The organism is Vibrio sp. FF145 (assembly GCF_041439075.1).
GTDB lineage: Bacteria > Pseudomonadota > Gammaproteobacteria > Enterobacterales > Vibrionaceae > Vibrio > Vibrio tasmaniensis_A.
Map to the genome: position 1 here is coordinate 57,672 of NZ_JBGONH010000005.1, position 57,671 is coordinate 115,342.

The 57,671-nt window shown below is 44.0% G+C and carries 52 protein-coding genes (2 of these 52 cut by a window edge); 16 read left to right on the plus strand and 36 right to left on the minus strand.

Features of this window, described 5'->3' with window-relative positions; all coding sequences use genetic code 11:
* The 4 genes from leuB to ACED42_RS03450 form a co-directional block, all read left to right on the plus strand.
* Positions 1 to 16: the 3' portion of a 3-isopropylmalate dehydrogenase gene (gene leuB / locus ACED42_RS03435; RefSeq protein WP_371701416.1), read on the plus strand. 1,076 nt of this gene lie to the left of the window's left edge; 16 of the gene's 1,092 nt are visible here — the last part of the coding sequence; the start codon falls outside the window, past its left edge; it ends in the stop codon at positions 14 to 16.
* 117 nt (positions 17 to 133) lie between these two features.
* The gene (gene leuC, locus ACED42_RS03440; RefSeq protein WP_371701418.1) at positions 134 to 1,546 is read left to right on the plus strand and encodes a 3-isopropylmalate dehydratase large subunit; all 1,413 of its coding nucleotides are present in this window, start codon (positions 134 to 136) and stop codon (positions 1,544 to 1,546) included.
* A gap of 14 nt (positions 1,547 to 1,560) precedes the next feature.
* Positions 1,561 to 2,163: a 3-isopropylmalate dehydratase small subunit gene (gene leuD / locus ACED42_RS03445; protein ID WP_371701420.1), complete on the plus strand. Its 603-nt coding sequence runs from the start codon at positions 1,561 to 1,563 to the stop codon at positions 2,161 to 2,163.
* A 157-nt stretch (positions 2,164 to 2,320) separates the two neighbouring features.
* Positions 2,321 to 3,103, plus strand: coding sequence for a DUF547 domain-containing protein (locus ACED42_RS03450; protein WP_371701422.1), 783 nt, complete (start codon positions 2,321 to 2,323; stop codon positions 3,101 to 3,103).
* Between the two features lie 102 nt (positions 3,104 to 3,205).
* On the opposite strand, the gene ACED42_RS03455 is transcribed toward ACED42_RS03450, so the two are convergent.
* On the minus strand, positions 3,206 to 3,751 hold the full coding sequence (locus ACED42_RS03455; RefSeq protein WP_371701424.1) for a DUF924 family protein: 546 nt from the start codon (positions 3,749 to 3,751) through the stop codon (positions 3,206 to 3,208).
* Between the two features lie 57 nt (positions 3,752 to 3,808).
* A complete protein-coding gene (djlA, locus tag ACED42_RS03460) occupies positions 3,809 to 4,663 on the minus strand; it encodes a co-chaperone DjlA (protein ID WP_102543954.1) in 855 nt (284 codons plus the stop codon).
* A 149-nt stretch (positions 4,664 to 4,812) separates the two neighbouring features.
* On the opposite strand from djlA, the gene lptD reads away from it, so the two are divergent.
* The 6 genes from lptD (at position 4,813) to ACED42_RS03490 (ending at position 11,622) form a co-directional block, all read left to right on the plus strand.
* Positions 4,813 to 7,197, plus strand: a complete 2,385-nt coding sequence (lptD, locus tag ACED42_RS03465) for an LPS assembly protein LptD (RefSeq protein ID WP_371701426.1) — start codon at positions 4,813 to 4,815, stop codon at positions 7,195 to 7,197.
* A 43-nt stretch (positions 7,198 to 7,240) separates the two neighbouring features.
* The gene (surA, locus tag ACED42_RS03470) at positions 7,241 to 8,536 is read left to right on the plus strand and encodes a peptidylprolyl isomerase SurA (protein WP_371701428.1); all 1,296 of its coding nucleotides are present in this window, start codon (positions 7,241 to 7,243) and stop codon (positions 8,534 to 8,536) included.
* Positions 8,526 to 9,515: a 4-hydroxythreonine-4-phosphate dehydrogenase PdxA gene (pdxA, locus tag ACED42_RS03475; RefSeq protein ID WP_032499217.1), complete on the plus strand. Its 990-nt coding sequence runs from the start codon at positions 8,526 to 8,528 to the stop codon at positions 9,513 to 9,515. The genes surA and pdxA overlap by 11 nt, the downstream gene beginning before the upstream one ends.
* Positions 9,512 to 10,327, plus strand: a complete 816-nt coding sequence (gene rsmA / locus ACED42_RS03480) for a 16S rRNA (adenine(1518)-N(6)/adenine(1519)-N(6))-dimethyltransferase RsmA (RefSeq protein ID WP_009847826.1) — start codon at positions 9,512 to 9,514, stop codon at positions 10,325 to 10,327. Before pdxA ends, rsmA begins: the two co-directional genes overlap by 4 nt.
* Before the next feature lie 81 nt (positions 10,328 to 10,408).
* Positions 10,409 to 10,789 carry a Co2+/Mg2+ efflux protein ApaG gene (apaG, locus tag ACED42_RS03485; RefSeq protein WP_009847827.1) on the plus strand — a complete coding sequence of 127 codons (381 nt, stop codon included), beginning with the start codon at positions 10,409 to 10,411 and terminating at the stop codon, positions 10,787 to 10,789.
* Positions 10,790 to 10,818: 29 nt separating this feature from the next.
* Positions 10,819 to 11,622, plus strand: coding sequence for a symmetrical bis(5'-nucleosyl)-tetraphosphatase (locus ACED42_RS03490; RefSeq protein ID WP_371701430.1), 804 nt, complete (start codon positions 10,819 to 10,821; stop codon positions 11,620 to 11,622).
* An 81-nt stretch (positions 11,623 to 11,703) separates the two neighbouring features.
* Here ACED42_RS03490 and folA read toward each other — a convergent pair whose 3' ends face one another.
* The 6 genes from folA to rplU all read right to left on the minus strand — a co-directional run bounded on the left by folA (position 11,704) and on the right by rplU (position 15,878).
* On the minus strand, positions 11,704 to 12,183 hold the full coding sequence (gene folA / locus ACED42_RS03495) for a type 3 dihydrofolate reductase (RefSeq protein ID WP_076645650.1): 480 nt from the start codon (positions 12,181 to 12,183) through the stop codon (positions 11,704 to 11,706).
* Positions 12,184 to 12,223: 40 nt separating this feature from the next.
* Complete coding sequence (locus tag ACED42_RS03500) at positions 12,224 to 12,697, minus strand: threonine/serine exporter family protein (RefSeq protein ID WP_016767785.1); 474 nt, start codon at positions 12,695 to 12,697, stop codon at positions 12,224 to 12,226.
* Entirely contained in the window at positions 12,697 to 13,464 is a 768-nt protein-coding gene (locus ACED42_RS03505; protein WP_269335457.1) for a threonine/serine exporter ThrE family protein, read from the minus strand. Before ACED42_RS03505 ends, ACED42_RS03500 begins: the two co-directional genes overlap by 1 nt.
* A gap of 330 nt (positions 13,465 to 13,794) precedes the next feature.
* Complete coding sequence (gene cgtA / locus ACED42_RS03510; protein ID WP_009847831.1) at positions 13,795 to 14,967, minus strand: Obg family GTPase CgtA; 1,173 nt, start codon at positions 14,965 to 14,967, stop codon at positions 13,795 to 13,797.
* 322 nt (positions 14,968 to 15,289) lie between these two features.
* Positions 15,290 to 15,547 (minus strand): 50S ribosomal protein L27, encoded by a 258-nt coding sequence (gene rpmA / locus ACED42_RS03515; protein WP_004735905.1) that lies wholly within the window; start codon positions 15,545 to 15,547, stop codon positions 15,290 to 15,292.
* A 19-nt stretch (positions 15,548 to 15,566) separates the two neighbouring features.
* On the minus strand, positions 15,567 to 15,878 hold the full coding sequence (gene rplU / locus ACED42_RS03520; protein ID WP_004740823.1) for a 50S ribosomal protein L21: 312 nt from the start codon (positions 15,876 to 15,878) through the stop codon (positions 15,567 to 15,569).
* A gap of 268 nt (positions 15,879 to 16,146) precedes the next feature.
* Between rplU and ispB the strand changes: the two genes are divergently transcribed.
* Complete coding sequence (ispB, locus tag ACED42_RS03525) at positions 16,147 to 17,118, plus strand: octaprenyl diphosphate synthase (protein ID WP_009847832.1); 972 nt, start codon at positions 16,147 to 16,149, stop codon at positions 17,116 to 17,118.
* 88 nt (positions 17,119 to 17,206) lie between these two features.
* Here the strand turns inward: ispB and ACED42_RS03530 are convergent, their stop codons facing one another.
* Both ACED42_RS03530 and mdh read right to left on the minus strand, forming a co-directional pair.
* A complete protein-coding gene (locus ACED42_RS03530) occupies positions 17,207 to 17,398 on the minus strand; it encodes a hypothetical protein (RefSeq protein ID WP_017100846.1) in 192 nt (63 codons plus the stop codon).
* Between the two features lie 129 nt (positions 17,399 to 17,527).
* A complete protein-coding gene (gene mdh / locus ACED42_RS03535) occupies positions 17,528 to 18,463 on the minus strand; it encodes a malate dehydrogenase (protein WP_009847834.1) in 936 nt (311 codons plus the stop codon).
* A gap of 332 nt (positions 18,464 to 18,795) precedes the next feature.
* Between mdh and argR the strand changes: the two genes are divergently transcribed.
* The 4 genes from argR (at position 18,796) to ACED42_RS03555 (ending at position 23,958) form a co-directional block, all read left to right on the plus strand.
* A complete protein-coding gene (gene argR / locus ACED42_RS03540; RefSeq protein WP_004735909.1) occupies positions 18,796 to 19,266 on the plus strand; it encodes a transcriptional regulator ArgR in 471 nt (156 codons plus the stop codon).
* Positions 19,267 to 19,609: 343 nt separating this feature from the next.
* Positions 19,610 to 20,578 (plus strand): TAXI family TRAP transporter solute-binding subunit, encoded by a 969-nt coding sequence (locus tag ACED42_RS03545; RefSeq protein ID WP_009847835.1) that lies wholly within the window; start codon positions 19,610 to 19,612, stop codon positions 20,576 to 20,578.
* A 255-nt stretch (positions 20,579 to 20,833) separates the two neighbouring features.
* The gene (locus ACED42_RS03550) at positions 20,834 to 23,413 is read left to right on the plus strand and encodes a TRAP transporter permease (RefSeq protein WP_009847836.1); all 2,580 of its coding nucleotides are present in this window, start codon (positions 20,834 to 20,836) and stop codon (positions 23,411 to 23,413) included.
* Positions 23,414 to 23,520: 107 nt separating this feature from the next.
* The gene (locus ACED42_RS03555; protein ID WP_371701433.1) at positions 23,521 to 23,958 is read left to right on the plus strand and encodes a universal stress protein; all 438 of its coding nucleotides are present in this window, start codon (positions 23,521 to 23,523) and stop codon (positions 23,956 to 23,958) included.
* Positions 23,959 to 24,050: 92 nt separating this feature from the next.
* On the opposite strand, the gene ACED42_RS03560 is transcribed toward ACED42_RS03555, so the two are convergent.
* The 3 genes from ACED42_RS03560 to rapA all read right to left on the minus strand — a co-directional run bounded on the left by ACED42_RS03560 (position 24,051) and on the right by rapA (position 28,872).
* The gene (locus ACED42_RS03560; RefSeq protein ID WP_371701435.1) at positions 24,051 to 25,013 is read right to left on the minus strand and encodes a D-2-hydroxyacid dehydrogenase; all 963 of its coding nucleotides are present in this window, start codon (positions 25,011 to 25,013) and stop codon (positions 24,051 to 24,053) included.
* Positions 25,014 to 25,047: 34 nt separating this feature from the next.
* Entirely contained in the window at positions 25,048 to 25,782 is a 735-nt protein-coding gene (rluA, locus tag ACED42_RS03565) for a bifunctional tRNA pseudouridine(32) synthase/23S rRNA pseudouridine(746) synthase RluA (protein ID WP_371701436.1), read from the minus strand.
* A 180-nt stretch (positions 25,783 to 25,962) separates the two neighbouring features.
* Positions 25,963 to 28,872: an RNA polymerase-associated protein RapA gene (gene rapA / locus ACED42_RS03570; RefSeq protein ID WP_102250497.1), complete on the minus strand. Its 2,910-nt coding sequence runs from the start codon at positions 28,870 to 28,872 to the stop codon at positions 25,963 to 25,965.
* Positions 28,873 to 29,291: 419 nt separating this feature from the next.
* On the opposite strand from rapA, the gene ACED42_RS03575 reads away from it, so the two are divergent.
* A complete protein-coding gene (locus ACED42_RS03575) occupies positions 29,292 to 30,671 on the plus strand; it encodes a PhoH family protein (RefSeq protein ID WP_009847842.1) in 1,380 nt (459 codons plus the stop codon).
* Between the two features lie 104 nt (positions 30,672 to 30,775).
* On the opposite strand, the gene tldD is transcribed toward ACED42_RS03575, so the two are convergent.
* The 23 genes from tldD to pilO all read right to left on the minus strand — a co-directional run.
* On the minus strand, positions 30,776 to 32,221 hold the full coding sequence (gene tldD, locus ACED42_RS03580; protein ID WP_371701438.1) for a metalloprotease TldD: 1,446 nt from the start codon (positions 32,219 to 32,221) through the stop codon (positions 30,776 to 30,778).
* Between the two features lie 19 nt (positions 32,222 to 32,240).
* The gene (locus ACED42_RS03585; RefSeq protein WP_009847844.1) at positions 32,241 to 33,053 is read right to left on the minus strand and encodes a carbon-nitrogen hydrolase family protein; all 813 of its coding nucleotides are present in this window, start codon (positions 33,051 to 33,053) and stop codon (positions 32,241 to 32,243) included.
* A gap of 115 nt (positions 33,054 to 33,168) precedes the next feature.
* A complete protein-coding gene (locus tag ACED42_RS03590) occupies positions 33,169 to 37,041 on the minus strand; it encodes a YhdP family protein (protein WP_371701440.1) in 3,873 nt (1,290 codons plus the stop codon).
* A gap of 10 nt (positions 37,042 to 37,051) precedes the next feature.
* Positions 37,052 to 38,521: a ribonuclease G gene (rng, locus tag ACED42_RS03595; protein ID WP_009847846.1), complete on the minus strand. Its 1,470-nt coding sequence runs from the start codon at positions 38,519 to 38,521 to the stop codon at positions 37,052 to 37,054.
* Positions 38,522 to 38,541: 20 nt separating this feature from the next.
* Positions 38,542 to 39,174, minus strand: coding sequence for a nucleoside triphosphate pyrophosphatase (locus ACED42_RS03600; protein WP_009847847.1), 633 nt, complete (start codon positions 39,172 to 39,174; stop codon positions 38,542 to 38,544).
* Between the two features lie 7 nt (positions 39,175 to 39,181).
* Entirely contained in the window at positions 39,182 to 39,670 is a 489-nt protein-coding gene (gene mreD, locus ACED42_RS03605) for a rod shape-determining protein MreD (RefSeq protein WP_009847848.1), read from the minus strand.
* Entirely contained in the window at positions 39,660 to 40,547 is an 888-nt protein-coding gene (gene mreC / locus ACED42_RS03610; protein WP_012603147.1) for a rod shape-determining protein MreC, read from the minus strand. The genes mreD and mreC overlap by 11 nt, the downstream gene beginning before the upstream one ends.
* 94 nt (positions 40,548 to 40,641) lie before the next feature.
* Entirely contained in the window at positions 40,642 to 41,685 is a 1,044-nt protein-coding gene (locus ACED42_RS03615; protein WP_009847850.1) for a rod shape-determining protein, read from the minus strand.
* Between the two features lie 148 nt (positions 41,686 to 41,833).
* Positions 41,834 to 46,198 carry a DUF6701 domain-containing protein gene (locus ACED42_RS03620; protein WP_371701443.1) on the minus strand — a complete coding sequence of 1,455 codons (4,365 nt, stop codon included), beginning with the start codon at positions 46,196 to 46,198 and terminating at the stop codon, positions 41,834 to 41,836.
* Positions 46,199 to 46,636, minus strand: coding sequence for a hypothetical protein (locus ACED42_RS03625; RefSeq protein ID WP_017098893.1), 438 nt, complete (start codon positions 46,634 to 46,636; stop codon positions 46,199 to 46,201).
* Positions 46,626 to 47,348, minus strand: a complete 723-nt coding sequence (locus tag ACED42_RS03630; protein ID WP_009847853.1) for a PilW family protein — start codon at positions 47,346 to 47,348, stop codon at positions 46,626 to 46,628. The genes ACED42_RS03625 and ACED42_RS03630 overlap by 11 nt, the downstream gene beginning before the upstream one ends.
* Entirely contained in the window at positions 47,348 to 47,899 is a 552-nt protein-coding gene (locus ACED42_RS03635) for a prepilin-type N-terminal cleavage/methylation domain-containing protein (RefSeq protein ID WP_017098891.1), read from the minus strand. Before ACED42_RS03635 ends, ACED42_RS03630 begins: the two co-directional genes overlap by 1 nt.
* Positions 47,890 to 48,441: a prepilin-type N-terminal cleavage/methylation domain-containing protein gene (locus ACED42_RS03640; RefSeq protein WP_017098890.1), complete on the minus strand. Its 552-nt coding sequence runs from the start codon at positions 48,439 to 48,441 to the stop codon at positions 47,890 to 47,892. Before ACED42_RS03640 ends, ACED42_RS03635 begins: the two co-directional genes overlap by 10 nt.
* Positions 48,442 to 48,580: 139 nt before the next feature.
* Entirely contained in the window at positions 48,581 to 49,138 is a 558-nt protein-coding gene (locus ACED42_RS03645; protein ID WP_017098889.1) for a type II secretion system protein, read from the minus strand.
* Between the two features lie 34 nt (positions 49,139 to 49,172).
* On the minus strand, positions 49,173 to 49,748 hold the full coding sequence (locus ACED42_RS03650) for a prepilin-type N-terminal cleavage/methylation domain-containing protein (RefSeq protein ID WP_009847857.1): 576 nt from the start codon (positions 49,746 to 49,748) through the stop codon (positions 49,173 to 49,175).
* A 79-nt stretch (positions 49,749 to 49,827) separates the two neighbouring features.
* Positions 49,828 to 50,283, minus strand: a complete 456-nt coding sequence (locus ACED42_RS03655; protein ID WP_017101377.1) for a hypothetical protein — start codon at positions 50,281 to 50,283, stop codon at positions 49,828 to 49,830.
* A 3-nt stretch (positions 50,284 to 50,286) separates the two neighbouring features.
* Entirely contained in the window at positions 50,287 to 51,510 is a 1,224-nt protein-coding gene (locus ACED42_RS03660; protein WP_017102915.1) for a type II secretion system F family protein, read from the minus strand.
* Positions 51,511 to 51,522: 12 nt separating this feature from the next.
* Positions 51,523 to 53,247, minus strand: coding sequence for a GspE/PulE family protein (locus ACED42_RS03665; protein WP_017098885.1), 1,725 nt, complete (start codon positions 53,245 to 53,247; stop codon positions 51,523 to 51,525).
* Positions 53,237 to 54,430: a lipopolysaccharide assembly protein LapB gene (locus tag ACED42_RS03670; RefSeq protein WP_032499325.1), complete on the minus strand. Its 1,194-nt coding sequence runs from the start codon at positions 54,428 to 54,430 to the stop codon at positions 53,237 to 53,239. Before ACED42_RS03670 ends, ACED42_RS03665 begins: the two co-directional genes overlap by 11 nt.
* Positions 54,431 to 54,432: 2 nt before the next feature.
* Complete coding sequence (locus ACED42_RS03675; protein ID WP_017101381.1) at positions 54,433 to 55,272, minus strand: ExeA family protein; 840 nt, start codon at positions 55,270 to 55,272, stop codon at positions 54,433 to 54,435.
* A gap of 56 nt (positions 55,273 to 55,328) precedes the next feature.
* Positions 55,329 to 57,005, minus strand: a complete 1,677-nt coding sequence (gene mshL, locus ACED42_RS03680; protein ID WP_135384581.1) for a pilus (MSHA type) biogenesis protein MshL — start codon at positions 57,003 to 57,005, stop codon at positions 55,329 to 55,331.
* A 15-nt stretch (positions 57,006 to 57,020) separates the two neighbouring features.
* Positions 57,021 to 57,353 carry a hypothetical protein gene (locus tag ACED42_RS03685; protein WP_012603133.1) on the minus strand — a complete coding sequence of 111 codons (333 nt, stop codon included), beginning with the start codon at positions 57,351 to 57,353 and terminating at the stop codon, positions 57,021 to 57,023.
* Positions 57,346 to 57,671, minus strand: the 3' portion of a protein-coding gene (gene pilO / locus ACED42_RS03690; RefSeq protein WP_009847865.1) for a type 4a pilus biogenesis protein PilO. 322 nt of this gene lie beyond the right edge of the window; only the last 326 of its 648 coding nucleotides appear in the window; the start codon falls outside the window, past its right edge; it ends in the stop codon at positions 57,346 to 57,348. Before pilO ends, ACED42_RS03685 begins: the two co-directional genes overlap by 8 nt.

A 57,671-nucleotide genomic window follows, 5' to 3' on the forward strand; every position in this document is an offset into this window, starting at 1 on the left:
CATCTTAGCTTCATAAGCTAAATACTCCGATTAGAAGCAAGTACATAAGAATAATATCAAGCCAAGTCAGCGTAAACTGCATGACTTGGCTCGAAACAAACACTGGGACTGATGCTCCCAAGGAAGAAAAGCTATGTCGACAAACCAGCAAGCAAAAACCTTATACGAAAAAGTTTATGACGCTCACGTTGCGGTTGCAGCGAAGGGCGAAACGCCAATTCTTTATATCGATCGTCACTTAGTCCATGAAGTAACGTCGCCACAAGCCTTTGATGGCCTGCGTGAAAAAGGTCGTAAAGTTCGCCAAGTAGGCAAAACTTTTGCGACCATGGACCACAACGTATCGACACAAACAAAAGACATCAACGCTTCTGGTGAGATGGCTCGTATCCAAATGGAAACGCTATCGAAAAACTGTGAAGAGTTTGGTGTCACGCTTTACGACTTAAACCATAAATACCAAGGTATTGTTCACGTAATGGGCCCTGAGCTAGGTATTACTCTGCCGGGCATGACCATAGTATGTGGTGACTCACACACAGCAACACATGGTGCATTTGGTTCATTAGCATTCGGTATCGGTACTTCAGAAGTCGAACATGTTCTAGCAACTCAAACGCTAAAACAAGCTCGCGCTAAAACCATGAAGATCGAAGTAAAAGGCAAAGTCGCTGAAGGCATTACAGCAAAAGATATCGTACTAGCTATCATCGGCAAGACAACAGCCGCTGGCGGTACAGGCTATGTGGTTGAATTCTGTGGTGAGGCCATTACTGACCTTACAATGGAAGGCCGTATGACGGTATGTAACATGGCAATCGAGCTTGGCGCGAAAGCAGGCTTAATCGCTCCAGATGCAACGACATACGAATACATCAAAGGTCGTAAGTTCTCTCCACAAGGTGAAGACTTAGAAGCTGCAATCCAATACTGGGATACGTTAAAAACCGATGCTGATGCAGAGTTCGATGCGGTTGTTACACTAGACGCAGCAGACATCAAACCGCAAGTTACTTGGGGCACTAACCCAGGTCAGGTTATTTCGGTAGACACACCAATCCCTGCACCAGAAAGCTTTGCAGATCCTGTTGAAAAAGCTTCAGCAGAAAAGGCTCTGGCGTACATGGGCCTTGAAGCGGGTAAATCTCTATCGGATTACAACGTCGATAAAGTCTTCGTAGGTTCTTGTACTAACTCGCGTATCGAAGACATGCGTGCAGCTGCAGCAGTAGCGAAAGGCCGCCAAGTAGCGAAACATGTTCAAGCATTAATCGTTCCGGGTTCTGAGCAAGTAAAAGCACAAGCTGAAGCTGAAGGCCTAGATAAGATCTTCATCGAAGCAGGCTTTGAATGGCGCCTACCGGGTTGCTCTATGTGTCTTGCAATGAACAACGACCGTCTAGGTCCACAAGAGCGCTGTGCCTCTACATCAAACCGTAACTTTGAAGGTCGCCAAGGCCGTGATGGTCGTACGCACCTAGTTAGCCCAGCAATGGCAGCCGCAGCAGCAATCGCTGGTCACTTTGTCGATATTCGTGAACTTTAATTAGAGGATTTAACATGTCAGGTTTTCAACAACACACCGGATTAGTCGTTCCTCTAGATACGGCCAACATCGATACTGATGCGATCATTCCAAAGCAGTTTCTACAGAAAGTAAACCGCATCGGTTTTGGTAAACACTTGTTCCACGATTGGCGCTTCCTAGATGACGCAGGCCAACAACCAAACCCTGAGTTTGTAATGAATGCACCACGCTATAAAGGCGCTTCTATTCTTCTAGCTCGTGAAAACTTTGGTTGTGGTTCATCTCGTGAACACGCACCTTGGGCGCTTGCCGATTACGGTATCCAAGTAATGATCGCACCAAGCTTTGCCGACATTTTCTACGGAAACTCAATCAACAACCAGATGGTGCCTGTTCGTCTTTCAGAGCAGGAAGTCGATGAACTATTCCAGTTCGTTGAAGCAAACGAAGGCGCAGAAATTGCGGTTGATCTAGAAGCAATGAAAGTCCGTGCAAACGGTAAAGAGTACTCGTTTGAAATTGATGAGTTCCGTCGTCACTGTTTGCTGAATGGCCTAGATAACATCGGCCTAACGCTTCAACACGCTGATAAGATCTCTGAGTTTGAAGCTAAGATTCCTAGCTTCCTAAAATAATGAGACGTTTCTGAATAAATCTAAAGGTTGGCCAAATGCCAACCTTTTTTTATTTGGCTAAGCTTTTAACTTAACTTCATATGTTTATTTAAATGAAGAGCAATGAAAGAAAATGGTAAGCCTTAAGGTCTTAGTAGTCAGTCATCAGGAGAATGCCATGAAACAACTACTTTTTATTGTCAGCCTACTTTTCTCAACGTTAGCTTGGCCTGCGCCTAAATCCGATCTTTGGCCATACTGGAATCAAAGCAACGAAACCAATCTAGAACAGGTATCTCATCAAGATTGGCAGCTATTCCTCGACAAATACTTAGTTCAACAAGGTCAAAATACCCTAGTTCGCTATAAAGCAGTGAGCACTGCCGATAAGACCAAACTCAAGCAGTACATAAAGAGATTAGAACAGGTTAATCCGCTCGACTATTCAAAAGCGGAGCAGTATGCCTATTGGGTTAATCTATATAACGCCGTGACTGTCGATTTGATTCTTGATGCCTACCCGATCAAATCCATCACTAAACTTGGCGGACTATTTAGTTTTGGGCCATGGGGAGATGATGTCGTCGTCGTTAACGGGAAGTCACTGACACTCAATGACATTGAACATCGAATTTTAAGACCGATTTGGCAAGATCCGCGCACTCATTATGCGGTGAATTGTGCGAGTTTGGGTTGCCCTAACTTACAACCTCAGGCCTTTACTGCTGACAAGACTGATATGTTATTGGAGCTTGCTGCATCTGAGTATGTAAACAGTGATAAGGGTGTATTGGTTAGCAACAGCAAACTACAACTATCATCGATTTACGAATGGTTTGCTGTGGATTTTGGTACAGAAAAACAACTCATTCAACACCTAGACCAGTATCGTACTCAACCTGTCACGAATACTAACAAAATCAGCTATGACTACGATTGGTCGCTCAACCAAGCAAACTAGTTTTAACGTTAAAGCTCATGAATGAAGCCAAACAAAAAAAGAGGCTAAAGGTTTTTATTAACCACTTGCCTCCTTTTTATCTATTGAACTGTGTTTCTACAATTAAAAGCTTGAGCCCGGTTGCTGCAAGAACTCAATCTCTTCAGGAGTCGAAGTTCGCCCTAACACCTCATTACGGTGCGGATAGCGACCAAACTGCTCAATGATAACCTTGTGCTTAAACTCAAAATCAAGATTATGTTCTAACCCCGTTTGAGAAAAGAGCTCCACGGCTTGTTCATGAACCAACAAAGATTCACTGTGCATATAAGGCATATACAGGAAGCTTTTTTGTTGCTCGTTAAGCTGGTGATCAAAACCACCCGCTACCGCCTCTTGCGCTAGAACTAACGCCATCGGGTCAGCCGAAAAAGCTGTCGGACTGTTTCTACCAATATTTCGAGAAAACTGATCAAGCACGATAATTTCAGCTAAGCGCCCTTCTGCATTTTGTCGCCACTCAAATAGCTCGCCTTGAATGGCTGCTTTATGCAATTCAGAAAATCGAGACTCTATCAAAGTGTCAATCTCGGCGCCGCCAGTAAACCAATCTTTAGGCGTCAACTCATCGAACCAAAACTCTAGAACATCCTGATACATTACCGTCATATAATTCCCTTTAATAAAAAACCGAGTAACTTTGTTATTACTCGATCTAATGTTCGATTACTTAAAACCTTTGACCTTCTTTATCAAGTCATAAGCATTTTGAATTTCTTGCGATTTTTCTTTCGCAACATTCATCATCTCAGGCGGTAAACCCTTCGCCATCAGTTTATCTGGGTGATGTTCATTCATCAGCTTGCGGTAAGCTTTCTTCACCTCTTTACCCTCGGCACTTTCACTCACACCAAGAACTTTAAACGCATCGGCCAATTGGTTTTGTTGCGAAGCCTGTTGCCAACCAGATGACTGCCCGTGACCTTGATGACCACCAAAGCTTCCACCCTGCTGTTGAAAACGGAATGCAGCTTCTTGCATCTGTAAACGGCGTTCTAGTTGTTCTGCAGAAAAGCCAAGACCTTGCGCTATCTTATGCAGAACTTGGCGCTCACTAGGATGCAAGCTGCCATCAGCAAATGCTGCGGATACCTGTAGCTCTAAAAAGAACTGCAGAAGATCAAAACGGCCGCCCGATGAGATCTTCACACGCTCAAGCACATCGCTTAACGGGAAGTCACTTTCTTTGCCATCACGAAACGCATCTTGCGCCGCTTTACGTTGCTCGCCATGCAGGTTCATGCGCTCCATCATTGTAGAAGCGAGCTGAATCTCTTCCGGAGTTACCTGCCCCTTGGCTTTAGCAACATGTCCCATAACCGCAAAAGCCGCTTTAAAGAACTCGTTTTGCCTTTCAGCTTGGCTTGGACCTCGTCCAAAACCAGAGCTATTGAAGCCCGATTGGTTCAATCGGCGAGCTTTATCAAATTGGTGCCCTAAAAATAGGCCAAAAACTAAACCGAGCGGCCCCCCAAATAAAAAACCAAAAAAAGCGCCCAAAATTTTGCCAAATATTTGCATTATGTGTTCTCTATCTATGAATTTTGTCTGAGTAATGCTGTCTGATGATGCTGAATGCTAATATTTCCTTTATCATAAGGAAAATGCTTTATTAATTGGATTGATACTAGATCAACCCTTCATCTAGTGACACAGGATAGTTCAACTTCATGCAATCTTTTTCCCGCACCTTGTTAGCCGCGTCTATAAGTACGGCATTATACGTATCGACAACTCAAGCTGAAACAACCACCGATAATAGTGTGCAGGAAATGCCCGCTATAGGTCAATGCTTGATCAAACCCTCGAAAGATCCTATCGACCAATGCAGAGTTCAACCCGTATCAGAAAACGATACACAACTGCCAGCTCACGTTGAGTCAGATCGTTTAGAAGCGATCAATGGCGACAAGGCAATCTACTCAGGTGATGTAAGAGTCACGCAAGGAATCAAAATCATTCTTGCTGACAATGTGACGCTTCACCAACAAGAAAATATCGTTGTAGCTGAAGGCAACGTAAACTTTAGTGATGGTCAAATTAAATCAGTTTCAGAAAGAGCAACCAATAATCTGACTACCGATGAAATGACGCTCGAAAATACCAATTATGAATTCCTCTGTGAGCAAGGCAGAGGAGAGGCGGTTTATATCGCGAATACAGGTAAAGCCGTCTATGAAATCGAAGACGGCTCAATCACCTCTTGCCCTATTGGCGACAATGCATGGCGACTAAGAGCATCAAGTATCGATGTCGACCAAAATGAAGAAGAGGCTACGTTCTACAATCCAAGATTTGAAATTCAGAGTGTTCCTGTTTTTTACCTGCCTTACTTAACCGTTCCGATTGGTGATACACGTAAAACAGGTTTCTTATATCCGACGGTATCATATGGCTCAAGTGATGGTTTTGAATTTGAGATCCCGGTTTATTGGAACTTGGCACCAGAATATGATCTGAAAACCACCTTTAAACACATGAAAGAGCGTGGTACTCAGCTTAACAGTGAATTTAGATATTTAAGCGATTTTGGTTCAGGGATAATTAAGTCAGAATACTTGCCTGATGACAAAAAATACCCAGAGAAAGGCAAACGTTGGGGGGCTCAACTTTATCACTCAGGAATATTCCAAGAATCTTGGTTGTTTGAAATTGATTACTCAAAAGTTGGCGATATCGAGTACTTCACAGATGTCAACGGAAGCGGCATTGGTAACCGTGAGGACGGTCAGTTACTTCAAGAAGGGCTAGCAACCTATCGATCTCAAAATTGGGATGCCTCTGTACTTGTGCGAGACTTTCAGGTTCTTACAAACTCAAAAAACAACCTCCCTTACCGCCTGCTCCCACAGCTTGAATACAACTATTATGCCCCTGAGGTAACGGAGTATTTAGACTTCGATCTGATCAGCCATGTGTCTCTGTTTGATACCGATGCAAAAGGCAAACCATCAGCAACTCGTATTCACGTTGAGCCTGGAATTACAATCCCTGTAGGCAACACTTGGGGGACTTGGACCACAGAAGCCCGACTGCTTGGTACTTACTACCAACAAGATCTTGATGGTGTTGATACCACAAGTGACAAATATAAAGATTTAGAAAAATCAGTAAGTCGAGTAATCCCTGAATTTAGGAGTCATGCAGGTATCGTTTTAGAAAGAGATACCAAGGTCATTGGTAACTACACTCAAACTCTAGAACCCCAAGTTCAATACCTGTACGTACCAAAAGAAGATCAAAACAACATTGGTCTTTACGATACGACACTTCTGCAGACTGATTATTATGGTCTCTTTAGAAGCCGTAAATACAGTGGTGTAGACCGCATCGCTGCAGCTAACCAAGTAAGCTACGGTGCATCATCTCGTTTCTTTGATGATGAGTATAAAGAGCGACTCAATGTGTCTTTTGGACAGATCTTTTATATCGACAAAGATACGAAACAACATCTAACACTTGATACTAAAGATAAGAACTCGAATTACTCATCTTGGGCTGTAGAAGTCGACTTTAATTACGACGACTACCTGTTTTATCATGGTGGTGTGCAGTACGACATCGACACCACAGCAATGCAACTAGCCAACAGCACCATTGAGTACCGTTTTTCTGGTGGTTATATCCAAACCAACTACCGCTACGTAACCAAAGAGTATATCGAAGACACTGTTGATTTTAATGTTGGATCGATTACTAAAGATGGTATATCTCAAGCAGGATTACTCGGAGCCTACCAGATTTCACGTAAGTGGAGTGCCAGCGCTCAGTATTTCTATGATTTAACAACCGAAGAGAACCTTGAGTGGTTAGCTAAACTCAATTACAAGTCAGATTGTTGGTATATCGGCTTCACCTATAGTAACCAATTACGTAGATGGGAAGGTGATTACATCAACACATCGAATGCGACACCAGTATACGAGAAAAACTTTGGCTTTAACTTCGGTATTGTTGGCTTTGGTACCAACATAGGCTCAGACTCAAGCGAAGTAAGTGAAACAAGCTCAGGTAACGCACTCAGCTACGGTCGTCCATTCTTCTTAAACAACTAATTTTCTTTACTGATAAAACATCGGTGAATATAAAGGATTACACATGACATTGTGGAAACGCACATTAATAGCTATCGCAGCGGCTTGTACTTTATCAACAAGCTATGCCGCACCAGTTGAACTCGATAGCGTAAAAGTAATCGTCAACGAGGGCGTGATCTTACAAAGTGACATTGATACTTCAATGAAAACACTGCGCGCAAACGCGAAGAAAAGCGGACAAACATTACCATCACAAGATGTATTGAATGAGCAAGTTCTAGAAAAGCTGATCATCGATACAATTCAGACCCAAGAAGCGGAACGTATTGGGGTTCGAATTGATGATGCTCGACTGGATCAAGCGATTGAAGGCATTGCAAAAGATAACAACCAAACAGTACAGCAACTGACTTCATCGGTTGCTGAAGAAGGCCTGAGCTACAATGCATTTCGTGAGCAAGTAAGAAAAGAGATTGCAGCCAGTGAAGCTCGTAATGCCTTGGTTCGCCGTCGTATTAATATCCTTCCTGCAGAAGTTGACAACCTAGCGGACATCTTAGCGCAAGAAACCAATGCGACGGTTCAATACAAAATTGGCCATATTCAACTGCGATTCAATGATGACCAAACCAAAGAAGAATTAGAAGCACAAGCGACTGATTTAGTGGAAGAGCTAAACAACGGCAAAGACTTTAGCACCATGGCATATACATACTCTAAAGGCCCTAAAGCGTTACAAGGTGGTGATTGGGGTTGGATGCGTAAAGAAGAGATGCCTACGATTTTTGCAGACCAAATCAAAATGCAGAATAAAGGCAGCATCATCGGTCCTTTCCGAAGTGGTGTTGGCTTCCATATTCTAAAAATTGAAGACGTAAAAGGTTTGGAAACCGTTGCAGTTACCGAAGTTAATGCACGTCATATTTTGATTAAGCCAACGGTTATCTTGAGTGATGACGGTGCGAAAGAGCAGCTTGAAGAAATCACTCGTCGTGTAAACGCAGGTGAAGCGAGCTTTGGTGATCTTGCACAGCAATACAGCCAAGATCCAGGTTCAGCAGTACAAGATGGTGAGTTAGGCTACCAAACTCCAGATTTATACGTTCCTGAGTTCAAACACCAAGTAGAAACGCTACCTGAAGGTAAGATCAGTGCGCCATTCAAAACCGTGCACGGTTGGCACATTGTTGAAGTACTAGACCGTCGCGAAGTCGACCGTACCGATTCAGCATTGAAAAACAAAGCTTATCAAATTCTATTTAACCGTAAGTTCAACGAAGAAGTCGGTGCTTGGCTGCAAGAAGTAAGAGCTAGCGCCTTTGTTGAAGTGGTCGAGGATGACCAAGATGACAACTAGACGCCTTGTCATTACAGCAGGTGAACCGGCGGGAATTGGGCCAGATTTAACTCTCGCACTATCCCAAGAAAGCTGGCCACATCAGCTCGTGGTTTGTTCGGATAAGAGCCTATTAGCAGAGCGAGCTGAAATGTTAGGGATTGAGGTTGAGCTGTTGGACTACGATTCAACCGCGCCCAAGCAACCTCAACGCTCTGGAACATTGGTTGTGAAACACGTTCCACTAGCTGAAACAGCAGTTGCAGGCCAACTCAACGAGGCTAACGGTCATTACGTATTAAATACTTTAGAAACCGCAGCAATTGGCTGTATGAATGATGAATTTGATGCTATTGTCACCGGCCCTGTTCACAAGGGTGTAATTAACCGAGCTGGCGTTGCTTTTAGTGGCCATACCGAGTTCTTTGCAGAGAAGTCCAATACTCCACTTGTCGTGATGATGTTGGCAACAGAAGGGCTGCGTGTTGCTCTAGTAACAACGCACATCCCGCTAGCTTATGTATCTCAAGCAGTGACCGAAGACAGATTAGAGCAAATCATTGCTATTCTGCATAAAGACTTGGTTGAAAAATTTGCGATTGAGAAACCAACTATCTACGTGTGTGGTTTGAATCCACATGCTGGTGAAGATGGTTGTTTGGGTCGTGAAGAGATAGAAACTATCACCCCTACGCTAGAAAAAATTCGCCAGAAAGATGGTATTAATTTAGTTGGCCCATTGCCAGCAGACACCATCTTTAATGAAAAATATTTGCAAGATGCAGATGCTGTTTTAGGTATGTATCACGACCAAGTACTCCCAGTATTGAAATACAAAGGGTTTGGTCGCTCAGTGAACATCACGCTTGGCTTACCGTTTATTCGCACATCAGTCGATCACGGTACCGCCTTAGACTTGGCTGGGAAAGGCCAAGCCGATACAGGGAGCTTTAGAACAGCGCTCACGCACGCCATTGAATTAGTAGAGAAAAAGCAATGAGAAATGATGTCCACTTAGGGCACAAAGCGCGTAAACGTTTTGGTCAAAACTTCCTTAACGATCCATACATTATTGATGGCATCGTATCGAGTATTAACCCACTACCAGGCCAGAACTTAGTAGAAATCGGCCCCGGTCTTGGTGCGATTACTGAGCCTGTTGGCAAGCTTGTCGACAAGTTCACAGTAATTGAACTGGATAGAGATCTTGCTGAACGTCTGCGTAATCACCCTGATCTTGCTGAAAAGTTAACGATCTATGAAGGCGATGCAATGAAGTTCGATTTCGAACAACTTGTTAAGCCAAACAACAAGCTACGTATCTTCGGTAACTTGCCATACAACATCTCTACACCATTGATGTTCCACCTTTTTGAGTTCCATAAAGACGTGCAAGACATGCACTTTATGCTTCAAAAAGAAGTCGTTAACCGATTAGCAGCGGGTCCTGGTACTAAAGCTTACGGTCGTCTAACGGTTATGGCTCAATATTACTGTAAAGTCACTCCTGTTTTAGAAGTGCCACCAACAGCATTTGTTCCGCCACCGAAAGTAGACTCTGCAGTCGTTCGCCTTCAGCCTTATGAAGTACTGCCTTACCCGGCAAAAGATCTTAAGTGGTTAGATCGCGTATGTCGCGAAGGCTTTAACCAGCGTCGTAAAACAGTACGTAACTGCTACAAGAGCCTAATCGACAAGGAAGTGCTTGAAGAGCTAGGTGTAAACCCTGGCATGCGCCCTGAGAACCTGACGCTCGAACAGTTTGTCGATATGGCGAACTGGTTGCACGACAGTCACAACGCTGATAAATAATCGAAAAAGGCTCCTACACTTCGGTGAGGAGCCTATTTTTTATGTAATACTTAAAGCATACCAACAACAAAAGGTGCGAATATGGATATATCTACGCCTTGTATCAAATGCCAAGTTCATTCTAAATATATTGAAGAACAATCTGAGCCATCTAAGAATCGCTACGTTTTCGCTTACATCATTACCATCAAAAATCTAAGTAAAACAACAGTACAACTTATGTCTCGTCGCTGGCTGATTACTGATTCCAACGGTAAACAACTCACCATAGAAGGTGATGGCGTGGTTGGACAGCAACCTGTGATTGAAGCCAATGACGAATACACATACACCAGTGGCACCGTCATCGAAACCCCAGTGGGAGTCATGCAGGGACACTATGTAATGACCGATCATAAAGGCATTGATTTCATAACAGAAGTCGACCCATTTAGACTGGCCATCCCCAATATTCTTAACTAGTACACATCTACCACTTACAGGAAAATGCTGTGTCGAATTATATTGTCGGAGACATCCAAGGATGCTTCGACGAACTTCAGTTACTGCTTGAAACCATCAACTTTGATAAACAACAAGATACGTTATGGGTCGCCGGAGACATAGTTGCTCGTGGCCCTAAATCCTTAGAGACGTTACGTTTTGTTCGTAGCCTTGGCAGTTCAGCGAAGGTGGTATTGGGTAACCATGATTTACATCTACTTGCGGTCTCCTTAGGCCTCTTTTCAGCCAAACCAAAAGACAAGACTCAACCAATTCTTGATGCTGAAGACCGTGACCAATTGCTGGAATGGTTAAGACAACACCCCTTGATGCAAGAACACCCTGAGTTTGTCATGACACATGCGGGCATCTCACCTCAATGGGACTTAGAACAAGCACGTACAGAGAATCGAGAGATAACGTCATTACTGAAATCGGACCGTTGGCAGTGGCTTATTGAGAACATGTACAGCAACACGCCAGATCTCTGGAACAACGAATTGCAAGACATCGAACGTTATCGCTATGCGATCAATAGCCTGACAAGAATGCGCTTCTGTTTTGAAGATGGCCGACTCGACATGGCATGTAAGCTACCACCGAATGAAATTACCGATGAACCACTAGTGCCATGGTTTGACCTTCCGCAACGCATTACGCTTGATAAAACCGTTGTTTTTGGGCACTGGGCTGCGCTTGAAGGCTATAACGGAAAAGATGTAATTGGACTTGATACTGGATGCGTCTGGGGAGGAGAATTGACGATACTTCGCTGGGAAGACAAACAGTTTTTTACTCAAAAAGCGCTATAAAAAAACGAGATACGAGATACTTGCGCTAGCTGGGTACAGTAACGCAAGTATTTTTCAGAGCCTAACTCTTAATAACCACAGTTAACGCTCGAGAACCACAAACTCCATATCGTGCTTGTTTTTCTCATCCGCTTGATAAGTATCATTAAAGCTCTGCTTCCAACCTTCTCCCCAGTCTGGGAATTGAGTATCACCATCCACATCAAAATCGATATAAGTCAGGTATAACTTGTTCGCTTTTGGTAAGCAGCTTTCATAGATTGAACCACCACCGATGATCATCACCTCATCAACATCACTTACCAGCTCTAGTGCTTTTTCAATCGAAGTTACCGTCGTTACGCCTTCGATTTCTAAACTCTCGTCGCGGCTGATTACAACGTTTAGCCTCCCTGGCAAAGGGCGACCAATTGAATCGTAAGTCTTACGTCCCATCACGACAGGTTTGCCCATAGTTGAGCGTTTAAACCATGCGAAATCTGCAGGTAAATGCCAAGGCATCTGATTGTCTTTACCAATTACACGGTTGTTCGCCATTGCCGCTATCATGCTGATGATCATAAATCGAAAGTCCTGTCCTTACTTGAAAATGAAGTTGAAGCTAGACGATAGGTCTACGACGGTAGAATAACAGCCCAGGCACTGCTAAGCCAACCGCAAGCCCTGCGATAATGAACATCGATTTCAAAAAGTTCTCCATCAACAATGCCAATAGTTCTGGGTTGTATCCGGCTCGGTTGATCTCAACCATGGCAATCATCGCCTTAAAGGCAAACACACCAGGAACCATGGGAATCAAGGCTGCAACAGTAAATACTTTCGGGTGCGCTAACAATTTATGCGACCAATGCACCCCTATCATGCCTACCAATGTAGCAGCAAAGAACGTCGCCCATTCAATGGGAATGCCAAAATGCATCATTAAGTAACGGCTACCGTGGCCAATTGAGCCTCCAAGCGCGCAATAGATCAACGCTCGTTGTGGTACGTTAAACACCAATGCAAAGCCGACGGCAGGTATCGCAGCAAAAAACATATCGTTCAGAAGGCCTACCAATAATTCAAAGATAGTCATTAGCTTGCCCACCCCCACACGTCTGAAAGGCTCATCGCCGCAACAATACCTAAGCTTGTTGCCAACGTTAATAAACTGGCCATGGTGAAGCGTGCTAGACCCATATTAATATGGCCTTTAAGCATATCCGCAACAGAGTTAATTAAAGGGAAACCGGGCACAAGCATCAGCACAGAAGAAGCCATCACGATAGTGGGTTGGCCACCGATGTTATAAAGAACCGCTTGCGCTGAAATAGTTGTCGTAACAAACGCTGTGATAGCAAAGTTTAATAAGGGGTTAAAATGGCGATGACCAATTTCTTGTCTCACGATCATGCCGCAAGCTGAAGCAATAAAAGTCATCATGAAGACTTGCCCGTCTCCGCCCGCAAGGTGGCTAAAAGAGGCGCACGACAACCCTATCATCACAACCACTAACCAACGGTTGTAGCGCTCGGGGCTGATGTTTTGAATCTTTTTATACGCCAAATCATAATCGAGAATTCCCTTCTCCATCATGATGCAAATGCGTTGAATGTCGGTGATAACCTGCATGTTAATGCCACGATCAGCACAGCTTCGAGTCGTCGTTATGCAATGATCATCCATTACTGTTGTCACGACCAACGCATTGGCTGACAGTGCAACTTCAACCTCATTCACCCCACAAGCAATACCGATGCGGCGCATAATATCACCGACCAGTGTGCTCTCGGCGCCGTGTGCCAATAACATTTGTCCTGACTGAGCGACTAACCTTGAGATCGCTCTTTGTTCTGATGCCATGATTTCCTTCCCATAGGCGTTATACCAATCACAGTAAGTAAGTGATCAGAAATAGCGCAGGAAAAAAGCTTGAGAACAAGGCAGAGATTTTCGATAAGTAGTTATTCTACAATCAAAATCTCTAACGCAGTTATCGAGCGTTTTAACAAGCTAGGGTGACCAGTTATTTACTACGATTGGTAATAATTATCTAGAAATAAATTCTGCATTAAAATTCGACAAGACATAATGATTTAGATACAAAAAAACCGCAATTTTCATTGCGGTTTAGTAAAACTATCAGTGTGCTTTAGAAGAAGCGACCAAAGTATTTATAAGAAACCCTGAGGCTTAGTCACGAACATAGATAACATGACCGTCATCTTCTTCGTCATCCCAGTCATCCCAATCGTCGTCATCTTCAGTAACGACATTCTTACCGGCCATCGCATCTTTATGGTAGTCATCCCACATAAAGTTAACTTTTTCTTCTTCTTCAATTGCTTCGACTTCACGAGGTAGGTTCTCCATGAACTCACCCAGTTTAAAGCAAAGATCTTTCGTGCCGATCTTGTTTACAGCAGAGATCTTGAAGTACTCGCCTTCCCAACCTAAAGCTTCGACGATTTCTTGAATCTTTTCGTCCGCTTCTTCTTCAGGCATTAGATCAACTTTGTTGAATACTAACCAGCGAGGTTTCTGTGCCACTTTTTCGCTGTATTGCTCAAGCTCGTCAATGATCGTCAGTGCATTCTGAATAGGATCAGAACCATCAATCGGCAAAATATCGATCATGTGCAGAAGAACACGACAACGCTCAAGGTGCTTTAAGAAACGAATACCCAGACCAGCGCCATCTGCAGCACCTTCGATTAGACCCGGGATGTCAGCAACAACGAAGCTCTTTTCAGGGACAACACTAACAACACCTAAGCTAGGGATTAGCGTAGTAAACGGGTAATCAGCAACTTTCGGTTTCGCAGCAGATACTGAGCGAATAAAAGTAGATTTACCAGCGTTTGGCAAGCCAAGCATACCAACATCCGCTAACAGAAGAAGCTCTAAACGTAGTTCGCGAACTTCACCTTTAGTACCCATTGTCTTTTGACGAGGAGCACGGTTAACCGACGACTTAAAACGCGTGTTACCAAGACCGTGCCAACCACCTTTACCAACCATGACTTTTTTGCCATGTTCAGCAACTTCAGCAACGATTTCATTAGTGTGGATATCAACAGCACGAGTACCTACAGGTACTTTCATGGTCATATCTTTACCACGCTTACCAGTACAGTTACCACCGCGGCCATTTTCGCCACGCTCTGCATTGTAAAAACGTTGGAAACGGTAATCGATCAGTGTGTTTAAGTTTTCATCCGCTTGGATGTAAACATCACCGCCATCACCGCCATCACCGCCGTCAGGACCACCTTTAGCGACGAATTTTTCGCGCCAAAAGCTTACTGTACCATTACCGCCATCACCGGCTTCTATTTTTACTGATGCTTCATCAACGAATTTCATTTTTTAACTCCGCACTTACGTTGCGTTACCACTCATCAAGGAGTGATATAAATTCTAGCAGATCCGTGTTTAGATCGATCACCTAAGATCTAGATCGATCTGCAACCAAGGAACAAATAAGGAGAGGTTCTTTGCTTTCCGTTTCTTAAAAAACAAACGGCTTCTCAAAACTAAACTGTTTATCAAACACCAAATTGCTTCTCAAACTAAAGCCAGAGCGTCTACTTTTTTATTCTCGCTATAAATAAAAAACCCTGCCGAATCGGCAGGGCTTTTGAATTCAGCTTGAAAGCTAGTATAAATAATCTAGTAAAAGATTAAATTACTCAGCTTCGATGCTTACAAACTTACGGTTTTTAGGACCTTTTACTGCAAATTTCACTTTACCTTCAGTAAGAGCGAAAAGAGTATGGTCTTTACCGATGCCAACGTTTGTGCCAGCGTGGAACTTAGTACCACGTTGACGAACGATGATGTTACCTGCAAGAACAGATTCACCACCAAAACGCTTAACACCAAGACGTTTGCTTTCTGAATCGCGGCCGTTATTAGTAGAACCGCCAGCTTTTTTATGTGCCATTGTTAAACTCTCCTAATACTTAAGCGTTAATGCCAGTGATTTTCACTTCTGTGAACCACTGACGGTGACCAGCTTGCTTACGCGAGTGCTTACGACGACGGAACTTAACGATTTTTACTTTATCGCCACGACCGTGTTGTACTACTTCTGCAGTAACCTTGCCACCTTCAACAAGAGGTGCACCAACAGCGATTTCTTCGCCGTTAGCAACAAGAAGAACTTTATCAAATTCTACAGTTGCACCAGTTTCAACGTCTAATTTCTCTAAACGAAGTGTTTGACCTTCGCTTACTCGGTGTTGTTTGCCACCAGATTGGAAAACAGCGTACATATTTTACTCCGCTTTTTCCGCACAGCCTATGGTTGTTAATTCTACAACTCGGGTGTGCGCTAAACTAATCAATAGGGCGCAGATTCTACGGGAATCATGCCGCTATGACAAGCCATATTTTTAAAATATTGGCGAAAACATGTTCGCCAAAGAAAAGTGCGGCAATGATGCCTTTAAGTGATGTATTAATCAACGTTTTTTAGTGTATTATTCAACAATTAAATACAACGTATAAGCCTTACAGGGTCTAACTTCAGCCGGATGAACAATGGATTTTAAAGCTATCCAAACGCTTACTGCCAATGATATGGCAAAAGTGAATGAAACAATTCAAGCCCAACTTAATTCTGACGTAAGTTTAATCAACCAGCTTGGTTTTTATATCGTTAGCGGTGGTGGCAAACGCCTACGCCCTTTGCTTGCTCTTTTATCAGCTCGTGCACTTGGTTACCAAGGTGAAGCTCACATCACCTCAGCCGCTTTTATCGAGTTTATCCACACAGCAACACTGCTTCATGACGATGTTGTCGACGAATCAGACATGCGACGTGGCAAAGCTACAGCGAATGCGGCTTTTGGTAATGCAGCTAGCGTTTTGGTTGGTGATTTTATTTACACCCGCTCATTCCAGATGATGACGACGCTTGGATCTTTAAGGATCCTTGAGCTAATGAGCGAATCAGTAAATGTGATTGCCGAGGGTGAAGTTCAACAATTGATGAACTGTAACAACCCAGACACCACAGAAGAAAGCTACATGCAGGTGATCTATTCAAAGACCGCTCGTTTGTTTGAAGCCGCAACCCAAATCGGCGCAATTCTTACAGAGTCTACACCTGAGATCGAAACGGCGATGCAAAACTACGGTAAGTACCTAGGAACAGCATTCCAGCTTATTGATGATGTGATGGACTACACCGCTGATGGTAAAGAGATGGGTAAAAATGTTGGTGATGACCTAGCAGAAGGCAAACCGACGTTACCGTTGCTTTACGCAATGCGCAATGGTTCCCCAGACCAAGCAAGCATGATTCGTGAAGCGATTGAAAAAGCTAATGGTATGGAACGTCTCGACGACATTATGTCTGTCATGAAAGAGACAGGCTCGTTAGAGTACACGACCAATAAAGCCTATGAAGAAGCTGATAAAGCCATTGCTGAGCTTTCTATTCTTCCTGAGTCAGAATACAAGCAGGCTTTAACTACGCTAGCTCATCTTGCAGTAAAACGTAGCAAGTAAATAGAAGCTAAGTAGTAAATAGACAGCTATATAATAAAAAAGAGCCTGTTGGCTCTTTTTTTGATCCTGCTAGATAATACTCAGGGTCTCAATAACGACTCGATTCTAACGATAGAGGTAGTTGCGCTTCGATCTCTTCAAGTTCTTCCAACGGAACTGCATATTGCTTATGACTATTGTAAGACTCAAACAACGCGAACTGCTCTTGCTCATCGATAACCAATATCTTGCCCAAGCGACCTAGATAGTTAACATTCATTCCCTTTTGGACTCTAGCCATAATTCGATACTCTAATTCTTCGAGATTAGAAAAAGATTACGAGTGGGTTGAATACAAGGATCAAAAAAGCCGATCGCAATGATCGGCTTTCGTTAACTGTCGTTTTAGCAGAGTTCAGTTATCTATCGCTTATTTAGCGAATTCAACACCAATCTCAATATCGCCATTTAGCGTTTCTAGCATGCTGTCTAGTGCATTGCGTTCAAAGTCGCTCAGTTCACCGTAGCTAAGAATCGCTTCAGCGCCTTCTTTGCCAAGTTTAACTGGTTGTGCGAAGAATGGTGCGTGCTCGCCTTCACCTTCAACGTAGGCACACTCAATCACGTTCTCTTCGCCTTGAAGTGCTTTCACTAGAGCAAGACCGAAGCGACAAGCCGCTTGACCCATAGATAGAGTCGCACTACCGCCACCCGCTTTAGCTTCTACTACTTCAGTACCCGCGTTTTGGATGCGAGTTGTTAGCGCTGCGATTTCTTCGTCAGTAAACTCAACACCTTCAACTTGAGAAAGCAGAGGAAGGATCGTTACACCTGAGTGACCACCGATAACAGGAACACGAATGTCGCCTGGATCTTTATCTTTCAGCTCAGCAACGAACGTTTCAGAACGAATGACATCAAGAGTAGTAATACCGAATAAACGACGCTTGTCGTAAACGCCTGCTTTCTTAAGTACTTCAGCAGCGATTGGCACTGTTGTATTTACTGGGTTAGTAATGATACCAACACAAGCAGTAGGACAAGTAACGGCAATTTTTTCAGCTAGAGACTTAACAATGCCAGCGTTCACATTGAAAAGATCCGCACGATCCATACCAGGTTTACGAGCAACACCCGCAGAAATAAGCACAACATCCGCACCTTCAAGTGCTGGAGTTGGATCTTCACCCGCGTAACCTTTGATCGAAACAGGCGTTGGGATATGGCTAAGATCGGCAGCAACCCCCGGGGTTACCGGAGCGATGTCGTAAAGTGCAAGATCTGAACCAGCAGGCAGGCGGTTCTTTAGTAGTAGGGCTAGGGCTTGACCGATGCCACCAGCGGCACCAATAACAGCTACTTTCATTGTTATTCTCCTTGAGAGCTTTCTCTTATAGATTCTTTGTAGGGTAATTCTTGAGCTAAATTTAAGTTAAAAAACTATATTAATCACAAAGTGATTACAATCAATTAACGCTAGCTTTGCGACTTCGCGCAAGTCAATAAAACCGTGCTACACAGCAAGTTCGCATTATGGCGATAATCATTTGAAATGACAAAACAACTCGTCTTAAATAACACATTATCCTATTAAATTTTTACAGTGATATGACTAACAAATTACCGTGATATTTTGGCGAGAACTGAATATGTATGCGAGAATATGCAAACATCTTTGTTAATGAATAAGAATGACATATGCGCAATACAGAAAAACAAGACAACTTAGTTCGAGCTTTTAAATCACTACTAAAAGAAGAACGTTTTGGTTCGCAAGGCGAGATTGTCGATGCCCTGAAGCATGAAGGCTTTGAAAGTATCAACCAATCTAAAGTTTCGCGTATGTTAACTAAGTTTGGCGCCGTGCGAACACGCAATGCAAAAATGGAGATGGTTTACTGTCTTCCTGCTGAACTTGGTGTTCCGACGGTTTCGAGCTCTTTAAGAGAGTTAGTGTTAGATATTGACCACAACAATGCATTGGTTGTGATACACACTGGCCCTGGTGCCGCGCAGCTTATTGCTCGCTTATTAGATTCATTAGGTAAGTCAGAAGGCATACTGGGGGTAGTTGCTGGAGATGATACTATCTTCATTACTCCAACCTTATCAGTTACCACTAAGCAACTGTTCGATTCTGTATGCGAACTGTTTGAATACGCAGGATAATTGCTCACAGTTTCATAACTATCAGCCATTACTATTGGATCACAAACACCTATTTAGTTCGTGATCCAAATCACATCCTAAGATATCTATCCCGCCTCTCCCAAAAATCACTAACTCATTGATTTTAAAAAACTCAATAGCAAATCAAACACGAGATCCAACCGTCATTTGTTAGATTTTTTCGCTATATCTTTTAACATTTGAGTAATTTTCTGCCAATTTTTGATATTATTCAGCCACTTTTTCATCACATGGATTGAAAAAGGTGCCGTTTCCAAATAGGAAACTCCAGAAACGACTACACTTGTTTCAGGGTTAATAATGAATAAAGGAAGGGAAATTCATGGCATTTACCAAACTGATTAAAGTTGGGGCTATTGCAGCTGCTGTAATGGGCGCTGGCGCAGTTAACGCTCAAGAGTTCATCACAATTGGTACTGGTTCAGTAACGGGTGTTTATTACCCGACTGGTGGTGCAATTTGTAAGCTAGTGAATAAAGGCCGTAAAGACCACAACATTCGTTGTTCTGTCGAGTCTACTGGCGGTTCAATCTACAACGTTAATACCATCCGTGCTGGTGAACTAGATTTCGGTGTTGTTCAATCGGACTGGCAATACCACGGCTACAACGGTACAAGTAAGTTCAAAGACCAAGGCGAATACAAGAAACTTCGTGCGATGTTCTCTCTACATACAGAACCGTTCAACATCATCGCTCGCACCGATGCAGGTATTAACAATGTTTCAGACCTAGCTGGTAAGCGTGTCAACATTGGTAACCCGGGTTCTGGCGATCGTGCAACGATGGGTGTTGTAATGGACTCTATGGGCTGGACTAACGATAGCTTCAAGCTTGCTTCTGAACTGAAAGGTTCTGAGCGTTCACAAGCACTTTGTGATAACAAGATTGATGCATTCATCTACATGGTTGGTCACCCGAACGGATCAATTAAAGAAGCGACAACGTCTTGTGATGCAAAACTGGTTTCTGCAACAGGTCCACAGATCGACAAGATCGTAGCTGAAAACCCATACTACGCATACAGCACAGTACCTGCTGGTATGTACCGCGGTACAGATGCTGACGTAAATAGCTTCGGTGTTGCTGCAACTATGGTAACAACTTCAGACGTTTCGGATGAAGTAGCATACAACGTTGCTAAAGCAGTATTTGAAAACTTCGCAACATTCAAACGTCTGCACCCAGCATTTGCTAACCTGAAAAAAGAAGACATGGTTAAAGCGGGTATCTCTATCCCTCTTCACCCAGGTGCCGCAAAATACTACAAAGAAGTAGGTCTTCTAAAGTAACTCTACTTTAAGCCTACTAAACCAATAAGGAGGCTAGTCCTCCTTATTGGCTTTTCACGTTTTATAAAAATAATTTAAGTGAAAAGAACAACCCTTTAAGTTTCTCCAATTTGGAGGACTTACCTTCGTATCAAGCCTAAGACAAAGACGAACAAAGAACGCATTTCTCTATCCATTCACTACACTAGATAGGAAAGAAATCACGTTTAGTTGTTCGTAACAAAAGGCAGACCATCAATAATAAGGATAAAGTACATGACGCAGACAACATCACCGTCTCCAGATGTGCAAGAAATGGTGGCACAATCAGATACTGGTGCGCGTAGCCCTCGTGGTATCCAAGGCCGTATTTTATGGTTTGTGCCTCTATGTTGGTCACTGTTCCAACTTTGGTATGCATCTCCGCTGCCATTCATTTTTAACTTCGCAATTTTAAACGACACTGAAGCTCGAGCAATTCACCTTACGTTTGCTATTTTCCTAGCCTTTACCGCTTATCCAGCCATGAAGAATTCGCCTAGGGATCGCATCCCAGCCGTCGACTGGATATTAGCGCTTGTAGGTAGCTTTTCAGCTTCTTATATCTATATTTTCTATACTCAACTCGCTGAACGCTCGGGTGCACCAACAACATTCGATATTGTTGCGGCCGTATTCGGTATGGTTCTGCTGCTTGAGGCAACACGACGCGCTTTAGGTCCACCTCTTATGGTTGTGGCAGCAGTCTTCCTACTTTACACCTTTGGCGGTCCACACATGCCAGACGTTATCGCCCACAAAGGTGCGAGCCTGAACAAGGCAATGTCGCATCTGTGGTTAACAACAGAAGGTGTGTTCGGTGTTGCTCTTGGCGTATCAACGTCATTCGTATTCTTGTTCGTACTGTTTGGTGCAATGCTAGAGCGCGCGGGTGCAGGTGCTTACTTCATCAAAGTGGCATTCTCTCTGCTTGGCCACATGAAGGGCGGCCCAGCGAAAGCAGCCGTTGTAGCATCTGGTTTATCTGGTCTGGTATCAGGTTCTTCGATTGCTAACGTAGTTACCACAGGTACCTTTACTATCCCGCTAATGAAGCGTGTTGGTTTCCCGGGAACAAAAGCGGGTGCAGTAGAAGTCGCAGCTTCAACCAATGGTCAATTAACACCACCGATCATGGGTGCAGCAGCATTCTTGATGGTTGAGTACGTGGGCATCTCTTACGTAGAAGTAATCAAAGCAGCACTACTGCCCGCTCTGATCTCTTACATCGCCCTGATTTACATTGTTCACTTAGAGGCATGTAAAGCAGGTATGACGGGCTTACCTCGTCGTCACACACCAACTATAGTGCAAAGCCTACTCTCTTTCACTGGTACTATCTTAGGCCTATGTGTCATCAGTGCTGCGGTTTACTACGGTGTCGGCTGGACAAAAGATGTCTTTGGCGCTGCAGCCACACCAATTGTGACTGTTGCTCTATTAGTCTCTTATGTCGCTCTGGTTCGTGTTTCTGCTAAATACGCAGCTGAAGGTGGCATGGAAATCGACGAGAACCTAACAGAAGTACCTGATCCAGGCCCAACGATTAAGTCTGGCCTTCACTTCCTACTGCCTATCGTAGTTCTAGTTTGGTGTTTAACGGTTGAACGTTTCTCTCCAGGTCTATCGGCATTCTGGGCGACCGTGTTCATGATCTTCATTCTGATCACTCAGCGTCCTTTAATGACTCTGATGAACAAATCAGACGATCTCGCAGAACAAACAAAAGCAGGCTTCGTTGATCTAGCAGAGAGCTTAGTTTCAGGCGCACGTAACATGATCGGTATCGGTGTAGCGACAGCTGCAGCAGGTACGGTTGTAGGCGTGGTAACGCTGACAGGTATCGGCCTTGTAATGACCGATTTTGTTGAGTTCATCTCAGGCGGTAGCATCATTCTAATGTTGTTATTCACTGCGGTAATCAGCTTGATCTTAGGTATGGGCTTGCCAACAACGGCGAACTACATCGTTGTATCAACATTGATGGCACCAGTAATTGTTACCTTAGGTGCAGCACACGGCTTGATCATTCCACTGATTGCGGTTCACTTATTCGTGTTCTACTTCGGTATTCTTGCGGACGATACACCTCCGGTAGGTTTGGCTGCATTTGCGGCCGCTGCGATTGCTAAATCAGACCCGATTCGTACCGGTATTCAAGGTTTTACCTACGATATCCGGACCGCGATATTGCCGTTCATGTTCATCTTCAACACCCAACTACTGTTGATGGGCATTGATTCTTGGTGGCACTTAGCACTGACGATTTTCTCTTCGGTTACTGCGGTACTTATCTTTGCAGCAGCGACACAAGGTTGGTGGTTCACTAAGAACAAGTGGTGGGAAACTATACTGCTTATCGTTCTGACCTTCTCTTTCTTCCGCCCTGGCTTCTGGTGGGACATGATTTATCCAGAGAAAGTTCTTTCACCTGGAGTTGAGATCGCTCAAATCACAGAAAATCTATCTGTGGGACAATCACTTGAATTGAGAGTCGGTGGCGAAAACTTAGAAGGTAACTATTCTGAGAAAACAGTTCGCCTTCCGTTTGAAGATTCTGCGACAACAAGTGAAGACCGCATTGCTTCAATGGGCCTAATGCTGACCCAAGCTGACGACAAGATGATTGTTGATATGGTTGAGTTTGGTAGCCCTGCTGAAGCCGCTGGCATTGACTTTGATTGGGAAATTAAATCCGTTATCCAAGATGCAGAACGACCAATGAAAGAGTGGGTATTCTTACCTGCCCTATTAATTTTGATTGGTTTAGCGATGAACCAAAGAAGGCGTGCTCGTAAGGATGAGATTAGCGCGTAATGGATAGAGCCAAATAGCGCTCTACTCTATTTGGCTTTTTTACTACATGGAAAAGATAATTACAGCGCTTGGTATGTACTCGGCGCTGCTCAAAAAGAGACGAATACATGTATAGACAAATCCTTGTTCCCGTTGATCTGAACGACAAAGGCTTTTCTGATAAAGCGGTCGAGCTAGCGGTATGGCACGCGAAACACAGTAATGCTGAGATCCACATTCTGAACGTATTACCGGGCATCCACATGTCGATGGTAGCGTCTTACTTCCCGAAAGATGCAGCAAACCAAATGAAGCTTGATGCTAAAAATCAGCTGAAAGAATTTGCTGATAAGCATATCGACGATGATGTGATCTATAAAGTTCACGTTGCCGAAGGCAAGACCTACACAACGATTCTTGATTGCGCAGAGAAACTAGGGGCAGATCTTATCGTGATGCCTAGTCATAAGCGTTCAAAAATCGACAAGGTTGTACTTGGTTCTGTTGCAAGCAAAGTGGTTCAGAACTCACCAATCAATGTATTGGTAGTTAAGCCGCAAGGCTAAATCACTTAATCGACACAACGATCTAAATCTAAAAAGGTTGGCCTAAAAACCAACCTTTTTTTATTTTGTGCTTGCACCATTCAATTCTTCAATCAACTCACTAAGTTCTGCGGATTACCTGCAACAAACCCATCAATATTATCGATTAAGATCTCAGACAGTTTTTGAATTGAACTGTCGCTGCCCCACGCCACATGTGGTGTTAGCAGTAAATTAGGTAAGTGGCTGTTAGCCAATAGTGGATTCGAATTATCTGCAGGTTCTTGTGTAAACACATCCATGCCCGCACCTGCAATCTCATTACTTTTCAAAGCTTCAACTAAGGCCTGCTCATCGACAAGTCCACCACGGCCAGCATTAATTAATACCGCACTTGATTTCATCATGGTTAGCTCTCGCTCTGAAATCAGATTTCGAGTCGCTTCAGTTAATGGACAATGTAAGCTGATCGCATCCGCTTGCTGTAACACCGTATCAAAAGGTAGGTACCCTTCTCGACAATAATCTGCCCCTTTGCGCTCAGTAAAGATGACATTCATACCAATCGCTTTTGCTAATATCGCGGTCGCTTGCCCTAAGCTACCACTCCCTATTAAGCCCAATGTACTGCCTGCAACATCTTGAATCGGATGAGTAAAGAAACAGAATTGTTTGTCCTTTTGCCACTCGCCTGTCTCGATATCTTGATGATAACCAACGAGGTTTCGCTTTAGCGTAAATAGCATCGCGATAACATGTTCAGGTACCGATTGAGTCGCGTAGCCTTGGACGTTTGTCACCGCTATGTTGTTACTCTTGCAGTAGCCAACATCGACATTGTTCACACCCGTTGCTGAAACAGCTATTAGCTTAAGTTGTTGTGCTTGAGCCAAATTCGATTCGTTAAGCACGACCTTGTTGGTAATAACCACATCAGCGCCTTCTATTCGTTCAGACACTTGTTCTGGCGAAGTGAAGTCATACTCAACCCATTGATGTTCAAAGCTAAGGGGTTTTAAATGTATTTGAGATGGGATGGTAGCTCTGTCGAGAAAGACCACTTTCAACTTCGGCATTGTACGTCCTTGCATTGGTATTGATGGCACCATTCTAAGCTTTTGGCTTACTGTAGTCTGGAAGCTCTGGCGCAATTTCAAAGTGCTGCTCGATTTGTGGCGATGCTTGAGGGTAAAAATCACAAGGCACGAAGGCTTTGAACAGTTGGTTGTTCGCTGGATGATAGAAGCTCAGTTCACACGCATGTAAAGCTAGCCGATCGCTATACTCAAAAGCTTCAGGCGTTGCGTAAAACTCGTCGCCCACAATTGGATTCCCTATTTCCATACAATGCACACGCAACTGATGAGAGCGGCCGGTGATAGGCAGTAGCTTCAATAAGGTCGTTTGAGCCTCTTGTTGCTCAACCACATAGCGAGTCTGAGATGGTTTACCCTCGTCGAAACACACTTTCTGTCTAGGACGATTCGGCCAGTCGCAAATAAGAGGAAGATCAATCAAACCTTCCTTGTCTTCCATTGAACCCCACACTCGTGCGTAATAAAGTTTGTGTGTCAGTCGATATTGAAATTGCTTCTTCAAATTCCGCTCAGCCTGCTTATGCTTAGCCAATAGCATCAAGCCTGATGTCGACACATCCAACCGATGCACAACCTGAATCTCCGGAAAATCCACAACCAACCGACTCCACATACTGTCGTAGTGTTCTGGCAGTCTCCCCGGCACCGAAAGTAGGCCTGCAGGCTTGTTCACCACAAGAATATCATCATCTTGATAGATAATATCAGTCCACGGTTCACGTGGTGGTGTGTACTGTTCTAACGCCACTAGAGCCTCTTAACTACTAAGGAAGTTTTGATTTTTTACTTTATTTCGCGATTGTTCACTAGATAGGAATATAATCGAGCGCTAAGCTTTAACCCAGCTACAGTTTAACCAAACTACAGATACAAATAAGGCCTTCGTGATGAAGGCCTTATTTCGTTAAAGCATTTCGCTAATTCAAAACTAGTTGTGAGAAACCACAATCAAACGTAGCGAATCAAGCTGAACCTGAGCCTTGCTGATGTAACCTGTCAGTTCGTTGATTTGAGCTTCGATAACCTCTAGCTCTTCATCACGAATGTTAGGGTTAACCGCTTTAAGCGCTTGTAGACGCTCTAACTCACCGTTCAAGTTAGTTTGCATATCTTTCTGAGCTTGTTGACGAACTTCTTCAACCTTCGGCAGTACATGCGTCTCACCTGCTTCGATTAGTTTGTGAATCTCACCTTGTACCGAGTTCACTAGCTTGCTCGCTAAATGACGGTTTACCGGGCTTAGTTGACGGTTAAAGCTATCGAATTCAACCTGAGCAGATAAATCGTTACCACGACCATCCATCATCAAGCGAATCGGCGTCTTAGGCAGGAACTGGCTGATACCGCTGCGCTTTGGCGCTTGTGCATCAACAAGGTAAACCAACTCAAGTAGAATCGTACCGACTGGCAGCGCTTTGTTCTTCAGTAGAGATACCGCAGACGCACCCACACCTTCACTCAATAGCAGATCAATACCGCCCTGAATCATTGGGTGTTCCCAGCTAATAAAATTCATGTCTTCACGAGAAAGCGCGGTTTCACGGTCAAACGTAATCGTTGCACCTTCATAAGGTAAGCCTGGGTAGCTTGGCACCATCATGTGTTCAGAAGGTGTCACAACGAGCGCATTTTCACCCTTGTCATCTTGGTTCAGACCAATGGTGTCAAACAGGCTCAGTGCAAAAGAAACTAGGTTAGTATCACCATCAGTAGACGCGATCTTTTCAGCAATCTCATGGGCTTTATCGCCACCATTTGAATGCATCTCTAGTAGGCGATCTCGGCCTTTTTCTAGATCCGATTTCAGGCTTTGATTGAGCTTCGCTGATTCTTCAATGACTTCATCAAGCTGCTCAGTGTTACCAGAAGCCAGCATTTCGATCAGTACATCAGAATACTTATCGTAAACCGTGCGACCAGTAGGACAAGTCTCTGCGAATGCATTCAAACCTTCATCGAACCAACGCGCTAGAATCGCTTGCGATGTGCCTTTTAGGTAAGGGACATGAATGTCGATATCTCGAAGTTGACCGATACGGTCCAAACGACCAATACGTTGTTCAAGCAAATCCGGGTTAAACGGAAGATCGAACATCACTAACTGGTTAGCAAACTGGAAGTTACGACCTTCAGAACCGATTTCGCTACAGATAAGAACCTGAGCGCCGCCCTCTTCTTGAGCAAAGTAAGCCGCAGCTTTATCACGCTCTAGAATCGACATGCCTTCGTGGAATACCGTTGCACGCACACCTTCACGCTCACGCAGTGCTTGTTCTAATTGCAAAGCAGTACTTGCACGAGAAGCGATCACTAGGATCTTTTCGCTGCGCTTGTCTTGGATTTTTTCAATCAACCAGTTCACACGTGAATCGAACTGCCACCAGCTTGAATCTTCACCTTCAAATTCTTGGAAGATCTCTTCTGGATACAACATCTTCATCGCTCGAGCTTCTGGCGCCATCTTGCCACCGATCATGCCCGATACACGCATCGAGGTTGTGTACTGCGTTGGAATATCCATCGGCAGTAGATTTACATTACGCTTAGGGAAGCCTTTGATTGCAGCACGTGTGTTTCTGAAAAGAACACGGCCAGTACCATGGCGATCCATAAGGTTATCAATAAGTTCTTGGCGAGCTAAGGCTTGCTCTTCTTCGCTGCTATCACCTTCGATAACACGGAACAGTGGCTCAACATCTTGCTCAGACAGAAGTTCTGTAATTTGGTTCTTCGCGCTGTTTTCAAGCTTCACGCCAGAGAACAATGCCGTTACAGCATCAGCAACTGGCGCGTATTGGTCTTCTTCTTCAACGAATGCTTCGTAATCGTAGAAGCGATCAGGATCAAGCAGACGAAGACGCGCAAAGTGACTCTCACGACCAAGCTGTTCAGGGGTCGCTGTCAGTAGTAATACGCCAGATGTGTTTTCAGCTAATCCTTCAACCACTTGGTATTCGCGGCTCGGTTTGTCTTGGCTCCACTCAAGGTGGTGCGCTTCATCGACAACCAACAAATCCCATTCACCTTCAAGTGCTTGCTCGTAGCGCTTACGGCTCTTGCGTAGGAAATCCAAAGAACACAGGACGTATTGCTGTGTATCGAATGGATTATCTGATTCTGCAAAAGATTCAATACAACGCTCTTCATCAAAGATAGAGAAGTGCAGGTTGAAACGGCGCATCATCTCAACTAGCCATTGGTGTTGTAGTGTTTCAGGAACCACAATCAGAATACGCTCAGCACGGCCAGACAACACCTGTTGGTGGATAATCATACCCGCTTCTATGGTTTTACCTAGGCCAACTTCATCGGCGAGTAAAACACGCGGAGCGTGACGACGACCCACTTCATGAGCAATGTAAAGCTGATGAGGGATAAGACCTGCACGCATACCACACAAGCCGCGCATTGGGCTCTTATGTTGTTGGTATTGGTTGCTTAAAGCACGGTAGCGCAACACAAAGTTATCCATACGGTCGATTTGACCTGCGTACAGCTTATCTTGTGGCTTGTTAAAGCGGATCTGGTTACTTAAAAAGATTTCACGCAGAGTCACCTCTGTCTCTTGAGTATCTTCACGAGTACCCAAATAAGTCAGTAGCCCTTTATCTTCGATAACTTCTTCAACAGATAAAGACCAACCTTCTTGGCATTCGATGACATCGCCTACATTGAACGCCACTCGGGTTACGGGAGCATCTGTGCGTGCATAGACGCGGTTTTCTTCTGACGCAGCAAACATTACTGTCACTGTGCGAGCATCCATTGCTACAACGGTACCTAAACCTAAATCGCTCTCCGTATCGCTTATCCAGCGTTGCCCCAAAGCAAATGTCATGAATCGACTACCTCAATCTTATAGTTGGAATTTGGTCTTTCTAACTGCAATTTCAAACAAGAACGTTATTGCTCTTGAACTAAAAATATAGCCAAAAATGCCTAGTTTGCAGCCACTTTTTAAGTGCGCTCTTAATAATAAATATCTTGAGAAAATGGTGCAGAAAAAGGTCGCTAATCTTACTCGATGCTGTGATTTAGGTCACGCCTAAAGGAGACGATTTCATACTTTTTTTCTGTTTTCATAAGTGCAATCAAACTGTCAAAAAATCATGGTTATTCTATGGAGAGCAGAATGCAGCTCTCAAATGAAGTTTAGGTGAGTTGTTGACTATCACTAGAATCAGATACTAACCTTTATATGAGCTTAATCTACGTTCAATGAATGCAAGGCAAGCCGCACGTCGGCAAGGAGATGCTATGGGCGAGACCAACCGGAAGCTATTTGTTTTAGACACCAATATCCTACTTCACGAACCCTTCGCTATATTTTCTTTCCAAGAGCACGATGTCGTTATCCCAATGACAGTGCTAGAAGAACTCGACAGAATCAAAGACAGTAAAAGAGATGTTGCTCGAGATGCGAGAATTGCGATTCGAACGCTCGAAGACTTATTCAGGGAAGCCACACCAGACCAAATATCGGAAGGCATCCCTTTTTCTAAAGACATAAACGCATCTGGCAGTATTTCAATACTCGCTGACTACGAACTTCAAGAAAGCATCAAAGCCTTCGCCGATGACAAAGCTGGCGATAACCGAATCCTCAACGCAGTCCTCTATCTTCAAAATAAACGCGCGCCACGCGAAGTGGTTCTTATCACCAAAGACATCAACATGCGTTTACGAGCCAAAGGCGCCGGTGTCCGTTTTGTTGAAGACTATCAAACCGACCAATTGATTGATGATATCCAATACCTCACCAAAGGCTTCCAACAACTGGAAGGCTCATTTTGGGATGGTATCGATAATGTCGAGAGCAGAAGTTTAGGCGGAAAGACGCTGCACACCTTAGCAAGAGCGCCGTTCGAGCCAACCTTTCTCAACCAGTATGTGATTGACGAAGAAAGTGACTTTGCCGCTCGAGTCGAAGAGATTGAAACTGAAAGTATTACACTAAGAGACCTCAGTCGCGAAAGACTAATGAATCGCAGAGCATGGGACATCACACCCAAAAACGTTTATCAAGGCATGGCGATCGATGCCCTGCTCGACCCTGATATTGATCTGGTGATTCTTACAGGCGCAGCGGGGAGTGGTAAGACGCTGTTAGCCATGGCAGCTGCACTTGAACAAACTATTGAACGTAAACAGTTCGATAAGATCATCGTAACCCGAAACACACCTGATATAGGTGAGTCGATAGGGTTTCTTCCGGGTACAGAGGAAGAGAAGATGTTGCCTTGGTTAGCTGCAGTGACTGATACACTGGAAGCGCTGCACAAGAACGATCACTGCACAGAAGGCTCGATGAAGTACATCTGTGATAAAGCCAACATCCAGTTCAAATCGATTAACTTTATGCGTGGCCGTTCAATTCAGAATGCATTTGTGCTTTTGGATGAGTGTCAGAACCTTACCGCTTCACAAATCAAAACCATCATCACCCGTTGTGGTGAAGGGACCAAGATCGTCTGCTCAGGAAACCTAGCGCAGATAGATTCTTCCTACCTAACTCCTGTAACCTCGGGGCTCACCTACATGGTTGAGCGTTTTAAAAACTTCGAAGGCAGTGCCAACATCCACCTCAATGGTGTGGTGCGTAGCCGACTGGCTGAGTTCGCGGAAGAGAACATGTAGACTCTGCGCGCTCACTGAACCAGTAACCTATAAACAAAAAGCGCCTCACAATAGAGGCGCTTTTCAATTTATCTTTACAGTGAATTTTCAGAGGCTAATCAGCTTTACTCAGTACCACCGACGGTTAGCGAGTCTAGCTTCAATGTTGGCTGACCAACACCCACTGGCACACTTTGACCAGCCTTACCACATACACCAACACCACGGTCAATGCTTAGGTCATTACCGACCATAGACACCTGCTGCATTGCTTCGATACCAGAACCGATCAGCGTCGCGCCCTTCACTGGGTGAGTGATCTTGCCGTTTTCAATCATGTACGCTTCAGAAGCTGAGAACACAAACTTACCTGATGTGATATCAACCTGACCGCCACCGAAGTTCGGTGCGTAGATGCCTTTCTCAACCGTTGCAATGATCTCTTCCGGTGTGTGTTCGCCCGGCAGCATGTATGTATTCGTCATACGTGGCATTGGAAGATGCGCGTAAGACTCACGACGACCGTTACCTGTAGGTGCTACACCCATTAGACGAGCGTTTAGCTTATCTTGCATGTAACCTTTTAAGATGCCGTTTTCGATTAGCGTATTGTACTGACCATTAACACCCTCATCATCAACGTTCAATGAACCGCGTAGATCCGTTAATGTACCGTCATCAACAATCGTACATAGGCTTGATGTAACTTGCTCGCCGATCTTGCCAGAAAATACTGAAGACTCTTTACGGTTGAAATCACCTTCTAAACCGTGGCCTACCGCTTCATGCAGTAGAACACCTGGCCAACCAGAACCAAGAACCACAGGCATTGCACCAGCAGGCGCAGCAACCGCTTCAAGGTTAACTAATGCTTGGCGAATGGCCTCATCAGCGAACTGGTAAGCAACTTGAAAACCGTTAGCATCACTTAAGAAAAAATCGTAACCAAAACGACCACCGCCACCGGCACTGCCACGTTCACGACGATCGCCTTTCTGTGCAAGTACGCTAATTGATAAACGAACCAACGGGCGAATATCACCAGCGAAAGTACCATCAGTTGCCGCAACAAGCATCTGTTCATGTACACCACTTAGGCTCACCGATACTTCAGTTACCATCGGTTCTTTAGTACGAATGTAAGCATCAAGCGCTTTAAGTAATTCTGTCTTTTGCTGTTTTTCCCAGCTTGCTAGCGGGTTAACTGCATCATAGTAAGCTTGGTTAGAGTTACGCTTGAAAGCTTGTACCTTACCGTTTTGCCCTTGCTTAGCGATACCGCGAGCCGCGATTGCACTCTGTTTAAGGCCATCCAATTGGATTTGGTCAGAGTAAGCAAAACCGGTTTTTTCACCAGATACCGCTCGTACACCAAGACCACAATCGATATTGAAAGAGCCGTCTTTAATAATGCTGTCTTCTAGCACTAAAGATTCATGCCAGCTTGACTGAAAGTAGATATCAGCATAATCAATTTGGCGGGTAGCAATGCTCGCCAATGTATCTGCGATATTTTGCTCCGTCAGCCCTGTTGGGTTTAGTAGCGCTTCTTCAATTTGATTGATGCTCATAAATGGCTCTTATTTGTAATTAAAATTGATTGGTAAATCGAGAATGCTGCGCGATTGGCATATTTTGCCTGATTGATTCGCAACTGGATGTGTCTATCTCAACCACCATACTTTTAGGATCTTGGTCTAGTTGTGCAACCACTCGTCCCCATGGATCAACCACCATTGAGTGTCCCCATGTTTCTCTTTGGCAAGGGTGATTTCCGCCTTGCCCTACCGCGATAATCCACGATTGCGTTTCGATCGCGCGGCATCTTAATAATGCTTCCCAGTGAGCTTGCCCTGTTACTGCGGTAAAAGCTGCCGGTACCACTATGATTTGTGCACCTTGCTTGCGTAACTCTGAATACAAGTGCGGAAAGCGCACATCATAACAAATACTCAAACCTAAGCGACCAAAAGGCGTTTCCGTTGTTACCACTCGGTCACCGGGCGTGAAAATATCCGATTCTCGATAGCACTTATGTGCATCAGCAACATCCACATCAAACATGTGTAGCTTATCGTAATGGGCCACTAAGCAACCAAAATCATCAACCACCAAAGTTGTGGTAGTCACGCCTTTAGCTGTGCTTATCGGCATACTGCCAATAACAATCCAAATTCGGTAAAGCTTTGCTAGCTCAGAGACTTTCTTTTGCAGTGGACCATCATTTAGAGGCTCAGCATACTGGTGATAGTCGGCTTTACTGCCAAAGACTAACGCGTTTTCAGGGCACACAACCCACTTAGCCCCCAACTCTTTGCACTTTGCTACTTCTTGAGCAAGATAATCAAAGTTCAAGTCAGGGCGAGGGCCTGATGTCATTTGAATCAACCCAACACAATCCATGTCTATCGCTCCTACATTCATTATGATTCAGAAATCAGCATTTCACCGTATATTAACTGATTAGGATACTAAGGTCTTTTCGGCTAATTTAAGATTTATTGGGCTAATTTAAGGCTTATTCGGCTAATTTTCTGAGTTTTTCTGGTAGCTGGAATTCTCCAGAACTGCGAGAAAGCTCGCTCACTGTTGGTGAATCCAACGGCCCTTTCACCGAATAATTAACTTGGGTAAAGACTTCAACAACCGGAGAAATAACCGTAGTCACCGCTAACACGTATAGCGCTGTTTGAGGCGTTACCGCAAAAGCCGTTAATACTGGAATCCCGGAGGTAATATCTGGGGTGAAGTTCACTTCAGCATCGACCTCGCGTGTATTGAGGTTGGCGATCCCTTTTATTTTCATCTCACCGGCGACCGCATCCATATTCAGATCATTAGTTAGAAAGATACCATTTTGAATCTCGCCAGTTCCTGTGATGCTGTTGAATGCCATGCCATTATCAAATACGTCCGAGAAGTCGAGCTGCATCTTACGGATAATCGAATCTAGGCTAAACAGCCCCAGTAATCGAGCTGCGCCACTCACATCCGAGATAATACCTTTACCAAATTGGGTTTTAACGTTGCCATCAAGGGTATCCATTTTGATCCCCCAAGGCGAACCATCCCAAGTCAATTGACCTTCTAACTCAAAGGGCGCTTTTTGAATCCCGGAAGTAATACCGAAACGCTCCATTAACTCACTGTTGTTTTCACCTTCAACATCAAGAGTTAACGATGAATGACTCTTATCGCCTTGCAGTTCCCACCAGCCACTGATATCCGCTTTATTTCCGCCGCTTCTCACCTGAATCTTATTCCACTCAATGCGGTCTTCCTTTCTCGTCATTTCAACATCAACCTTGCCAACTTTATAGCCTTGAAGCCAGAAGTCGTTCAGGGTCAACGTCAAATTCGGCATCGCATCATGGAGCTTTCTATCCAACTCAGAGATCAACGGTGCTTCTTGCGCCTTACGCTGTAGCAGTTGATCTTGGTTTTTCTTGTCACTCCACCCAGGAACAAACAGATGCAGGCGATCCAATGAAACCGTCAAATCATAAGGTGGCAGGTAGTTAATATCCCCTTCTAGCTCTTGGCTAGACACTTCCATTTGCCATGCTTGCTTATTTTTTCGAGCGCTAAAATCAACATCATTCCAAGAAATACCACCTAAGATCAGCTCTTTGCTCTCGAAGGTGATGCGACGTGGCGCTGGAATGGTTGGCGTGTTCATCTGGCTAAGGACAGCATCCGATGGTTGCACTGGCTCCATGACTACTGACAGCCAGTCATCGGCATTGAACTTATCGGTACGAATCAAGGCATGGTGCCCTACCACGGGGCTAATTTTATAGCCACCACGACCAAGGACTAAATTGGTCGCCGTTAATTCAGGAACATCGCCGGAAATATCAATCTCAGCTTGGTATTTAGTGCTCGGCAATTGCAGACGCGCGGTAATCGATTCTTGATTGCCCGAGGCTTGTAGCCTTGCCGAGCCACTTTCTAATGACTTTTTAGCTAATGGGTATGGGTAATCACTCGCTAAGTATTTGAGGTCTGACTGTAAGTCGAGTTGGTAAGTAAAACCAATATCATTAAGTTGAATATCGATCTGGCTTTGCCATTGTGCATGACCCGACAAACGGCTTAACCACTGCTCTCCGACATACGGCTTTAGAGGATTGACGTCCCAATCACCTAACACATCAAGATCCACTGCATAGCCAGGTCCATCATTAAGACCTTTAAAGTCAACCGAGATACCTTGATTAAGCAAATCAGCTGCAAGACCACTTGCTGTCACGACATCATTATCAAATTCAATACGACCAGTGGTGTTCTCTAGCACCATTGGTGGAGCTTCAATCTCAACATGATTACCACTCAGATCTGCATATCCCCACGCTCTAGGTTCTTGTTCAGAATCAAACGGAATATTAAGCTGGAACTCAGAAGAGACATCACCACTCACTTTAAGCGCAGTTAACGCAGCGCCCACAGAATCTACGAGTGGCGAAGCAGTCATGTAATTTCGAACTGCATTACCAGACGCCGTTGCTTTAGCTTCAATTTCGATATGACCGCCTTCCCCTAAATAAGGAATACGACCAGTGATTCGATCTGCCGCCACATCCATCAATTGAGCGGAGCGAGAGTCTAAATACATCGCATCATTTTCAAATAACAGATCAAGTTGAAGGTCGGTTATCAATGGCCACGCGGTATCGAAGCTGAACTTAGCGTCTTCTAAGCCAACCCAAACTTGGAAAATGCCATCATGATTGGTGTACGGATATTGGGCTAATTCACCATGCCAGAGTAATTTAACGGTGTCGGCCTTACCCGCTTGAATCGCCGTTGAAAGGTAATCGGTTAAGTCTTGGCCAAGTGCCAATGTCGGTAAATAGCGCCATGTTTCACCGACGTTGTAAGCGTCCGCTTCACCATAAAAAGAAAGGTAAGGGCTAGCGTTATTTGGAAAGTCCAAGCGAAATGCGCCTAGTACTTGTAAATCTGGCGTGGCTGCAGTGATTTTGTCCGACCACAGTTTCCAGCCGTTTTCATCTTGCTGCCAAACAATATCAACCTGACCTTGTTTGATATTCAGAGGCGCTTGGAAAACATCACCATAAGGAAACACATCATCAATAACATATAAGCTGGCTTTCGCTTCCGAAGCCGAGCCAAACACATGCCCTGATACTTGGCTAAAGCCAGGGACTAACTCCCATTGTTCGATCGCCAAATCGGAAAAGTTCGCAGAGTAACGCAAGCTTTCAATTCCAGAGTCCATCGCAACGCGAATGTCTGAAACGATACCGCCCGGTGCCAATGCATTGATCATTTGGGTAGATTGCGAAGAATCTGGCATCAACTTGATCAACGGAGTAATGGTTTCAACATCAAGTTCAGAAACATTAAGTTCCCACGGGCCTTTATTCCACTTGAAAGCGACATCAACTTCAGGCCAAGGCCTGTCATCCGTTCTTAGATTTAGTGAGTGACCATTAACCTGCCATCCACCATCAATGGGGGATAATTTAAAAACACCCGACTCAAGCATCAAGTCATGCTGACCATCTTCATTCCAAGTCAGTTCTGAAGGTAATACCTCAACATAAGCGCTAACTGGCTTGCTATTTCGTAGCGTTAGCCAGCTATTCAAGCTCACCGTGCCCGTCTCAATGCCGGATTCTGCCTGCATATAACGAGTTAACCAAGGCATTACTGAGATACTATCCGCGCTGACATAAAACTCGCCCGTCATATCAGTTAAAGAACCACCATCAACAAAGTTAGCACTTACTGACAAAGAGTTGAGGTTAGCGTCTTTAATACTTACTACACCCTCCGCAAGGTGATGTTTACCTGAGTTTTGCCATTTTAAAGTTTCGATATCAAGCTGACGTTCTTCACCAGAGATAGTTCGATATAGAAGAGAGGAATCTTTAGCGGTCACATCCACCAAAGTTTTTAAAAGTAAATTGTCCAGCTCCTGCATCACTCGCTTGGAAGAGCCGGGGTCTTTAGGTACATCTTTACCGTTTTGCCCGGCAAATAGATCAATTGAGCGGATGTCGAGGTACATTTGATTCATGACCAAATCGGCCACGACAGGACGCATCTGCACGACCGATTGAATCAAGTCAAACTCAACTTCAACACGCTCAACAGAGAAAGCTACATCTTCTGCGTTGGGAAGGCTAGCCTTAACACCTTGCAGAGCAATAGAGGGATGAGTGTTACGCCAAAAACCACCCACATCTTGAATAGAAAACTCAAAACCGGAATGTTGGTTTACCCAAAGCTCAATTTCAGATTGATACTTATTTAAATTGGGTAAGGCTACACGCAGTGTAGTGACAGCAATGGCTAGTGTTACTAAGAGAGTAACCACTAACCATAAACATGTACGAAGAATCAGAGTAACGCTTGAACTCACAAAATATCCATTACATCATAACAACATCAAACTGCTCTTGTATGTACAGAGGCTCAGCCTGGATTTTAACTTGCTTACCAATAAACACTTCAAGCTCAGCAAGCGCGTGAGATTCCTCGCCTTCTAACGCCTCGGCAACGGCAGCCGCCGCATAAACAACAAACTTATCGGCGTCATACGCGCGATTCACTCGTGTGATCTCTCGAAGAATTTCATAACAAACGGTTTCAACTGTCTTCACGCTACCGCGACCTTCACAAGCAGGGCAGCTAGAACACAGAATATGCTCAATACTTTCACGAGTACGTTTACGAGTCATCTCAACCAAACCAAGCTGTGTGAAGCCATTAATGTTGGTTTTCACACGGTCTTTGTCTAATGCAGCTTCTAAAGAAGTAAGTACTCGCTTACGGTGTTCTTCAGACAGCATATCAATAAAATCGATAATGATGATGCCGCCTAAGTTACGAAGGCGAAGTTGACGAGCAATAGCTTGTGTCGCTTCGACGTTAGTATTGAAAATCGTCTCTTCTAGATTACGACGACCAACAAAGGCACCAGTATTGATGTCGACGGTTGTCATCGCTTCTGTTTGGTCGATAATCAGATACCCACCAGACTTCAATTCGACTTTGCGATCCAATGAACGTTGAATTTCGTTCTCGGTATCGTACATATCAAAGATAGGCTTATCACCTTCATACAACTCAAGCTTGTCTGTTAGCTCAGGCACGTATTCAGAAGTAAACTCTTTTAGATTTTCATATTCTAGACGAGAATCGACCTGAATCTTGCTCAGCTCAGTACCGACAAAATCACGTAAGATACGTTGGCTTAAGCACAACTCACCATACAAGCGAGTACGAGCTTTGTGCTTACCACGACGTTCTAACACCTTTAGCCATAATCGCTTCAAGAATGCGGCATCTTGCGCCAACTCATTTGAATCTGCGCCTTCTGCTGCCGTGCGGATGATAAAGCCACCGTGCTCGTCACAGTAACGAGACACGACTTTTTTTAGGCGGTTGCGTTCTGACTCACTATCAATTCTCTGAGAAACACCAACGTGGCTTGCGCCCGGCATGAATACCAGATAACGAGATGGCAAAGTAATGTCTGTGGTTAGACGGGCACCTTTGGTACCAAGAGGATCTTTGACCACTTGAACGACAATATCTTGCCCTTGGCGAACAAGCTCTGAAATATCACGAACCTGAAATTGCTTCTTTTCATTCTCAGCAACACATTCAGTGTGGGGGACAATATCAGAGGCGTGCAAAAAAGCTGCTTTATCAAGGCCAATATCCACAAATGCCGCCTGCATTCCAGGCAAAACACGGCTTACACGTCCTTTGTAGATATTTCCTACGATCCCGCGTCGAGCATCTCGTTCGACATGGATCTCTTGAAGAGCTCCCCCTTCAATCATGGCCACACGAGTCTCACTCGGGGTCACGTTCAGCAACAATTCAGCACTCATGGTGCACCTCAGATTAGTAATTATAAGAATTCTTGCAGTAGCTGGTCCGTTTCAAATAAAGGTAAGCCGACAACGGCGTAATAACTACCTTCGATTCGGGTAACAAAGCGTCCGCCCAAACCTTGGATCCCATAGCTACCAGCTTTATCGCATGGCTCCCCTGTTTGCCAGTATTGTTCTATTTCTTTTTCACTGAGGGGTTTAAACCATACGTCGGTAATAATGATTTCTGTCTTTTGTTTTTCTTCCGATACAACAGAAACTGCCGTCATCACTTGGTGACGATCATTCGCTAACTGAGTAAGCATACGCTTAGAGTCAGCAAGGTCTATTGGCTTCTCGAGCACTTGCCCTTGGCTTACGACGACCGTGTCAGAGCCCAGAACCACTGTTTCAGAATCAAGAGAACTAGCAACTACAGTATCAGAACCAGAAGCAACATGCTGTTTTTCAGAAGGGTTATCTTTCAATAAAGACAACGCAGCTAAGGCTTTATCTAAAGATAGTCGCTTAACGTACTCTTCGGCGGTTTCTTGAGCGTGTTTACACTCTTCGACATCAGTTACAAGGACATAAAACTCATAACCGAGTTGAGATAACAATTCTTTGCGGCGTGGAGAGCCGGATGCCAAAACTAAATGTTTCTTTTCCATCGTCACTCTACCTTACATGCCAATGGCGACGTACACGTCTCATTAATAAAAACATCCAAGGCCAAAGTATACAGTTTATCAATGCGCTCCATAGCGATAACGGATTGAAAACGACATCTTGGATCAAATATTCACCAAAGAATATTAGCACCTCAAACAACACTGTTAAGGCTGCAATGATTATCGCTTGCTGCCATAGCGCCATATTTCGAATCACGAGGAAGTTCATTGCAATAATGTACATTACTATTGCCATCATCATGCCTCTAATACCGAGAGTCGAACCGATCAAAAGGTCCCACAATAAGCCCAGTACTAGAGCACTACCAACGTTAACTCTGTAAGGTAACGCTAAAACCCAATAGCAGGTAACCAGTAATAACCAAGATGGCCTGAATAGGTCTAAACTACCCGGCCAAGGGATCGTTTGTAGAATAAGTGCTATCAAAAATGAGCAGCCAATTACTACTTTGCTTCTTAAAACGCTATTGGCCATTTTCACCTTCTAACAATGCTTGTTCGATACTAGATTGCTCTGCTTGCATCTGTTTATTTTCATCAGGCCACACAAGCAACAAGTATCTGAGCTTATCAAACTCAACTACAGGTTCTGCTTTGATAACGGCGAACTCGCGCTTCGGGTCATAATCAACGGCAGTCACATAAGCGACTGGGTAACCCTCTGGATATACACCACCGAGTCCAGATGTCACCAACAGATCTTCTTCTTGAATATCAGTACTGGTTGGAATGTGCTCTAACTGGATCTCATCAATCATGCCATTACCAGAAGCAATCACACGTATATCGTTACGAATAACCTGAACAGGAATTGCGTTATTTGCATCAGTCAGTAGCAAAACACGACTATTATGAGCAGCAACAAAAGTGACTTGACCAACAATGCCTTTTTCATTGATCACAGGCTGACCTTCGTACACTCCATCAATCTGACCTTTGTCGATCACGACTTGATGTCGGTATGGTGAAGTATCCACCGCCATAACCTCTGTGACGACCTTCTTCTCATCACGAATAAACGGTGAACCTAACAGCTTGCGAAGGCGCTTGTTTTCTTCTTGATATTGCTCAAGCAGAATCAGCTCGCTCTTCAGTCGTAAGACTTCTCGTTTAATATTATGGTTGGATTCAATGAGCCCTTTACGAGTACTAAAACGGTCGTATACGCCATCAAACATGGTGCGAGGCAAATTAGCGGCATACTGAATTGGCGCAACCATGCTGTTTAATAGATAGCGGACATTTGAGAATGCATCTAAACGACTATCAGCCAGCATAAGGCTGGCTGATAATGTTACAGCAAAAAACAGGCGCAATTGTAGAGAGGGACCTCTACCAAAAATTGGCTTCATTCTATATTTGGTCCTAGAGCGACATTTGATCCTATAGACAAGGTGTTAGGCTCTTTACATAAAACTAGATAAGAAAAGAGCCTAACACTAGATACTATTCTTCGCTGAAAAGATCACCGCCGTGCATGTCGATCATCTCTAGAGCTTTACCACCGCCTAGAGCAACACACGTTAATGGCTCTTCCGCCACAACAACAGGGATACCCGTTTCTTCAGTTAGCAGGCGATCAAGGTCTTTAAGCAGTGCACCACCACCTGTCAGTACCATACCGTTTTCTGAGATATCAGAAGCAAGCTCTGGTGGACACTGTTCAAGTGCAACCATGACTGCAGATACGATGCCAGATAAAGGTTCTTGAAGCGCTTCAAGGATTTCATTTGAGTTCAGGCTAAAGCTACGAGGAACACCTTCAGCAAGGTTACGACCACGTACTTCAATCTCATCGACTTCATCGCCTGGGTAAGCAGAACCGATTTCGTGTTTGATCTTTTCGGCTGTTGCTTCACCGATCAAGCTGCCGTAGTTACGACGAACGTAGTTGATGATAGCTTCATCAAAACGGTCACCACCGATACGTACAGAAGACGAGTAAACCACGCCGTTTAGTGAGATAACGGCAACTTCAGTCGTACCACCACCGATATCAACCACCATTGAACCTGTTGGCTCAGATACACGTAGGCCTGCACCAATCGCAGCAGCCATAGGCTCATCGATTAGGTAAACCTCACGAGCACCAGCACCCAGTGCTGATTCACGGATTGCACGGCGCTCAACTTGCGTTGAACCACAAGGAACACAAACCAATACGCGAGGGCTTGGTTTAAGAACACTGTTATCATGCACTTGCTTAATGAAGTGCTGAAGCATTTTTTCCGTTACGTAAAAGTCAGCAATTACGCCGTCTTTCATTGGACGGATTGCTGAGATATTACCAGGCGTACGGCCAAGCATTTGCTTAGCAGCGTGACCAACCGCAGCGACACTCTTTGCAGAACCCGCACGATCTTGGCGGATAGCTACAACTGAAGGCTCATCAAGAACAATGCCTTGGCCTTTTACATATATAAGGGTATTGGCAGTACCTAAATCAATCGATAGGTCGTTTGAAAACATGCCACGAAGCTTTTTAAACATATTCTTCGCTCATCCTGCAAGAATTAGAAGACAAAAATTGCACTAAATGTACCAATGCCTTGCTGTCACGGCAAGGCATTGAAGTATAAACATGGACTGAAACCCACAATTTCTTACAGATTCCTAACTTAACAGCCAAAAAATCATATTATTGCTGACCTATTAAGCCACTTTCACCTCGGTAGATCACACGATCGTTCCCGCGATGGATGCCAAAGGTGACTACTGTTGAGGGATCTTCTTCACCAGCAACTTCCACCCGGTTAGGATCTTGCCAGCGATAACGGAGCCAAGGAGCGGCATTTACACCGCTATTTAGCTCCAACCAAACCTGTGTTTGTTGCCTAACCTCTGGATCTATTGGCGCTTGAACAACCTGTATAGAGTTAGATATACCATTCACAACACCACCGCCCCCTAAAAGATTTACATCAGCGGCCGTAGCTCCCGTTTCAACCCAGAGATCTCGGTTGTCACCTTCCGTATTTATACCGGCTAAATTCGTCGAGTTATCACCTTCATGAGTGGCAAAACTTGTTCCGGTCCAATGCTCTATGCGGAGCGGTATATTCATACCACCACCAGCAACTCCACCAACGCTATCTATTACAGCGCGACCAAATCGAATAGTAGGCTGAACCGTTAGTAATCGAGGAGTACCATTATAGTGATAGCTAATAGGATCGACGTTGTTCCCCACAGCATCAATTGAAATCGTCGAGATTGCACTTACCGCGGTATTGAATGGTCCATCCTCATAGCCATCAACCGATGATGCTTTAGCCCAACACAACTCGCTAGCACAGTTAGTAGAAGGCGAATTCTCATGTAGCGTAAATGTGCCAATACTCTTATCCGAGGCGGAAGCCCACGACTTACTCGGAGTCCCAGAATGAAAACGACTGACAAAAACAGGGTTAGCCTCATACAAAGCAAAGTTAGCGGTAATTGTTGGATTAAAATATCCATAGTTCTTCACCGCAGTGAGTTGTAGACTCAGTGCTTCCACATCAAATGTAACGCCGTCAAAAGGCTGATTCATGTATGCATATGATTGATTTCCCGGGTAATCCCACACCGCATTGTTCACCACTTGAAAATATTTAGGATAAAAACGACCAGCGGTTGTTTTATAACCTGGCACCGTCATCCCATTCAGGTAGTCCGGTTTGTCTGCCCATAGTTTAATGCTACCTACTTCAGACCAAGCTAAGCTCTTATACGCGTAGCCATTCAACCACATATCAGCAGGGATAGGTTGCGGTGACAATTCATCACCACTGTTTTTATTACCAACGCTTAATACGCCATTATGGCCATTACTCGGGCTTTCAAGAGCATAATTGACATACACAACTTCATCATCAAAGCCAGATACTGAAAGAGCCCTACATAAATCCCCCGAAAATGAACTGTCAATGAGACCGTCATTATTACGATCAGCACTAGGCTCCCAAGCTATCGCACTAACCGCTAAGTAAGCAGTATTACCTGCGGCGATAAATGAAGCTCCTCCTGTTGAGCTACCGGAAGGGAATGGGGCATTTGGTACACCGGAGTTATCTTGGCAACTCACCAAAGCAAATGGCCTAACATACACATCAGTAGAACTCTGTAAGCCTTTCCAATTGGGTATAGATTGATTCGTGGGTTGCCAGTCAGCATCTGCCAAATGAAGTTTTATATGACCAGCCGACCAGTATTGAGAAGTCAGTTTTGCAACACCATTCTGAAAAACAATATTGTTCACTTTAGTTCCATTTAAAGGTGAACTGCCGATCTTAATGCTATACGAATTGAGAAATAGCTCATTATTCCAACCACTATTGCCTTGAGTTATCTGCTCATAGGAAGCATAAAGTGATTTAGTTCCATCATAATCCGATATTTTCTGACATGCCCTTGGGTTAGAAGCCCCTGATGCTACTGCAGTAACTTCGGTCTCAAATGTTCGGAAAGCAACCTGCCCCTTACCTCCATCAACCCTTTGTTTATCTTCAATTTTAAATCCGTAAGGCACAAACTGATACGGTCCACCGGTTGCACTGATGTTACTTTGCCCCCGAATAGAAGCAGAGATTGAAACCGGAGATAGGCCAATACTTGACAGTGACTTGGTGTAAGTAGCTGTCTGCCCTGCTACGAAATCGTGACTCAAGGATGCAGAACAGGTTCCATCTGAATTTAACCAACACGCATCCCTCGAACTATTATTTGGAATTGTCACATCAAGAGTTCCCGTATAATTATTAACAGGTTGCTTGGTTATTTTATCGACCAACTTAAAGTTTATAGGAATACCGGTACAAGCTAACCCAGAGCTAGAGCCTGGAGTAATAACCAACTCTGGCTCAGAAAAACATTGGCTTTCCCCGGTAATCTGAGATGCTCCACTCATATGAAGGTCACGAACGGTAACCGCACCGTACACATGTGATCCATTAGATAACCGAACCTCCCCCTCGCTGTAAATCAATGCTTTGATTTGTGATTGACTGGATAAATCCATTTCACAACCATATGCAGGGCACGTTTGTCCAGATGAACCTTTAGTAGGGTCATACCCAACTATTACAAGGTTATCTGCATTACCTGAATTATTAATCCTTGAATTATTCGATAAATTTAAGTATCGAGTATGAATAATCACCTTCCCTTGAATATTCAAGGAAGAGTGGGTATTGATATTCAAAGAATTAAAATAGTAGTCGCCAGCAGTCAGTGTCACGGTTGACTGACCAATTGATAAGCTCTTTTGAGATAAAGGTGTTAACGTTTTTGTTGTATTCCAGATATCACTACCTGAATTTGTTATCAGGAAATCATCCAGTTTAGATTGGACGATTTGCTTTGTGGGATCGTTAGTACACGATATCCCATCACATTTCACTGCATTCCCAAATTGAGCACTTCCAAACCCGACCTTTCTTTGGCCAGCCTCCAATAACGCATTGGTAATTTTAGATTGGTTCCACATCTCAATACTGCTACCTGACGAGTTTCTCCAACCTTGAACTGCAGAAGGAAAAGCCGAACAGTAGTTTTTCGTAAACTTAGGGAGCTTATTGACTTGAAAAGCAAAGTACCCGATCTTTTCGTCAGTATGAGACCTCCATCCTTTTGAACCACTCAGAGACAGATCTTCATCAACAACAAGTCCTACTTGATAGTCATTATCGTCACTGCCGTTATGCTTCACGCTACAAAGTCTCAACCAACCACCTTGACCTCCTTTACGGGTGACTTTACTTGCGACAATTCCAGGTAGGGACTGATATTCGTTTTCAAGATCATGCATATCATTACAAGATTTAAGGATAGGTTTTGAGGATCCGCTGTCATCATCAAGAGAAATGCGGCCAAACTCATAATTAATTCCGTTTGACGTGCCATCATGTTCATCTGAAATTAAAAACGCTATTTTTTCTGGCTGAGAAGGCGGGTTATTTGTATCCACACGAGTCAGCTCTAAATAGAATTTGGCACTCGTTTGATTTACGTCATCAATGCCGGCAGTTAACCATCGGTTCGTCGAGCTATTAATCTGAGCAAATACAACGGGATCATCATCCCCTATTCGATGTGAGCTAAACCTTGAATAAGGGACTGACTCCCACTTAGGATCGCTTTTTTTTCCATGCGCTTGATACGCTTTGGTATCGAGGTAACCTGCAATTGCCTTATGTCCATCACTGAATGTTATAGTGCCGGGTTCAACCACAAGGTAACTAATCGAAGACATTGGTTTTGAAGCAAGATTGTAATTCCAGTGTTGAGGAGCAACTTCTTGGTGGAATGTCGCTTGCGTTGAACTGATGTTTTTTATAGAAAGTGTTGCAGGCGCATCACTATCAGGATTAACAGGATCAATCGTTGGCATAAGAAATACCAATGGAGTCGTTCTATAGGTTTTATTGAAGGTGATCGTGCAATCGCTAGCTTTACAGTTGGCTGAGTCCAAACGACCGAACTCAAAGCGAGCATCATCAAATTTTGTTACGGGTGGAGGAGGTAATGCTCCACAGCTACCACTACTAATACAATATTTATCGCTATCGTAAAATTGTGTTCCTTTTAAGTTCAATCTCAAATATGGGTAAAATTTATCAACACCTGTTTTTTGAGACAAATTGATCGCAAAAGGAGAACCTTTTACTACTCCATCAACAGAGTAGGTAATTATGCCTTTAATATGCCTAGCATTATAATTTGAAGTTCGTGTAAATTTAACTTGGAAAGTTCTTTGTTTTCTTTCTGATACATAGTCTCTTTCATAAACATTAGAGCTATAACCTTGATAAACAGTATCATCGGTCCAAATTGGGAAATAGTAAGTTCCTTCCAAACGAGCACGATTTTTTCCATCAGAATCAATTTGAAAAGTGAAACAAAAACCATTTCGAGCATCTACCCATGCCCCTTTAGATAAACACTGATTAGCCAATGCATTAGTTTGAAACAACACACTAAAAAGAATAAAAAATACGAGGCTAACTCTACTAAGTAGGCGCATTTATATTACTCCCCTCACCCACACATCTTGACTACGTTGCATTAAATTCACACCCGTTCCGCACATTGCGACCGCTCTTACTGTGTATAACTGAGAACTATCGACAAGTTGACCACCTGTTGGTGAGCACGTTATTTGAACATCTGCACATGTAATTGTCGTTGCGAAGTTCATTGCTGTTCCATTCAAGTTTGTACACTCTGCAGCCACATCAAATGAAACCGTTGTGTTGGCTCTAGGTGGATATATCTGCATTAAGGCTCGCTCTATTGCCGAATGAGCTAAAAGATGGGCTTGAGTACCAATCACATCTTTTGTATGTGCGTCATTATTGGACCACTCTATGCGGCTTAAGGTTGTAGCAAGAAACCCCATCACCACCAAGACAAAGATGACGACAATATACAGGCTTCCGACTTGTCTTTTTTTAAGGAACATTGATCACCTGTATGTCTTGCTGGAAATTGGTCAGTTCATCCCCGACTTGGTTTCTAAATTCAAACTCAAGATGGACGATACCATTACGCTGAACATTTGCGGGTTGATAGTCTAAATCCCCAGTCACTCCCGTATCCGAAATTGGGATTAGCGCGCCATTACCTTCACTTCTCCATACTCGGCCATTCACAATGCAATAGGTGACGCGGCCATTAGGATTGTAAATATAATGTCGATTTGAAACCGAATTACCCACAAGGTTTACAGACTCATTAGCAAGCAAGAAAGTATTATTGGTTGCAGTTACAGTAGCTAAGGGGAAAATATTATTGGTCGGCGCCGCCTCTGTAGGGTTTATCACTAAAGATAATGGGGTTAGCGCAGCTGTCGTCAGTGTATTATCAGCCGTAACAAATTGAATATCATCGCCCGACACCGCATAAATCCCAGAGGTAACGATAGGGAAAAATGAAACACAGCGAGCTCCCGGGACGACAGCATTCTGATTGAACATATTCGGTACAGCATGACGCACTTCACGAGTGATTTTTTCCAAGACAAACTTGGCTTGAGTTTGTAAACGCTGCCTATCTACGGTGTCCGCATAGCCACGCGCACCCAATTCAACAAACCCAGCAATGCCTACAACTAAAATACTACCAACAATCATGGTGATAATCATTTCAATAAGAGTGAAACCTTGCCTTCTCATTAGTAATTCCCTCGATAGGCATCCAGCACGATAGGAGGATAATTTGAGGCCGAGATCGTTAGGCTGATTCTTTTCAGTTGATCGACCATTTGGTACGTCACATCAACATCTAGGCGGTAGTTTCTGTAGGTTGTTGCGCCATTTTCATCCAGTAATAGATTAAGGTCTCGACACCCGTTAGTTGCACCGGGTTCCCAACACCCATCATAGTCATCGACATCATTGTATAGAGCAATGTCAGCCTCTTCTGGGCCAAAGTTAGCCTCAGCAGTGCAATTCACACCAGACGCCCCCTCACCGCATCTAAATTCCCCACCATCAAAATCACTATTCTCGTCGAACCCTCGAGCAAGAATCATCGACATCACGCTTTGCCCTAGCGCGGCTGAACGAGTCTGATAATGAGGATCACCAGATCGACTAACCTGAGGCGCTAAAAAGTTTATGATGGTCATCATCGCGAGCCCCATAACCACAATCACAATCACACTTTCAATTAATGTAAAACCACGTTCTTTTACAGGTGATTTATGAATACTATTCATGAGCACACCCCATTTTCGACATAACCTTGCGCGTTAATTTCCACACGGCAGGTATTCACATTTGAAGTAATCGTAATCACCACACCAGCTGCAACGTTAACGACAACGCCTGCAGGTGTTTCACCTGTTGTAGGGTTACCTAATAAATCAAAGTTAACTAGAGATAGAGGAATAGCGGGAGTGGTATCAGATGCAGCCGTTAAGTTAACTCCGTTGAGCATAACCCAATCACTGCGAGCTTGGTTTTGCACGGTACAGCTCACTTCGGAACCGATACAATTCCCAACGATAGCGAGAATAAAATTGCTCTCTCCAACGACGGCCCCAAGGTCCACATTGGACTGCATACGATTCACTTGAACTTGGCGGACAACAGAAGTTACTTGCTCTTGAGCTGCAAAGGCAGAAAAGCTATCCCTTCCAGAAAGACGGCTAGCAGCGTAGGCAGAGACAATCGCGATCAACAAGATCACAATGATTAACTCGACTAAAGTAAAACCTTGTTGCTGAAACCCGATGTTTCTGTATGTTCTATTGAATTGATTCACCGAAATCCAATCCGCTAAATATTTGATAGTTTGAAGATTAAGTGTAACTCAGGGAAAGGAAGTTGTCTTTGTCGCTTACCTAAATTTCAGATAGAAAAAAGGCCAGCAATGCTGGCCTTGATATTCCATGACAATACTATTAACAGCCATTCGCACCAGTAGTGACAACATCAACAAATGCAGGTGTTGTGGCATTGGCAGCTTCAACATAAATGACAAAACAGCCATTGTTATTAGCAGGTGTAGTTGCATCGTATACAAAACCATTGTTCGCTTGTAGTGGGTCAGTCCCCGCAAATGAATAAGCGACAGCGTCTGGAACAACACCAGTTTCGGTCACATTCACTACAACCCAATCGGTACCAGGTAAACCAACTACAGCAGTTTCAATGCCACGAGGTAATACGCCGATTGCCGTAGCTGTCGGATAACCAAAATTGATCGCAATGTTATCTGTAGTTTGCGGCGTTGTTCCCGCATCACCTGTTTTAATTTGAGCTTCACGGCCATCTACTGCTGCACGGCCGTAAACGATACCCGTCGCACCCGCCATTGCCCCACGCAAACCTTGCATCGACGATGTACGAGCATCGCCTTGTAAGTTTAAGAAACGAGGTGCTGCAGTAACTGCAAGAATACCTAGAATAACAATTACCACCACTAGTTCGATTAGGGTGAAACCGCTTTGTTTTTTCATAGTCTTTTCTCTCTATGTATATTTAAACGCAGGTTTACTGCAGTGTTACGGTCACACGACCAGTTCTAATCTCGTAAACGAATTGATGCTGAGTACCGCCTTCCAGTTGAATGTAAGTGCAGTAGTCATTGCTATTATCCGCTTGCGCTGAATATTTGTAATTCGAACCATTAGCCACATTGGTTAATGTTCCAACCTTAGGAGGGTTCTGAAGTAGATTTTCCATTAAATCGACACACGAAGCATCAGTCACATCATTAGACGGAGCTGAAGCTGAATTTGTGTTTATAGACCATGGGTAGCCGTCTCTAAAATTAGTACTTCCATTGCTACTTGTTGACCTAGTTAGCCAAAAATCAACACCATCGTAATTTACAGTATTGTATGTTTCAACACCAATTCTTTCTGATGGCCGAGCTTCTGCTTCCCATTGCGCTCTTGCTGAAAGTACTCCTGTCGCAAAACCACCCGCGACACCTTCAATACTGGCTTTCTTGGCTTCGTCTGTCACATCCAAGAAACGGGGTAAAGCTGCAACAGCTAATAAACCCACAACAACAATCACTATGACTAACTCGACTAGGGAGAAACCCTTTTGATTTTTAAGCACTTTCTACCTACTCATCTAATTGCTAATGCGCATTATACATTTGACCATGCATAAAACCATAAAAACAGCGCCAATACGTTCACAAGGCCAATATATTGACTTTGACACTAAATCTTTCTTTTTTGAGTAATATATCTATCTGATACTTATCACTATAATGATAACGGCAATGAAAATGAATGTTATCACTTTTGTCTTCAATGTTTGGAGAGCTGAGACCTAAAATACGCCCCTTAGGATATAATTGCTCCAACCAATAACCGCAATTTCGAGCCGAGTCTTGAATTGGCATAACCCACCCCGTTCTGCTGTAAGTCTTTGGCGGTTTCGCATCATTCTTTTGCTCCACACCAGATAACAAATACTGCTGTTTGAACAAATTCGCTTGCTCAAGAATTCGCTTGCTCGCAACGATTAATGCCGTGTTCGTTGCTTCTTCTTCTACTGTTTTCCATACAGAAAGCAATCCCATAACGAGAAAAAGAATAACCGCAACCCAAATAACAAAACGTGAGCGCTGTAGGTTATTCAGCATCCCCTAACCTTTGATTGCATCCAGCATTCCCCACATTGGCAAGAAAATACCCAGAGCTAAAACCAGCACCATTCCCGCAACGATCGTCAACAGAATAGGTTCAATTCTAGCGGTTAACGTTTTTAGATCGTAATCAACCTCTCGGTCGTAAAAATCCGCAACTTCAAGCAGCAACTCATCAATACGACCCGTTTCTTCACCCACAGAAATCATTTGTATCACGAGTGGTGTGAAAATCTCGCTGTTAATCGCGGTAGAAGAAACGGTACTTCCCGCTTCTATTGCCGATTTCATACCTTGAACACGAAGTTCTAAAAAACGATTGTCCAAAGCTTCAGCCGATAGCGATAACGATTGGTTAAGCGGTACACCTGCTTTTAGCATCAAAGCAAAAGTACGTGAGAAGCGCGACAATAGAGCTCGATTGACCACCCCACCAATCACTGGCATTTTTAAGCGCAGCCGATCCCACTTTTCCCACCCTTTATCTGTCTTAACCCATGCTTTAAAAGCAAAAACAAGACCAAAGATTAATCCAAGCATTAACCCCCAGTAATTAACAAAGAACTCAGACATCCCCATTAAAATACGAGTTGGAAGTGGTAAGTCGACCCCAAAACGCGCGAACATACTCGAAAACTGAGGAATCACGAATATATTCAAGACAAACATAGCGATTGTAATAAAAGTAATCACGAACGTTGGGTAACGCATTGCCGTTTTGATTCGCTTTCGAGTTTCAACCTCTTGTTCGTAGTATCCAGCCAGTTGTAACAATGCCTGATCTAAACGACCTGTATTCTCACCAACACTGATCATCGATACAAACAATGAACTAAATACCTTAGGGTGCATTTGCATCGATGCCGCTAATCCACGACCATTTGTAAGTTCAGCGACCACTTCTTCAAGTGCTACTTTCAGTTGCTTATTTTCACAATGTTGAGTTAACCCTTTCATCGATCTTAATAGCGGAACACCCGCCTTAGTTAAACTATACAACTGTCGGCAAAACAGAACCAACACCTCTAAAGGCACATTCGGGGAGAACAGACTGGATACATCCATATCCAGGATTGAACCGCCACTTTTTCCAAGTTTAATCGAAGTTGGAATGATCCCTTTACTCATCAAACTGTCAGCAGCAAGATCTTCGGTATTTGCATCCAACTGGCCTGTCACTTGACTGCCATCAGAACTGCGACCTACATAACGATAAGTTGGCATATCACTCTACCCCTACAGATAAATTGGATCAGTGGCACCAGAAGCATCGCCTTCGCCAAGGTTCATTACCTCATCAAAGCTCACAACCCCCTGTATGGCCAATTCCATCGCAGAAGCTAACAGCGGTTTGTAATTTTCAGACTGCCTTGCCGTTTGAGCAAAACCAACTGCATCATTGGCTCTAAGCGCATCCATCATAGGCTGATCGAGCTCCAACATTTCAAACACACCAATACGACCACTGTAGCCTGTCAAATTACAATTTTGACAACCACGCCCTTTCATAAATGGCGTACCTCGCTGGTTTGGGAAACGAACACTCAACCATTGCTTACGCGCTTCATCCAGCTCATCATCAACCTTGCAATCAGTACATACCTTACGAACTAACCGCTGTGCGACCACGGCTCGAACAGCACTTGCTACCAGATAACCCGGAGCCCCCATGTCCATCATACGCAGTGCACTGTCTACTGCATCGTTGGTATGCAGAGTACTTAACACTAAGTGACCAGTAAGTGCCGCTCTCAAACCAATTTCAACGGTTTCGTGATCTCGCATCTCACCAATAAGAATGATATCCGGATCCTGACGTAGGAAGGTTCTCAAAATCGTTGAGAAATTGAGGTTAATCTTAGGGTTTACCTGAACCTGATTCACACGAGGAAGACGGTATTCTACAGGGTCTTCAGCGGTAATGATCTTTTTACCCGGTTCGTTTAATTCACTTAACGCACCGTATAGAGTCGTTGTTTTACCTGAGCCCGTAGGCCCGGTTACGAGAATCATGCCATGTGGGCGGCGTAATTGATGACGAAGACGAACGAGCAAATCACTCGGAATGCCTGACAACTCCAATTTACGTAGGCCAGCCGATTGATTAAGCAAACGCATAACCACTGACTCACCGTGCTGTACTGGCATAGTCGACATACGAATATCGACCGATTGACCTTTAACGCGAATATTAAAGCGACCATCTTGAGGCAGTCGTTTCTCTGAAATGTCGAGGTTAGCCATCAGCTTCAAACGCAAAACCAGTGCAGAAGCAATATTCACTTCATTCAACAACGTTTCATGCAGGACACCATCAATACGCTGACGTAAACGTAATACGTTTGAATCTGGTTCAATATGAATATCAGACGCACCAACTTGAATAGCATCTTCAAACAGCGAGTTTACTAGCTTAACGACCGTAACTTCGTCGCTGTCTTCTTCAGCGATATCAAAGTCAAAGGCTTCATTAACTTTATGCTCAGCATGAAGCTGCTCAGCAAATGAGGCAATCTCTTTGGTTCTTCGGTAATAACGGTCGAAACCATCAACCAATTGTCTCTCTTGTGCGACGACAAATTCGAGTGCGTAGTCGCCTAGTTGGCTAAGCAATGATTCTTGGGCAAACAGATCGGCAGGATCACTCATTGCAACACGCAATGTGTCACCTTGACGCCCAATGACCAAAGCACGAAGACGGCGAGCATGAACCTCAGGTAAAAGCTGCACAGCTTCGACGTCAACATTAGCTCGGCTAATATCAATAAGAGGAATAGCAAGCTGTTGCGACAAGAAACTGAGCATTTGCTGCTCTGATAAAAAGCCAAGCTCGATCAGTGCATCACCAAGCTTACGGCCTGTCCTTTTTTGAGCAGCCAGAGCTTGTTCAACTTGATCTTCAGTAATGATGCCCTCTTCTACGAGCAAATCACCGAGCCTTTTTCTTAATCTAATTTGCATCGCTACTCTCCTCTAAAGCATTGATTATCTTTAAGCGATCACGAACAAAGCCTTGCGACTGAGATGAGATCCCAACTCTAACCAATGCTCCTTGATATGATTGCTTTGCAGCCATGAAATCAAGCTGACGTTCTTGCTGAATCGCTAAACCTAACCACCAGCGAGCATTATCTGAATCGACCTCAGTCAATTTTTGGTAGCTCTCTAGCGCAATATCTTCTTGCTGAGACTTTTGACTTAATGCAGCACGCATTGCTAAGTAGTCTTGAGTTGGACTAGGCGGTAAGTGTATTAATGGGCTCAAAGCAGCTTCCGCTTGATTGGCTTTCACAAGTAGCTTCGATAAACCTAGGCGCAGTTTTTCACTGTTGATATTGAGTTTGATACCCGACTGAAATAACTCATACGCTTTGCGAGTATCACCTTTACCAAAATAGAGAATTGCTAGTTTCTGACGGACATCTTCATTTCTTGGATCATAACGGAGCGCTTCGTTATAACCTTTCAACGCTCCAGAAAGATCGTTGGCATCAAGAGCCTTCTTAGCTCGGCCTTGAGCATTAATAGAAAGTTGTTCAGGCGTTAGTTCCACCTGCTCAATCAACATTCCATTGCTTTCTGAATCGCCAGACGTTTCAGGTTGATTTGATACTGGTGTGGGATCTTTTTTAGCCACGCTAGCAACAAGCATTGGCTTTGCTATTTTTTCTTTAGGTATACTTTGAGCTTTAGGTGCGCTTTGAGATTTAGGTATAGCTTGAGATTCAGGGTTTACTTTAGGCTTTGTAACTGACTGAGTTGATACAGCAATGACTGAATCCGATTTAGATTGAGTACTTTTTAGTATTGCCGTGTTGTGAGCCGAAAGGTTCGCTGAATCTAGCGTCACTAACTTCTTAGTCGGCGAGGATACAGGTTGAGTAATGGCCGCTTCAGGACTACCCTCTGAATTGCCTTCTGAAGTATCAATAACGGAAACTTGTATATCTCGAGTTGATATTGAGTTATCGACAGCAGGGCCTTGTGATATAGCCCAGCCCCCCATGGCCAAGCTAAGGGTAAAACCTGCGACCACCCAAACCAATGGAGAGCGTGTTTTTACTTTAGGTACCACCGCAGCTTCAATCGATGCTGTTGACTCTTTTTTTGCCAATTCAGACAAGGCGTTATTAATGACGCTCATAATTAGTTCCAACCCCACAGCATTGGCGTTTTAAATTTAGGTTTACACACATCGTATGTTTCATGCATTGCAGCAAAGAGATGTTGGTTTTCTATATTTTTCTTATCTTCACTAAAAGCAAGCAACAAAGCTTTATGACACAACTGGTTAATCAACCTTGGGATCCCCAAAGAAGAGCGCCAGATCGCTTTTTTATGGCTCAGGCTAAAGGGAGCATATTTGCCACCAGATTTAGCGATCCGGTTATCAATGTAAGCTACCGTTTCATCGAGAGTCAGTGGCCTCAGTGTCGAACTAAATGTGATTCTTTGACGAAATTGCCTTAAATGATAAGCCTCTAATCGAACATCCAATTCCGGCTGCCCTAATAGAACAATTTGCAGCAGCTTTTTATCTTCAGTTTCTAAGTTACCAAACAACCTTAAGGTCTCTAGAGCTTCATCTGACAACGCCTGAGCCTCATCAAGAATCGCAACCACTCGTAAGCCTGAGTTGTGCAATTCAATAAGTTTATGTTGAATGTTATCCACTAAGGTGGCTTCATTATCGGTAATCAAACCAAGCTCTTTAGCCACGGCTTGTCGTAAGTCAGCCCCAGATAGCACTGGGTTAGGCAGGTAAATTAAAGCAGTACAATCATTGAGATGATTGACCAACATTCGGCACACCATGGTTTTGCCTGTGCCGACCTCCCCTGTAACCTTAACTACCCCCTCGCCCATTTCTAACGCCGAAATGACCGTTTGAATTGCCTCAAAATGAGGTGCTAAACCATAAAAAAAATCGGTATTCGGCGTTAACGTAAATGGTAACTGTTCAAAATCAAAATGAACTTGATACATAAGACGACCTAGCTTAGTAATTCACTACCAATCTGCATTGATAAAGTGAGTGGTTACTATTCATCAGGGAACCATTCTTGTAAAAGATCTCGAGAACGCTCCATTTCTGATTGCCAAGTATTTACACCTACAACCGTTGGCTTTAATAGAATAACGAGTTCAGTTTTTTGAGTAAGTTGACTGGTATTACGGAACAAATGACCGAGTGCAGGGATATCACCAAGAAATGGAACTTTTGAAGTCATGTCACTGGTGTTTGATTTCATCAATCCGCCAATAACAACCACATCACCATCTTGCGCTCGAATCACGGAGTCAGACTCACGAATAGAGCTTTTAGCCAGCGGCAGCGTCACAACACCAGTTGTTGAGCCAAGATTAAGCTCTTTCACTTCCTCTTCCACCTCAATCACTGCGGGGTGAACATGTAGGAACACATTTCCTTTATCATCGATCTGCGGCGTCACATCCAAAGAAATACCGGAGAAGAACGGGGTTAGCTCAACTTCAGGGGCAACATTCGCGTTATCACCACTACCGACCGAACTTGATAAATTCGTCACGAAATATTTATCTATACCCACTTTTATAACCGCTTTCTGGTTATTAGCTGCTGTCACTCTTGGGCTAGATAACACATTCAAGTCACCCTGCGTATCCATGAAACTCAAGACGGCTTCAAAACTACCTCCAGAAACAACGAGGTTAGATTGACCACCTAAAGCGGTACCGATTGGGTCCATGCCTGGTAGTTTGCCTGGGATGATCGTACCAGCTGCATTTTTAACGATAGAACCCATACCTAGCGTGTAGTTAGTACCGTTCGACGAAAACATCTTGGTCCAGTTAATGCCTTGTTGATAGCCGTCACTAAGTGTCACTTCCATAATTTTGGCTTCCAAGATAACTTGGCGCTGCAGACGTTTCTGAGAAATCCCAAGGAACTCACGAACCTCTCGGATTTCATCGGGGTAAGCACGTACCGTAATCACACTCGCTTGTGGCGTAACCACAACGCTTTGCCCATCACCAGAACCAATTAAGTGAGCGACTGCCGCTTCAAGCTGCGGCCAAAAATCACTTTCAGATATCGTTTCAATCTCCGTACCACCGTTAGATGTGGAGCTAGACGAATTGGAGTTCGAGTTTGATGAGTTTGAATTCGAGTTAGACGAATTAGAATTCGAGTTAGATGAGTTCGAGTTAGAGTCTGAAGTGGAAATTGTTCCAGTAGTAATCGTCGTTAAAGAACGACCAGAACGCTTTACTTGCAAGTAATCCACTGGAATCGTGACTGTGCGCAAACCGGCCGGATAAATTTGAATCACTTTGCCACGTTTTTCAATATCGTAACCATACATATCCTGAGCAACAGCCAGAACTTCATCTAAGGTCACGTCTGTTAGATTTAGAGTAAGTTTTCCAGCAACGCTTGGATGAATCGCGGCACTGTACTCTGTACCTTTCACTAGGCTTGCAAAAAAGGTTCTCGCTTCAACGCCTTTTGCTTGAATACGAAAGCGCTTGACGGTTTCCACATTCGGAGACATAGAGTCCGAACTTAGCTGAGGCATAAGGTCATCTTGTACCGACGAAGGTAAGTTATGAAGTGCTTTGCTATTCGCTTCATTAATAGATTCGTTTAAAGACTCTTTTATCTCAACAGGGTCTCTATGCCCCATCGAACAGCCGACTAAAGATGACACTAGAATTGCTACTACAAGTTTACGCATGTCTTCACTCTAACCTTAATTATTCTTAACATCTAAAGAGAACATCTCTAATTTCCACTGCTTAGAGCTTCTCTGCAGAGTGACGTACTCTGGATCAATGTTCTTAACTCGGTACCCTCTGATCGTTTCTCCTTGTTCGAGAATCTGACCATTCATAATCGCATAACAAGGTGTATCGCCCTTGCAAACAATGCTCTCTAGAGACGGTAAACGATATTGAACTGGCGCCTTTTTAGCTGATGCTGATTTCTGCAGGGGCGAAAGCCAACCTAATGGCGCAGTTGGGTCTTGTTCTGCCCATACCACTGAACTACCAAACAGCAAAGATAACACTAGAGTTCTAACCACCGATAAACTCCTGTCTGGTACCTAGGGTGTAAACCTCGAACACAAGTCGAGCTTTGGGATATTCTTCTACTGAATACTCAAACGTGCGCCAATAATAGCTCACAGGAAGTGACTCAAGTGCTTGAAGATAAATTGAAATATCGAAGTAGCTACCCGTCAACTCCATTCTAACAGGATGGAGAAAGTACTTTGAATTGTCACTGTTCTCTTGATTGTCCGAAATAGCTTCTGGTTGTAACGATTCTAAAGACTCAAGCTTCAGTCCATTACCTGCATTAAGAACGCTCTCTAATAACTGCGCCATTTGAGAAGGCGTAA

What these genes read in the sequence shown, in the direction of transcription:
- ACED42_RS03665 (WP_017098885.1), bottom strand. Translation starts at nt 53,247, where the DNA reads ATGCAAATTAGATTAAGAAAAAGGCTCGGTGATTTGCTCGTAGAAGAG.
- tldD (WP_371701438.1), bottom strand. Translation starts at nt 32,221, where the DNA reads ATGAGCATCAATCAAATTGAAGAAGCGCTACTAAACCCAACAGGGCTG.
- mdh (WP_009847834.1), bottom strand. Translation starts at nt 18,463, where the DNA reads ATGAAAGTAGCTGTTATTGGTGCCGCTGGTGGCATCGGTCAAGCCCTA.
- cgtA (WP_009847831.1), bottom strand. Translation starts at nt 14,967, where the DNA reads ATGAAATTCGTTGATGAAGCATCAGTAAAAATAGAAGCCGGTGATGGC.
- ACED42_RS03660 (WP_017102915.1), bottom strand. Translation starts at nt 51,510, where the DNA reads ATGCCAACTTATCGTTATGTAGGTCGCAGTTCTGATGGCAGTCAAGTG.
- rapA (WP_102250497.1), bottom strand. Translation starts at nt 28,872, where the DNA reads ATGACATTTGCTTTGGGGCAACGCTGGATAAGCGATACGGAGAGCGAT.
- rsmA (WP_009847826.1), top strand. Translation starts at nt 9,512, where the DNA reads ATGAGAAATGATGTCCACTTAGGGCACAAAGCGCGTAAACGTTTTGGT.
- ACED42_RS03555 (WP_371701433.1), top strand. Translation starts at nt 23,521, where the DNA reads ATGTATAGACAAATCCTTGTTCCCGTTGATCTGAACGACAAAGGCTTT.
- rpmA (WP_004735905.1), bottom strand. Translation starts at nt 15,547, where the DNA reads ATGGCACATAAAAAAGCTGGCGGTTCTACTAATAACGGCCGCGATTCA.
- ACED42_RS03620 (WP_371701443.1), bottom strand. Translation starts at nt 46,198, where the DNA reads ATGCGCCTACTTAGTAGAGTTAGCCTCGTATTTTTTATTCTTTTTAGT.
- pdxA (WP_032499217.1), top strand. Translation starts at nt 8,526, where the DNA reads ATGACAACTAGACGCCTTGTCATTACAGCAGGTGAACCGGCGGGAATT.
- ACED42_RS03560 (WP_371701435.1), bottom strand. Translation starts at nt 25,013, where the DNA reads ATGCCGAAGTTGAAAGTGGTCTTTCTCGACAGAGCTACCATCCCATCT.
- ACED42_RS03670 (WP_032499325.1), bottom strand. Translation starts at nt 54,430, where the DNA reads ATGAGCGTCATTAATAACGCCTTGTCTGAATTGGCAAAAAAAGAGTCA.
- apaG (WP_009847827.1), top strand. Translation starts at nt 10,409, where the DNA reads ATGGATATATCTACGCCTTGTATCAAATGCCAAGTTCATTCTAAATAT.
- ACED42_RS03530 (WP_017100846.1), bottom strand. Translation starts at nt 17,398, where the DNA reads ATGGCTAGAGTCCAAAAGGGAATGAATGTTAACTATCTAGGTCGCTTG.
- ACED42_RS03500 (WP_016767785.1), bottom strand. Translation starts at nt 12,697, where the DNA reads ATGACTATCTTTGAATTATTGGTAGGCCTTCTGAACGATATGTTTTTT.
- ACED42_RS03585 (WP_009847844.1), bottom strand. Translation starts at nt 33,053, where the DNA reads ATGGATTGTGTTGGGTTGATTCAAATGACATCAGGCCCTCGCCCTGAC.
- ACED42_RS03545 (WP_009847835.1), top strand. Translation starts at nt 19,610, where the DNA reads ATGGCATTTACCAAACTGATTAAAGTTGGGGCTATTGCAGCTGCTGTA.
- ACED42_RS03625 (WP_017098893.1), bottom strand. Translation starts at nt 46,636, where the DNA reads ATGTTCCTTAAAAAAAGACAAGTCGGAAGCCTGTATATTGTCGTCATC.
- rplU (WP_004740823.1), bottom strand. Translation starts at nt 15,878, where the DNA reads ATGTACGCTGTTTTCCAATCTGGTGGCAAACAACACCGAGTAAGCGAA.
- ACED42_RS03675 (WP_017101381.1), bottom strand. Translation starts at nt 55,272, where the DNA reads ATGTATCAAGTTCATTTTGATTTTGAACAGTTACCATTTACGTTAACG.
- mshL (WP_135384581.1), bottom strand. Translation starts at nt 57,005, where the DNA reads ATGCGTAAACTTGTAGTAGCAATTCTAGTGTCATCTTTAGTCGGCTGT.
- ispB (WP_009847832.1), top strand. Translation starts at nt 16,147, where the DNA reads ATGGATTTTAAAGCTATCCAAACGCTTACTGCCAATGATATGGCAAAA.
- ACED42_RS03630 (WP_009847853.1), bottom strand. Translation starts at nt 47,348, where the DNA reads ATGAGAAGGCAAGGTTTCACTCTTATTGAAATGATTATCACCATGATT.
- surA (WP_371701428.1), top strand. Translation starts at nt 7,241, where the DNA reads ATGACATTGTGGAAACGCACATTAATAGCTATCGCAGCGGCTTGTACT.
- ACED42_RS03505 (WP_269335457.1), bottom strand. Translation starts at nt 13,464, where the DNA reads ATGGCATCAGAACAAAGAGCGATCTCAAGGTTAGTCGCTCAGTCAGGA.
- ACED42_RS03455 (WP_371701424.1), bottom strand. Translation starts at nt 3,751, where the DNA reads ATGACGGTAATGTATCAGGATGTTCTAGAGTTTTGGTTCGATGAGTTG.
- folA (WP_076645650.1), bottom strand. Translation starts at nt 12,183, where the DNA reads ATGATCATCAGCATGATAGCGGCAATGGCGAACAACCGTGTAATTGGT.
- ACED42_RS03655 (WP_017101377.1), bottom strand. Translation starts at nt 50,283, where the DNA reads ATGCTGAATAACCTACAGCGCTCACGTTTTGTTATTTGGGTTGCGGTT.
- djlA (WP_102543954.1), bottom strand. Translation starts at nt 4,663, where the DNA reads ATGCAAATATTTGGCAAAATTTTGGGCGCTTTTTTTGGTTTTTTATTT.
- ACED42_RS03615 (WP_009847850.1), bottom strand. Translation starts at nt 41,685, where the DNA reads ATGTTTAAAAAGCTTCGTGGCATGTTTTCAAACGACCTATCGATTGAT.
- ACED42_RS03575 (WP_009847842.1), top strand. Translation starts at nt 29,292, where the DNA reads ATGGGCGAGACCAACCGGAAGCTATTTGTTTTAGACACCAATATCCTA.
- mreC (WP_012603147.1), bottom strand. Translation starts at nt 40,547, where the DNA reads ATGAAGCCAATTTTTGGTAGAGGTCCCTCTCTACAATTGCGCCTGTTT.
- rng (WP_009847846.1), bottom strand. Translation starts at nt 38,521, where the DNA reads ATGAGTGCTGAATTGTTGCTGAACGTGACCCCGAGTGAGACTCGTGTG.
- leuC (WP_371701418.1), top strand. Translation starts at nt 134, where the DNA reads ATGTCGACAAACCAGCAAGCAAAAACCTTATACGAAAAAGTTTATGAC.
- ACED42_RS03550 (WP_009847836.1), top strand. Translation starts at nt 20,834, where the DNA reads ATGACGCAGACAACATCACCGTCTCCAGATGTGCAAGAAATGGTGGCA.
- argR (WP_004735909.1), top strand. Translation starts at nt 18,796, where the DNA reads ATGCGCAATACAGAAAAACAAGACAACTTAGTTCGAGCTTTTAAATCA.
- lptD (WP_371701426.1), top strand. Translation starts at nt 4,813, where the DNA reads ATGCAATCTTTTTCCCGCACCTTGTTAGCCGCGTCTATAAGTACGGCA.
- mreD (WP_009847848.1), bottom strand. Translation starts at nt 39,670, where the DNA reads ATGGCCAATAGCGTTTTAAGAAGCAAAGTAGTAATTGGCTGCTCATTT.
- ACED42_RS03450 (WP_371701422.1), top strand. Translation starts at nt 2,321, where the DNA reads ATGAAACAACTACTTTTTATTGTCAGCCTACTTTTCTCAACGTTAGCT.
- leuD (WP_371701420.1), top strand. Translation starts at nt 1,561, where the DNA reads ATGTCAGGTTTTCAACAACACACCGGATTAGTCGTTCCTCTAGATACG.
- ACED42_RS03600 (WP_009847847.1), bottom strand. Translation starts at nt 39,174, where the DNA reads ATGGAAAAGAAACATTTAGTTTTGGCATCCGGCTCTCCACGCCGCAAA.
- ACED42_RS03645 (WP_017098889.1), bottom strand. Translation starts at nt 49,138, where the DNA reads ATGAAAAAACAAAGCGGTTTCACCCTAATCGAACTAGTGGTGGTAATT.